The 56,580-nt window shown below is 63.1% G+C and carries 51 protein-coding genes; 28 read left to right on the top strand and 23 right to left on the bottom strand.

The annotated features are described in order from the left end of the window. Positions 1–43 precede the first annotated feature (43 nt). Both NKH98_RS07730 and NKH98_RS07725 read left to right on the top strand, forming a co-directional pair. A complete protein-coding gene (locus NKH98_RS07730) occupies positions 44–598 on the top strand; it encodes a DUF4142 domain-containing protein (RefSeq protein WP_352507057.1) in 555 nt (184 codons plus the stop codon). A 233-nt stretch (positions 599–831) separates the two neighbouring features. Further along, positions 832–1,074: a polymerase gene (locus tag NKH98_RS07725; protein WP_352647976.1), complete on the top strand. Its 243-nt coding sequence runs from the start codon at positions 832–834 to the stop codon at positions 1,072–1,074. A 117-nt stretch (positions 1,075–1,191) separates the two neighbouring features. Here the strand turns inward: NKH98_RS07725 and NKH98_RS07720 are convergent, their stop codons facing one another. Further along, positions 1,192–1,980 (bottom strand): DUF1236 domain-containing protein, encoded by a 789-nt coding sequence (locus NKH98_RS07720; RefSeq protein ID WP_352897512.1) that lies wholly within the window; start codon positions 1,978–1,980, stop codon positions 1,192–1,194. Positions 1,981–2,182: 202 nt separating this feature from the next. Here NKH98_RS07720 and NKH98_RS07715 point away from each other — a divergent pair, with 202 nt between their 5' ends. From NKH98_RS07715 to NKH98_RS07700, 4 genes are all read left to right on the top strand, one after another. Continuing rightward, positions 2,183–2,482: a DUF1236 domain-containing protein gene (locus NKH98_RS07715; RefSeq protein ID WP_254815751.1), complete on the top strand. Its 300-nt coding sequence runs from the start codon at positions 2,183–2,185 to the stop codon at positions 2,480–2,482. Positions 2,483–2,791: 309 nt separating this feature from the next. Beyond that, complete coding sequence (locus NKH98_RS07710; protein ID WP_352897510.1) at positions 2,792–3,640, top strand: MetQ/NlpA family lipoprotein; 849 nt, start codon at positions 2,792–2,794, stop codon at positions 3,638–3,640. A 100-nt stretch (positions 3,641–3,740) separates the two neighbouring features. Next, positions 3,741–4,838, top strand: a complete 1,098-nt coding sequence (locus NKH98_RS07705) for a methionine ABC transporter ATP-binding protein (RefSeq protein WP_352897507.1) — start codon at positions 3,741–3,743, stop codon at positions 4,836–4,838. Continuing rightward, positions 4,819–5,475, top strand: coding sequence for a methionine ABC transporter permease (locus tag NKH98_RS07700; protein ID WP_352897506.1), 657 nt, complete (start codon positions 4,819–4,821; stop codon positions 5,473–5,475). The genes NKH98_RS07705 and NKH98_RS07700 overlap by 20 nt, the downstream gene beginning before the upstream one ends. Positions 5,476–5,513: 38 nt before the next feature. On the opposite strand, the gene NKH98_RS07695 is transcribed toward NKH98_RS07700, so the two are convergent. After that, entirely contained in the window at positions 5,514–7,256 is a 1,743-nt protein-coding gene (locus NKH98_RS07695) for a hydantoinase B/oxoprolinase family protein (protein WP_352897504.1), read from the bottom strand. Between the two features lies 1 nt (position 7,257). Beyond that, the gene (locus NKH98_RS07690) at positions 7,258–9,342 is read right to left on the bottom strand and encodes a hydantoinase/oxoprolinase family protein (RefSeq protein WP_352897503.1); all 2,085 of its coding nucleotides are present in this window, start codon (positions 9,340–9,342) and stop codon (positions 7,258–7,260) included. Positions 9,343–9,560: 218 nt separating this feature from the next. On the opposite strand from NKH98_RS07690, the gene NKH98_RS07685 reads away from it, so the two are divergent. The 5 genes from NKH98_RS07685 (at position 9,561) to NKH98_RS07665 (ending at position 15,907) form a co-directional block, all read left to right on the top strand. After that, entirely contained in the window at positions 9,561–10,388 is an 828-nt protein-coding gene (locus NKH98_RS07685; RefSeq protein ID WP_352476915.1) for a ferredoxin--NADP reductase, read from the top strand. Positions 10,389–10,551: 163 nt separating this feature from the next. Then, complete coding sequence (deoC, locus tag NKH98_RS07680; RefSeq protein WP_352897501.1) at positions 10,552–11,601, top strand: deoxyribose-phosphate aldolase; 1,050 nt, start codon at positions 10,552–10,554, stop codon at positions 11,599–11,601. Between the two features lie 13 nt (positions 11,602–11,614). Next, on the top strand, positions 11,615–13,987 hold the full coding sequence (locus tag NKH98_RS07675) for an aldehyde dehydrogenase family protein (RefSeq protein ID WP_352897499.1): 2,373 nt from the start codon (positions 11,615–11,617) through the stop codon (positions 13,985–13,987). Between the two features lie 177 nt (positions 13,988–14,164). After that, positions 14,165–14,896, top strand: coding sequence for an SDR family oxidoreductase (locus tag NKH98_RS07670; RefSeq protein ID WP_352897497.1), 732 nt, complete (start codon positions 14,165–14,167; stop codon positions 14,894–14,896). Between the two features lie 165 nt (positions 14,897–15,061). Beyond that, positions 15,062–15,907 carry a fumarylacetoacetate hydrolase family protein gene (locus tag NKH98_RS07665; RefSeq protein WP_352879186.1) on the top strand — a complete coding sequence of 282 codons (846 nt, stop codon included), beginning with the start codon at positions 15,062–15,064 and terminating at the stop codon, positions 15,905–15,907. 44 nt (positions 15,908–15,951) lie between these two features. On the opposite strand, the gene NKH98_RS07660 is transcribed toward NKH98_RS07665, so the two are convergent. The 6 genes from NKH98_RS07660 to NKH98_RS07635 all read right to left on the bottom strand — a co-directional run bounded on the left by NKH98_RS07660 (position 15,952) and on the right by NKH98_RS07635 (position 22,254). Then, positions 15,952–16,950: an ABC transporter ATP-binding protein gene (locus tag NKH98_RS07660; RefSeq protein WP_352476910.1), complete on the bottom strand. Its 999-nt coding sequence runs from the start codon at positions 16,948–16,950 to the stop codon at positions 15,952–15,954. Between the two features lie 15 nt (positions 16,951–16,965). Further along, entirely contained in the window at positions 16,966–18,027 is a 1,062-nt protein-coding gene (locus tag NKH98_RS07655) for a Gfo/Idh/MocA family protein (RefSeq protein ID WP_352897495.1), read from the bottom strand. Further along, the gene (locus NKH98_RS07650) at positions 18,024–18,863 is read right to left on the bottom strand and encodes a carbohydrate ABC transporter permease (RefSeq protein ID WP_254815738.1); all 840 of its coding nucleotides are present in this window, start codon (positions 18,861–18,863) and stop codon (positions 18,024–18,026) included. The genes NKH98_RS07655 and NKH98_RS07650 overlap by 4 nt, the downstream gene beginning before the upstream one ends. Positions 18,864–18,871: 8 nt before the next feature. Next, a complete protein-coding gene (locus NKH98_RS07645) occupies positions 18,872–19,795 on the bottom strand; it encodes a carbohydrate ABC transporter permease (protein WP_023718922.1) in 924 nt (307 codons plus the stop codon). Positions 19,796–20,032: 237 nt separating this feature from the next. Continuing rightward, a complete protein-coding gene (locus NKH98_RS07640; protein ID WP_352897493.1) occupies positions 20,033–21,292 on the bottom strand; it encodes an ABC transporter substrate-binding protein in 1,260 nt (419 codons plus the stop codon). A gap of 2 nt (positions 21,293–21,294) precedes the next feature. Beyond that, complete coding sequence (locus tag NKH98_RS07635; RefSeq protein WP_254815735.1) at positions 21,295–22,254, bottom strand: N-acetylmuramic acid 6-phosphate etherase; 960 nt, start codon at positions 22,252–22,254, stop codon at positions 21,295–21,297. Between the two features lie 199 nt (positions 22,255–22,453). Here NKH98_RS07635 and NKH98_RS07630 point away from each other — a divergent pair, with 199 nt between their 5' ends. From NKH98_RS07630 to nagA, 4 genes are read left to right on the top strand one after another with little or no spacing between them, the layout of a single operon-like run. Then, the gene (locus NKH98_RS07630) at positions 22,454–23,335 is read left to right on the top strand and encodes a glucosamine kinase nucleotide-binding domain-containing protein (RefSeq protein ID WP_352476905.1); all 882 of its coding nucleotides are present in this window, start codon (positions 22,454–22,456) and stop codon (positions 23,333–23,335) included. Then, positions 23,332–24,114, top strand: a complete 783-nt coding sequence (locus NKH98_RS07625) for a GntR family transcriptional regulator (protein WP_352507073.1) — start codon at positions 23,332–23,334, stop codon at positions 24,112–24,114. The genes NKH98_RS07630 and NKH98_RS07625 overlap by 4 nt, the downstream gene beginning before the upstream one ends. Then, a complete protein-coding gene (locus tag NKH98_RS07620; RefSeq protein WP_352897491.1) occupies positions 24,111–25,142 on the top strand; it encodes an SIS domain-containing protein in 1,032 nt (343 codons plus the stop codon). Before NKH98_RS07625 ends, NKH98_RS07620 begins: the two co-directional genes overlap by 4 nt. Then, on the top strand, positions 25,139–26,317 hold the full coding sequence (gene nagA, locus NKH98_RS07615) for an N-acetylglucosamine-6-phosphate deacetylase (RefSeq protein ID WP_352897489.1): 1,179 nt from the start codon (positions 25,139–25,141) through the stop codon (positions 26,315–26,317). Before NKH98_RS07620 ends, nagA begins: the two co-directional genes overlap by 4 nt. On the opposite strand, the gene NKH98_RS07610 is transcribed toward nagA, so the two are convergent. Both NKH98_RS07610 and rpe read right to left on the bottom strand, forming a co-directional pair. Beyond that, positions 26,314–27,837, bottom strand: coding sequence for a malonate--CoA ligase (locus NKH98_RS07610; protein ID WP_352897487.1), 1,524 nt, complete (start codon positions 27,835–27,837; stop codon positions 26,314–26,316). The two genes, nagA and NKH98_RS07610, sit on opposite strands and share 4 nt — an antisense overlap. 39 nt (positions 27,838–27,876) lie before the next feature. Beyond that, positions 27,877–28,554 (bottom strand): ribulose-phosphate 3-epimerase, encoded by a 678-nt coding sequence (gene rpe, locus NKH98_RS07605; protein WP_352897485.1) that lies wholly within the window; start codon positions 28,552–28,554, stop codon positions 27,877–27,879. A 489-nt stretch (positions 28,555–29,043) separates the two neighbouring features. Between rpe and dnaK the strand changes: the two genes are divergently transcribed. The 3 genes from dnaK (at position 29,044) to pmtA (ending at position 33,020) form a co-directional block, all read left to right on the top strand. Next, a complete protein-coding gene (gene dnaK / locus NKH98_RS07600; RefSeq protein WP_023679851.1) occupies positions 29,044–30,960 on the top strand; it encodes a molecular chaperone DnaK in 1,917 nt (638 codons plus the stop codon). 212 nt (positions 30,961–31,172) lie between these two features. Beyond that, positions 31,173–32,309: a molecular chaperone DnaJ gene (gene dnaJ / locus NKH98_RS07595; protein ID WP_352897484.1), complete on the top strand. Its 1,137-nt coding sequence runs from the start codon at positions 31,173–31,175 to the stop codon at positions 32,307–32,309. 111 nt (positions 32,310–32,420) lie between these two features. Next, the gene (gene pmtA / locus NKH98_RS07590) at positions 32,421–33,020 is read left to right on the top strand and encodes a phospholipid N-methyltransferase PmtA (RefSeq protein WP_352897482.1); all 600 of its coding nucleotides are present in this window, start codon (positions 32,421–32,423) and stop codon (positions 33,018–33,020) included. Between the two features lie 34 nt (positions 33,021–33,054). Here pmtA and NKH98_RS07585 read toward each other — a convergent pair whose 3' ends face one another. Continuing rightward, on the bottom strand, positions 33,055–34,056 hold the full coding sequence (locus tag NKH98_RS07585) for an alpha/beta hydrolase (RefSeq protein WP_352897481.1): 1,002 nt from the start codon (positions 34,054–34,056) through the stop codon (positions 33,055–33,057). Positions 34,057–34,178: 122 nt separating this feature from the next. On the opposite strand from NKH98_RS07585, the gene NKH98_RS07580 reads away from it, so the two are divergent. The 3 genes from NKH98_RS07580 to NKH98_RS07570 are packed head-to-tail and all read left to right on the top strand — an operon-like array spanning position 34,179 to position 35,800. After that, a complete protein-coding gene (locus NKH98_RS07580; RefSeq protein WP_352507080.1) occupies positions 34,179–34,775 on the top strand; it encodes an NADPH-dependent FMN reductase in 597 nt (198 codons plus the stop codon). After that, entirely contained in the window at positions 34,772–35,485 is a 714-nt protein-coding gene (gene pyrF / locus NKH98_RS07575; protein WP_352897479.1) for an orotidine-5'-phosphate decarboxylase, read from the top strand. Before NKH98_RS07580 ends, pyrF begins: the two co-directional genes overlap by 4 nt. A 27-nt stretch (positions 35,486–35,512) precedes the next feature. Continuing rightward, positions 35,513–35,800 (top strand): DUF1330 domain-containing protein, encoded by a 288-nt coding sequence (locus tag NKH98_RS07570; RefSeq protein WP_254815722.1) that lies wholly within the window; start codon positions 35,513–35,515, stop codon positions 35,798–35,800. On the opposite strand, the gene NKH98_RS07565 is transcribed toward NKH98_RS07570, so the two are convergent. The 6 genes from NKH98_RS07565 to NKH98_RS07540 all read right to left on the bottom strand — a co-directional run bounded on the left by NKH98_RS07565 (position 35,797) and on the right by NKH98_RS07540 (position 42,231). Then, positions 35,797–36,855, bottom strand: coding sequence for a D-alanine--D-alanine ligase family protein (locus tag NKH98_RS07565; RefSeq protein WP_352897477.1), 1,059 nt, complete (start codon positions 36,853–36,855; stop codon positions 35,797–35,799). The genes NKH98_RS07570 and NKH98_RS07565 overlap by 4 nt on opposite strands. 207 nt (positions 36,856–37,062) lie before the next feature. Next, entirely contained in the window at positions 37,063–37,944 is an 882-nt protein-coding gene (locus NKH98_RS07560; protein WP_352897690.1) for an SMP-30/gluconolactonase/LRE family protein, read from the bottom strand. Further along, on the bottom strand, positions 37,944–38,582 hold the full coding sequence (locus NKH98_RS07555; protein WP_352897475.1) for a 2-dehydro-3-deoxy-6-phosphogalactonate aldolase: 639 nt from the start codon (positions 38,580–38,582) through the stop codon (positions 37,944–37,946). The genes NKH98_RS07560 and NKH98_RS07555 overlap by 1 nt, the downstream gene beginning before the upstream one ends. After that, on the bottom strand, positions 38,579–39,529 hold the full coding sequence (locus NKH98_RS07550; protein WP_352897688.1) for a 2-dehydro-3-deoxygalactonokinase: 951 nt from the start codon (positions 39,527–39,529) through the stop codon (positions 38,579–38,581). The genes NKH98_RS07555 and NKH98_RS07550 overlap by 4 nt, the downstream gene beginning before the upstream one ends. Continuing rightward, positions 39,529–40,296, bottom strand: coding sequence for an SDR family NAD(P)-dependent oxidoreductase (locus NKH98_RS07545; protein ID WP_352701103.1), 768 nt, complete (start codon positions 40,294–40,296; stop codon positions 39,529–39,531). Before NKH98_RS07545 ends, NKH98_RS07550 begins: the two co-directional genes overlap by 1 nt. A gap of 132 nt (positions 40,297–40,428) precedes the next feature. Continuing rightward, positions 40,429–42,231, bottom strand: coding sequence for a GtrA family protein (locus NKH98_RS07540; protein ID WP_352897473.1), 1,803 nt, complete (start codon positions 42,229–42,231; stop codon positions 40,429–40,431). Positions 42,232–42,358: 127 nt separating this feature from the next. On the opposite strand from NKH98_RS07540, the gene NKH98_RS07535 reads away from it, so the two are divergent. The 5 genes from NKH98_RS07535 to NKH98_RS07515 all read left to right on the top strand — a co-directional run bounded on the left by NKH98_RS07535 (position 42,359) and on the right by NKH98_RS07515 (position 46,700). Beyond that, a complete protein-coding gene (locus NKH98_RS07535; protein ID WP_352897472.1) occupies positions 42,359–43,366 on the top strand; it encodes a glycosyltransferase in 1,008 nt (335 codons plus the stop codon). 8 nt (positions 43,367–43,374) lie between these two features. Beyond that, a complete protein-coding gene (locus NKH98_RS07530; RefSeq protein WP_352897470.1) occupies positions 43,375–43,749 on the top strand; it encodes a GtrA family protein in 375 nt (124 codons plus the stop codon). Positions 43,750–43,969: 220 nt separating this feature from the next. After that, complete coding sequence (gene gshB, locus NKH98_RS07525) at positions 43,970–44,911, top strand: glutathione synthase (protein WP_352897468.1); 942 nt, start codon at positions 43,970–43,972, stop codon at positions 44,909–44,911. Between the two features lie 140 nt (positions 44,912–45,051). Further along, positions 45,052–45,708 carry a hypothetical protein gene (locus tag NKH98_RS07520; protein WP_352897466.1) on the top strand — a complete coding sequence of 219 codons (657 nt, stop codon included), beginning with the start codon at positions 45,052–45,054 and terminating at the stop codon, positions 45,706–45,708. A 350-nt stretch (positions 45,709–46,058) separates the two neighbouring features. Next, positions 46,059–46,700: a hypothetical protein gene (locus NKH98_RS07515; protein WP_352897465.1), complete on the top strand. Its 642-nt coding sequence runs from the start codon at positions 46,059–46,061 to the stop codon at positions 46,698–46,700. Here the strand turns inward: NKH98_RS07515 and NKH98_RS07510 are convergent. After that, a complete protein-coding gene (locus tag NKH98_RS07510) occupies positions 46,647–46,850 on the bottom strand; it encodes a DNA-binding protein (protein ID WP_352897463.1) in 204 nt (67 codons plus the stop codon). The genes NKH98_RS07515 and NKH98_RS07510 overlap by 54 nt on opposite strands. Before the next feature lie 6 nt (positions 46,851–46,856). Here NKH98_RS07510 and NKH98_RS07505 point away from each other — a divergent pair, with 6 nt between their 5' ends. Beyond that, positions 46,857–47,720, top strand: coding sequence for a DUF3800 domain-containing protein (locus NKH98_RS07505; protein WP_352897461.1), 864 nt, complete (start codon positions 46,857–46,859; stop codon positions 47,718–47,720). A gap of 275 nt (positions 47,721–47,995) precedes the next feature. On the opposite strand, the gene NKH98_RS07500 is transcribed toward NKH98_RS07505, so the two are convergent. Continuing rightward, positions 47,996–48,943, bottom strand: coding sequence for an IS1595 family transposase (locus NKH98_RS07500; RefSeq protein ID WP_352897459.1), 948 nt, complete (start codon positions 48,941–48,943; stop codon positions 47,996–47,998). Between the two features lie 153 nt (positions 48,944–49,096). Between NKH98_RS07500 and NKH98_RS07495 the strand changes: the two genes are divergently transcribed. Beyond that, on the top strand, positions 49,097–50,629 hold the full coding sequence (locus NKH98_RS07495) for a YifB family Mg chelatase-like AAA ATPase (protein WP_352897457.1): 1,533 nt from the start codon (positions 49,097–49,099) through the stop codon (positions 50,627–50,629). A gap of 41 nt (positions 50,630–50,670) precedes the next feature. Here the strand turns inward: NKH98_RS07495 and NKH98_RS07490 are convergent, their stop codons facing one another. The 3 genes from NKH98_RS07490 to NKH98_RS07480 form a co-directional block, all read right to left on the bottom strand. Continuing rightward, positions 50,671–51,765 (bottom strand): hypothetical protein, encoded by a 1,095-nt coding sequence (locus tag NKH98_RS07490; RefSeq protein ID WP_352897455.1) that lies wholly within the window; start codon positions 51,763–51,765, stop codon positions 50,671–50,673. 125 nt (positions 51,766–51,890) lie between these two features. Further along, complete coding sequence (locus NKH98_RS07485) at positions 51,891–54,089, bottom strand: malate synthase G (RefSeq protein ID WP_352897453.1); 2,199 nt, start codon at positions 54,087–54,089, stop codon at positions 51,891–51,893. A gap of 255 nt (positions 54,090–54,344) precedes the next feature. Further along, positions 54,345–56,372, bottom strand: coding sequence for a hydantoinase/oxoprolinase N-terminal domain-containing protein (locus tag NKH98_RS07480; protein WP_352897451.1), 2,028 nt, complete (start codon positions 56,370–56,372; stop codon positions 54,345–54,347). Positions 56,373–56,580 lie beyond the last annotated feature (208 nt).

Here is a 56,580-nt window from a genome sequence, read left to right as displayed (position 1 = left end):
GCGTTGAGCCATCGAGGGATGACATCAGCCTCGGAGAGCTCCCATGAAAACACTTCTATCCATCACTGCGGCAGCGATGATGGCCGGCGCGCCTTTGGTTGCTTTTGCCCAATCGGCGACGCTGACGCCTCTAACGACCGACACCATGAGCAAGGTTGACACTGCGACGTTCGTCAAGACGGTGCCCATCGCCAATACATTCGAAATCGAATCGAGCCGACTTGCGCAGACGCAGGCGAAGGCCGACGACGTAAAAGCCTTCGCGGCGCAAATGGTCACGGACCACACCAAGGCCGACGAGGAGTTCAAGGCGGCGCTCAGCAAGGGTCAGACGACTTCGGCCACCGCGCCGGCCGGCCCGCCGCTGGACACCAAGCACCAGGCGCTGCTCGACCAACTCAAGGAGGCCAGCGGGGACAGCTTCCAATCGAAATACATCGACATGCAGACCCAGGCGCATAAGGAAGCGGTGGCGCTGTTTTCCGCTTACGCAAATTCCGGCGACGATCCGGCGATGAAGGAATTTGCCAAAAAGACGCTGCCAGTGCTGCAAATGCACGAACGTCACGTGAAGGATCTTGCTGCCGCGCATCAATGAGGGCGACGACCGCCAGCGGTTTCGCCAACGGAAACACCCCGGCATGAAGGAAGCGGCTGTCGTCGGGCCGGGAACAAAGTACCGAGAGTGCCGTTATTCACTTGGCCTGTTCCCGGGAGGATCCAATGGGAGGCGGCATTCGCGAGGCGCCGAGGGCAGTAGAGCTGGGTTTCGGCACCGTTCCGATTGCCGCTGTCACAGGCTGAATCGACTTCCGGCCGGGACAGGTTACCATGCGCTACGGCGAGATATTTGCAAACGCAACGGCGCTCTTGTTGCTGGCGCTGATGGTTGGCGGCATCTTCATCTGGTTTGGAGAACCGCTGTGGCCGCGGCACTACGCGAGAATGGTGCTGGTCCCGAATATTGATGCCATGGCCACTGCGTCATTCCGAACAAGGTGCGCTCCAAGTCCATGCCTGCCCGACACCATCGATCAGACCATGCTGGCTCCTCGCCCCGAGGACGGGCCGTGATCTGCGATTTGCAGACGCTGCAACGCTGTGGAGTGGGATGCGGTAAGGCCCGCCGCGCAAGTCGCGCCGCGGGCTTACCGGTGCAATCAAACGGTCTTGCAAACCGTCCGGCTACAACTAGGTCAGGATAAGCACGATCTTGTAGGTATTCGGATCGACGATGACGATTCGGCCATCGGCCAGCACGAAATATTCATAGGATTCGTAAGCCGGAACAATCTTGACGATGCGCGCCGGCAGACGATGCAGCCGGACCTTCTTTCGCGGAACCTCGACGCCGACAGAGATGTCGAAATCGACATTGGAAACCGGTTGGACATTCGTTTCCTTGATGACCTGGGTAATCTCTGTCTTCTGTTCAACGGTCACATTGCTGATGGAAGCGGTCGAACTCTGGTCCTGCGTCTGCGTAGAGGCGTTGCCCTGAGTCTGCTCGCTGGTCGTGGTCCCAGTCTTGCCCTGAGCCTGCTCCTCGGTCTTCATTTTCGTGTTGCCTTGGGCCTGCTCGGTAGTGGTGGTTCCGGTTTTGCCCTGGGCCTGCTCGTCGGTTTTCATTTTGGTGTTGCCCGTGGCCTGCTGGTCAGTCGTGGCGCCAGCCTTGCCCTGAGCTTGCTCTTCGGTCTTCATTTTCGGCTTGCCCTGAGCCTGCTGGTCAGTCGTAGCGCCAGCCTTGCCCTGAGCTTGCTCGTCGGTCTTCAGCTTTTTGTTGCCCTGCGCCTGTTGTTCAGTCGTAGCGCCGGCCTTGCCCTGAGCCTGCTCGCCCATCTTGGCGCCATTTGGACAGTTGGCAGTGCCGGCTGCGCAATTAGCGCCGGACTGGTCGTCGGTCGACTGCTGCGTCTGGGCAAGTGCCGCTCCGCAGCTGACGCTGATTGCTAGCATGCTGGTGATCAGAACGCCTTTCATGAGAGATCTCCTTGGAAAATGCGTCCCTTCACCGCGTAAAACTGCGGCTAAAAAACTTTGTTCCAAATTAACCGAGCGAAACGGCAAGCGATCCGAGCGGCGGAACAAGCTTTACCCGGTGACGTTACCGACCTAGCGACCCCGCTGCGAACAGCATGACGCGGCGCAGCGCAGAGGTGGCTCACGACGAAAGGAGACGATCATGAGAATGCATCTTTCGGCAGCCGCGGCAGGGTTCTTGCTGCTTGCGGGTGTTGGCGCCGCTGCGGCCCAGGACGTGGTCATCGAACCGCAGCAGGAGACGATCGTACGCGAGTATGTGAAAAAGCAGCCTCTGGCGTCCGTCCAGCTTCCCGGCGTGGAGCTCAATGTCGGCTCGACACTGCCCGATACCGTCGAGCTTCATGAAGTTCCCAGCGTCAAATACCGCTACGTCGTCGTCGACAATCGGACCGTCCTGGTCGATCCTGGCACGCGCAGGATCGTGAAGGTCATCGAGTGAACAAGCGCGTCGCTTTGAAGGGACATGCGGCGCGTCCAGCATTGTCGACATCCCAGACTGCTGCCCTTGTGGGGCATTCCGACGCAGAAAGGCCCGCCGTTCCGACGCACGGCGGGCCACATAGCCGAGTCAGCACGCCAGGCGGCAGCGTCCTGTGCTCGCCAGGCCAGAAACTTTGAGAGAATATTCCCGGCTCCTCATCTGGTGTGAAATACTGTTCTTTGATCTGGCGATCAGCATTTCCGATGATACTCGCAAGGCTTCGCATTCCGCCTGGCCACAACGATTGCAAAACCGATGGGATTGACCATGCCTGGGAATACCAACACTTTGCTTCCATTCTTCTCGGCAACTATAAGCCGGCGCGCCGGCCTCGCTGTACTTCTCGCATCAGCGGTTGCGATTGTCAGCCTTGCTGCGCCGTCGTTCGCCGAGGACAAGACGGCGGTCAAGGTCGGCATCATGAGCGGCGAGGACGAGGACGTCTGGCGCGTCGTCACCGCCCAGGCGGCGGAGAGGGGCCTGACGATCGAGACCGTGGTGTTCAACGACTATACCCAGCCGAATGAAGCGCTCGAGCGTGGCGAAATCGACGCCAACGCCTTCCAGCACAAGCCCTATCTCGACAACCAGATCAAGACGCAGGGCTATCACATCGTCCCGGTCGGCTATACCGGGGTCTGGCCGATCGGCCTTTATTCCAAGAAGTACGCGAATATTGCCGACCTGCCCGAAGGCGCGGTCATTGGCGTGCCGAACGACCCGTCCAATGAGGGCCGCGCACTGCGCGTCCTGCAGAGCGAACATCTGATCAAACTCAGGGAAGGCACCGGCATTCTGGCGACGACCACCGACATCGCCGAAAACCCGAAGCACTTGGTCATCAAGGAGCTGGACGCAGGCATCGTCGGGCGCTCGGTGGAAGACCTCGACGGGGCCGTAGTCAACACGGATTGGGCGCTTAAAAGCGGCCTCACACCGGAGAACCGCATCGCCCAGGAGGCGGTGGCCGACAATCCCTATCGCAATTTCATCGCGGTCAAGGCCGGCAATGAAAACCAGCCCTGGGTGAAGACATTGGTCGCCTCCTATCAGAACGAAAAGGTGAAGGCCGAATTCGACCGGGTCTACAAGGGAACCGGCGTCAGCGCCTATTGATGCCGAGCTCGACTGGGCGCTGAGGCCCGGCATGATAAAGCGGTCCGCGCTTCAACGCGGACCGCGATCGCGTTTGCCGGACACCAATACAGGAACTTTTATGAACCAGCATTTCGCCTCGGTCACCGAAGTCACGCATCCCGTCGGCGGCCGCTCCGCGGGACCGAACGATGTCGTGCGCCTCATCGAGCTGACGCGCCGCTTCGGCGCGACAGCGGCGCTGGACGGCGTGTCGCTCAGCGTGCGCCAGGGCGAGATCCTCGGCATCATCGGCCGCAGCGGCGCCGGCAAGTCGACGCTGATACGCTGCCTGAACGGCCTGGAGCGGCCGGATTCAGGACAAGTCTTCATCGAAGGCCGCGACATCAGCCGGCTCGGCGAGCGCGAATTGCAGCCGCTGCGCCGGCGCATCGGCATGATCTTCCAGCATTTCAACCTGCTGTCCGCCAGGACGGTCGAAGACAATGTAGCGCTGCCGCTCAAGATCGAAGGCCGGCCCAGGGCCGAACGCCTGGCGCGCGCCGCCGAGCTGCTCGAGCTTGTCGGCCTGTCGGAAAAGGCGAAAGCCTATCCTGCGTCGCTGTCGGGCGGGCAGAAGCAGCGCGTCGGCATTGCCCGGGCGCTTGCGGCGCGCCCGGCGCTGCTGCTGTCGGACGAAGCGACCTCGGCGTTGGACCCGGAGACGACGCGCTCCATCCTTGCCTTGCTCAGAGACATCAACCGGCAGCTCGGCCTGACCATCCTGCTCATCACGCACGAGATGGAGGTGATCCGTTCGATCGCCGATCGTGTCGCGGTGATCGACGCTGGGCGGATCGTCGAGCAAGGCCCGGTCTGGTCGATTTTTGCGGACCCCAAGTCGGCGATCACGCAGAGCCTGCTCGGCGGCATCCGGCCGCAATTGCCGGCGGAGATCGCAAGCCGGCTAACGCGGAACGCCGGCGTGGAGGCGATCCTCAGGATCGACGTGGCCGGTGAGGCCGCGCGAAGCCCGCTTTTGTCCGATCTTGCCTCGGCGGTTCCCGGCTCGTTCCGCCTCGTGCATGGCGGCATCGATCACGTCCAGCAGCAGCCTGTCGGGACACTGTTCGTTGCGGTCGCCGGCAGCAATGAAGCTCACCTGGCAGAGGTGATCGCGTTCTTGAAAGCCCGCCAAGCGCGGGTGGAGGTGCTTGGCCATGTCGCCGGTTCTGTTTGAGCTTCTCGTCCGTTCGATCTGGGAAACGATCCTGATGACGGCCGCCTCCGGCCTCGTCTCGCTGGTTTTCGGGCTGCCGCTCGGCCTGGCGCTGGTCGCCACCGACCGCGGCGGCATCGCCGAAAACCTGTGGGTGAACCGCGCGCTTGGCGCTGTCATCAACGGCTTCCGCTCTGTGCCTTTCATCATCCTGCTGGTTGCGCTGATCCCGGTGACGCGGCTGATCGTCGGCACCTCGATCGGCACCTGGGCAGCGATCGTTCCGCTGTCGATCGCGGCGACGCCCTACTATGCCCGGATCGCCGAAGTGTCGCTGCATGAGGTCGACCACGGGCTGATCGAAGCGGCGCGCGCCATGGGCGGCAACCGCTGGACGATCATTCGCGAGGTGCTGGTGCCGGAAGCGCTGCCCGGCATCGTCGCCGGCTTCACGGTGACGCTGGTGACACTGATCGGCGCCTCGGCGATGGCCGGCGCCATCGGCGCCGGCGGTCTCGGCGACCTCGCCATCCGCTACGGCTACCAGCGCTTCGAAACGTCAGTCATGATCGCCGTGGTCATCGTCCTGATCACCCTGGTCTGCGGCATCCAGTGGGCCGGCGACCGGCTGGTCGCGAGGCTGGATCACCGCAACTGATCGTTGGCCGCAAATGAAGGAAATCCGGGGTCGCGCCGTCAGCCGGCGCGCCTCTTTTCCGTGGCTGCCCGGTCGATCCCCAATCCATCCGCCGAGAGAGCGACCCCGAACCTTTCGGCGGCTTCTGCGGGCGTGTAATAGCCCAGCGCGACATCCCTCGCCACCAGATCGGCGTCCCGCTGCAAGGGATCGCCGTAGCCGCCGCCGCCCGGCGTGCCGACGCGCACGCGGTCGCCGGCTTTCAACGCGATGTCCTGTTCCTTGGACAGGTGTGGCGGCACATGTTCCTTGCCGTCGCGGAACACGGTGACCGTGTTGACCGCGCCGTCCTTGCCGCCGAGCGCGCCTTGCGGGCCGAAGCGGCCGTGGTCCATGACGAAAGAGGCACGTGCATCGCCGCGCAGGATTTCCACCTCATAGGCAAGCCCGAAACCGCCGCGATGCTTGCCGGCGCCACCGGAGCCTTCGCGCAGCGCATAGTGGCGGTAGAGCACCGGAAATGCCTGCTCCATGATTTCGACCGGCGGCGACTTGGAGATGCCTATGGTCGAGCAGCCATTGGTCAGGCCGTCGTGATCAGCATTGCCACCATAGCCGCCGCCGGAAATCTGGTACATGACGTAGTCGCGGCCACGGACCGGATCGTTGCCGCCGAGTGCGAAATTGCCGCTGGAGCCGGCCGGAGCCGCCGTCACCCTGTCCGGCAGAGCCTGCACCATCGCCGCGAACACCGCCTCGGCGATGCGCTGCGAAACCTCGGCGGCGCAGCCCGATACAGGGCGCGGATATTTGGCGTCGAGGAAGGTGCCTTCCGGCCGCTTGACGATCAGCGGTTCGAAGGCGCCGGCGCTGATCGGCACATCCGGGAAAATATGGCGCATAGCGAGATAGACCGAGGACAGCGTCGTCGCCAGAACGCTGTTCATCGGCCCGACGCAGGGCTTTGATGAGCCCGAGAAGTCGAAGCTGAGCGTGTCGCCTTTTTTCTCGACTGCCAGCGCGATGATGAGCGGCTCGTTTACCACGCCGTCTGAATCGACGAAGGCCTGCGAGCGATAGATCCCGTCGGGAATGGCCGATATGTTGACGCGCATCTGTTCAGCGGCGCGGCGCCGCAATTCGGCGATCGCTTCGACAACTGTTTCGTCTCCGTAACGATCCAGGATTCCATTGAGCCTGTCCTGGCCGATCAGCAGTGCCGCCGCCTGCGCGCGGATATCGCCAATGCGCTGGTCGGCAACACGGATGTTGGAGCAGATGATGGCGTAGATCTCCGGGTCGAGCACGCCCTTCTTGAACAGTTTCACCGGCGGCAACCGCAAGCCTTCCTGCTCGACCGCCGTTGCCGAGGCGGAGAAGCCGCCCGGCACCGAACCGCCAATGTCGGGCCAATGGCCGGTGTTCGACAGCCAGCAGAAGATCTTCCCGTCCCGGTAGACCGGCATGGCGAAGCGCACATCCATCAGATGGGTGCCGCCGAGATAGGGATCGTTGACGATGTAAATATCGCCCGGCTCGGGCGGAAGGCAGCGTCCGTCGGCGATCATCTCGATCACCGTTTTGGTCGAATACTGCATGACGCCGACGAACACCGGCAGGCCCTGGCTGCCTTGCGCGATCAGCGAACCATCGAGCGCCGAATAGATGCCATCCGAACGGTCATTGGCCTCGGCGATAACAGGCGAGAACGCGGCGCGCGAAAACGTCAGGTCCATTTCGTCGCAGACCTGCTGCAGGGCCGCATGGAGGACCGAAAGCGTAATAGTGTCAAGCTGCTCCATCTCAGGCCTCGCCGATATCGATGATGATGTTGCCGTCGGCATCCGACCGCGCCCGGTCGCCGGGCTCGAGCACTGTGGTGGCGTCCATCTGTTCGAGGATCGCCGGCCCCATGATGACTGCGTCGAGCGGCAGCTCTTCCCTGCTGTAGACCGGCGTATCGTACCAGCGCCCGCCATACCAGACCGGCCGGATTTCGCGCCGCGCCCCTTCGAGCGTTTTGGCGCGCCCAGCCGGGTCGATCAGCCGGGACAGATCGATCGTCGGCCGCACGCCGGTGACCGACGTGTTGAGGTTGACCAGATTGGCGCGGATTTCCGGTAGCTCGACCTTGAAGCGGGCGAAATAGGCACTCTCGAACAGTTGCTGCAGTACCTGGCGTGTCACCGCAGACGAGGGCAGCAGCACGTTGATGATATGCGTCTGGCCAACGAACTGCATGTCGGCGGAATGCGTGACGCGGATTGCTTCCGGCTTCACCGCTTCCTTGCCGATCAGCTCCTCGCCTTCGTTTCGGTGCCGTTCCAATGTCTCGTAGAGTTGGGTTTCGTCGAGACTGGCCACCGGCTGGTTGACCGTGTTGACGAAATCATGGCGCAGATCGGCGACAACGCAGCCAAGAGCATTGGTGATGCCTGGCCGCGCCGGCACCAGCACTTTCGGCAGGCCTAGTTCGCGCGCCAACGCCGTCGCATGCAGCGGACCGGCGCCGCCGAAGGCAAACAGCGCGAAATCGCGCGGGTCGTGGCCGCGCGATACCGAGACCATGCGGATGGCGCCGGCCATCTTCACGTTGCCGAGCCGCAGCACCGCACCCGCCGCTTCGACGCCGGACAAGCCTGTGGCGCGGCCGATCCTGTCCTCGAATATGCCGGTGACCCGTTCGACGGTGACCGGGTTTTCCACCGCGAGCAGCTTCTTCGGCGCCAGCCTGCCGAGCACCAGATTCGCGTCGGTGATGGTCGGCTCCAAGCCGCCGCGTCCGTAGCAGATTGGCCCGGGATTGGCGCCGGCGCTTTCCGGGCCAATCTGGATCAGGCCTGCCGCATCGACGCGGGCGATCGAGCCGCCGCCGGCGCCGACCGTATGGACCGCCACCATCGGCACGTGGATCGGCATCGCATATTCGATCTCGATCTCGTTCGACACTGCCGGCTCGGCGTTGCGGATCAGCGCCACGTCGGTCGAGGTGCCGCCCATGTCGTACGTGACCAGGTTTTCGAAGCCGGCGCGTTTGCCGGTATAGGCGGCAGCAATGACGCCGGAAGCGGGGCCGGACATGACGGTCTTGGCCGACTCACGTGTGACAAAGCGGGCCGAGATCATGCCGCCGTTGCCGTTCATGATCAGGAAGTCGCGGGCGTAGCCTTTTGACGCCAGCTCCTTGCGCAGCCGCTCGACATAGCGTTCGAGGATCGGTTGGACCGAAGCGTTGACCGAAGCGGTCACGCCGCGCTCGAATTCGCGCGCTTCCGAAAGCAGGGCGTGGCCTGTCGTGATGTAGCCGTTCGGCCAAAGCTCGGCCGCTATCTCGGCGGCGCGCCGCTCATGCGCCGGGTTGGCGTAGGAATGCAGGAAATGGATGACCAGGGATTCGCAGCCGGCTGCGATCAGTTGTGAAATCGCTGTCCGCATCTCGGCCTCGTCGAGCGGGATGCGCACCGCGCCCGAGGCCTCGACCCGCTCCGACACTTCGAGCCGCAGATTGCGCGGAATGATCGGGATGAAGGTGCCCGTCATGCCATAGGCCTGCGGCCGTGTTCGCCGGCCAAGCTCGATGACGTCGCGAAAGCCGCGCGTGGTGATCATGCCGGTCTTGGCCAGCCGGCGCTCCAGGACCGCGTTGGTGGTCGTCGTCGTGCCGTGCACGATGAGGTCGATGCCGTCGACCGGAAATCCGGTGGCGCCAAGTGCCGAAACGACGCCGAACGCCTGGTTGTCGACTGTCGTCGGGGTCTTGGCGATGTGCACCCGGCCACCGTCACGGCCGTAGATCAGAAGGAGGTCGGTAAAAGTTCCGCCGACATCGATGCCGGCGACGACGCTGCCAGTCGAATCCAGCGCTTGCGCCGAAAAATTCTGTCCCATTGTCGAAACCCGAAATGCCCGAACTGCCTACATGCCTTAGTTTGGAAAGCTGTTTTACGGCGGCGTCTTGACGCAAATATCGTTTGTATACTAATAAATTCCGGACACAAGAGCTTACCGCTTCGGAGTGTGCAAACGGCACGCTGGAACCTGACCGGTTCGGGCGCGCAGGTGGAGATTTGGCGCCGCCGCTGAGCCGGCCCAGAAGGTTAGGTTTGATGAACACCACATCCGCGTTCAACACAGCCGGCGCCCGGCCGTTGCAGTTCCCGATACCGGCCAATGTCTATGCCGAAACCGTGGTCTCGGTGAAGCATTATACCGACCGGCTGTTTTCGTTCCGCATCACCCGGCCGCAGTCGCTGCGCTTTCGCTCCGGCGAATTCGTCATGATCGGCCTGCCCAATGCCGAGAAGCCAGTGTTCCGCGCCTATTCGATCGCCAGCCCGTCCTGGGATGACGAACTCGAATTCTTCTCGATCAAGGTGCCGGACGGCCCGCTTACCTCGGAGCTGCAGAAAATCGAGATCGGCGATACTGTCATCATGCGGCAGAAGTCGACGGGTACGCTGGTGGTCGACGCGCTGACCCCGGCCAAGCGCCTGTTCATGATCTCGACCGGCACCGGCATCGCTCCCTTCGCCAGCCTGCTGCGCGATCCCGATACCTATGAGAAGTTCGAGCAGGTTATCCTGACCCATACCTGCCGCGACAATGCCGAGCTCACCTACGGCCAGGAACTGGTGGCCGCACTGGAGAACGATCCGCTGATCGGCGAGCTGACCGGCGGCCGCGTCACGCTGTATAATTCGACGACGCGCGAGACCTCCGAGCGCATGGGCCGTATCACCGCGCTGATTGGCTCGGGCAAATTCTACACCGATCTCGGCATCGACAGGCTCAATCCCGAGACCGACCGCATCATGATCTGCGGCTCGATGCATATGCTCAAGGACGTCAAGGAGCTGGCTGAAAGCCACGGCTTCCAGGAAGGCTCGCTGCATCATCCGGCAAGCTTCGTCGTCGAGCGCGCCTTCGTCGGCTGAGACGCGGCAGTTCAGAGTCTACTGGTTTGCGACCCTGATTTTGACCACACGGTCAAAAGTCGGCTGCCTCGACCGTCTTTTTCCGCTATGACCGCTTGAAGGACTCGTGAAGCGCTGCTTCACGGTCTATCTTCGGCATAACTCGCTGAACAAGGGGCAGGAGATGAGCAGCACAATCCGCGAAACCGATCTCGGCACGTCCAAGATCACGCCGCTGCCTGCGCGCGCCGCCGCCAATGCGCCGATGCCGCAAGCCCATGGCATTGCCCGCAATCCCGGTATGAGGCTCGATCTCGGCTTCATGGAATCGATGCGCAGCGTCAACCGCTCGGCGCTGGAACGCCGCGTTGCCAGCCTGACCAAAAGACGGTCGATCAAGGCCGATAACCAGGCGGCCTGGCTGCTGCGCGCCGTCGCCTGCATGGACCTGACGACGCTGAACTCGAATGACACGGAAGAGCGCGTGCGCCGGCTTTGTGCCAAGGCGGTCAACCCGTTCCGTCGCGACATCGTCGAAGGGCTCGGCATTACTGGTGAAAAGATCCGCCCGGCGGCGGTCTGCGTCTATCATCCCTTCGTCGCCACCGCCGTCGAAGCGCTGCGCGGGAGCGGTGTCCATGTCGCCGCCGTTTCGACCGCCTTCCCGCATGGACTTGCACCGCTTTCGACGCGCCTGCAAGAGATCGAAGCATCGGTCCGCGACGGCGCCGACGAGATCGACGTCGTCATCCCGCGCGGTTTGGTATTCGGGGCGAAATGGCAGGAGCTCTATAACGAGATCGTCTCGATGCGCGCCGCTTGCGGCGAGGCGCATCTGAAGGTGATCCTCGGCACCGGCGACCTCGCGACGCTGCGCAACGTCATGCTCGCCTCGATGGTGGCGATGATGGCGGGTGCAGATTTCATCAAGACCTCGACCGGCAAGGAAACCGTCAACGCGACGCTGCCGGTCGGCCTTGCCATGGTGCGCGCGATCCGCGCCTATTTCGAGGAAACCGGCTATCTCATCGGCTTCAAGCCGGCCGGTGGCATTTCCACGGCAAAAGCCTCGCTCGATTGGCTGGTGCTGATGAAGGAAGAGCTTGGCCGGCCGTGGCTGGAGCCGGAGCTGTTCCGCTTCGGAGCATCGAGCCTTTTGACCGATATCGAGCGCCAGCTCGAGCATCATCTGACCGGCCACTACTCGGCCAATCATCGCCACGCGATGGCGTGATTCGGAGCGCTTCATGAACATCCTCGAACGCTATCACGCCATGGATTACGGGCTGGCGCCGGAAGCCCGCAACGAGGCCGATGCCTGGCTGGCCGCGCGGGATTTCGGCAAGGCGCTGTTCATCGGCGGCGACTGGAAGGGAGCCAGCGGAGGCAAAACCTTCGACACCAGCGATCCGTCCTCGGGAAAGCTGCTGGCCAAGGTGTCGGACGCTGGTGCCGCCGATATCGACGCGGCGGTGTCGGCCGCCACAAAAGCGCTGCCGAAATGGATCGCCAGCACCGGCTACAGCCGAGCCAAAGTGCTCTATGCCATCGGCCGCGCCATGCAGCGCCACCAACGGCTGTTCGCGGTGCTGGAATCGATCGACAATGGCAAGCCGATCCGCGAAAGCCGCGACATCGACGTGCCGCTGGCGATCCGCCATTTTATCCATCATGCCGGCTGGGCGCAGGCGCTGGACCGGGATTTTCCCGGTCACAAGGGCGTCGGCGTCGTCGGCCAGATCATCCCGTGGAACTTCCCGCTCTTGATGCTCGCCTGGAAGATCGCGCCGGCGCTCGCCGCGGGCTGCACCGTGGTGCTCAAACCCGCGGAATTCACGCCGCTCACCGCGATCCTCTTTGCCGAGATCTGCGCACGCGCCGGCGTGCCGAAGGGCGTCGTCAACATCGTCCAGGGCGGCCCGGAGGCGGGCGCGGCCATCGTCAACCATCCCGGCGTCCAGAAAATTGCCTTCACCGGTTCGTCCGAGGTCGGCAAGATCATCCGCAAGGCCACTGCCGGCTCGGGCAAGAAACTTTCGCTGGAGCTTGGCGGCAAGTCGGCATTCGTCGTTTTCGAGGATGCCGACCTCGACAGCGCCGTCGAGGGTCTGGTCGACGGTATCTGGTTCAACCAGGGCCAGGTGTGCTGTGCCGGCTCGCGTCTTCTGGTGCAGGAAGGCATCGCCGACGCCTTCATCGCCAAGGTCAAGACGCGGATGAGCCGGCTGCGCGTCGGCAGTCCGCTCGACAAGAACACCGATATCGGCCCGCTGGTCGATTTGACTCAGCTCGATCGCGTCAAGGGCCTGATCACCGAGGGCGCCAAGCAGGGTGCGATCTGCTGGCAGCCGGACTCGGCACTGCCCGCCGCGGGCTATTATCATCTGCCAACTCTGGCGACCGGTGTTTCGCCGGCTAACATTCTGGCCCAGGAAGAGGTGTTCGGGCCGGTGCTCGCCACTATGACCTTCCGCAACACCGAAGAAGCGATCGAGCTCGCCAACAACACACGCTATGGCCTGGCCGCTTCAGTGTGGAGCGAGAACATCAATCTTGCCCTGCACGTCGCGCCGCAATTGAAGGCCGGCGTCGTCTGGGTCAACGGCACCAATATGTTCGACGCCTCCTGCGGCTTCGGCGGCTATCGCGAGAGCGGCTTTGGCCGCGAAGGCGGGCGCGAGGGCATGTTCGAATATCTCTCGGCAAAACTGCCGCTCGGCCCGATCATCAAACCCGCAACGTCTTCTGCCCAATCTGTCGAGCAGGCGGAAGCTGGCGTCATCGACCGCACGGCAAAGCTGTTCATCGGCGGCAAGCAGGTCCGGCCGGACGGCAATTATTCCTTGGCCATCGCCAGCGCCAAGGGCAAGCTTGCCGGCGAGGTCGGTCTCGGCAACCGCAAGGATATCCGCGACGCCGTCGCGGCCGCGCGCGCCTGCAAGGCCTGGCCCGAGGCGACCGTCTACAACCGCAGCCAGGTACTCTACTACGTGGCCGAAAATCTTTCCGGCCGCGCCGACGAGTTTGCCGCCCGTTTGACTCAGCTCACCGGCGCGACCGGCAAGGCGGCGCGCGACGAGGTCGAGCTGTCGATCGAGCGCCTGTTCCTCTACGCCGGCCTGGCCGACAAATTCGAGGCCCGCGTCCACCAGCCGCCGGCCCGCGCCGTCACGCTGGCGCTGCACGAGCCAGTCGGCGTCGTCGGCATCATCGCACCGGACAATGCGCCTCTGCTTGGCCTGATCTCGCTGATGGCACCGGCGCTTGCCATGGGCAACACCGTAGTCGCAGTGCCATCCGAAAAATACCCGCTGCTTGCCACCGACCTCTACCAGGTCATCGAATATTCCGACGTTCCGGCGGGCGCCATCAACATCGTTACGGGCCGTAGCGCCGAACTGGCCGGCGTGCTGGCCAAGCACGACGATGTCGACGGGCTCTGGATATTCGCCGATGCCGAGACCTGTGCCAAGGCGGAGGCCGAGTCCATCGGCAATCTCAAGCGTGTCTGGACCGGCAACGGCCACAGCCTCGACTGGGCGTCGAGCGAAGCAGCCGGCGATGCCTTGCTGCGCCGTGCGATCGAGGTCAAGAACGTCTGGGTGCCCTACGGCGACTGAGTGTCCCGGAGGGGACGTCCGGGCTTGACGGGCCAAAAGATGTTCTTTACCGAGAAAAAACATTTGGCCGGCAGGCGAATATCGAAACAGGCGAGATGGTAGTGCCCGCCTGGCACATTGCGCCCCGGCCTTGTGCCGGTAAAAGCCGAACGATTAAAGACGGGCGAGGAGAAAAGCATGGCGGATCTGACTGGCAAGATCGTTGTCGTCACGGCGGCGGCGCAAGGCATCGGCCGGGCAAGTGCCCTGGCGTTCGCCAAGGCCGGCGCCGTCGTCCATGCCACCGACATCAACGAGGTGGTGCTCACTGATCTCGGCAAGACGCCCGGTATCAAGACCCGCAAGCTCGACGTGCTGAACGACGAGGCGGTGAATGCCGCTTTTGCCGAGATCGGCGCCGTCGACGTGCTGTTCAATTGCGCCGGCTTCGTCCATTCTGGCTCGATCCTCGAGATGAAGGACGGCGATCTCGACTTTGCCTATGATCTCAATGTCCGTTCGATGATCCGCACCATCCGCGCCGTGCTACCCGGCATGCTGGAGCGCGGCGACGGCTCGATCATCAACATGGCGTCGCTGGCCAGTTCGACCAAGGGCGTGCCGAACCGCTTCGTTTACGGGCTGACCAAGGCAGCCGTCATCGGCCTGACCAAATCGGTCGCCGCCGACTATGTCGGCAAGGGTATACGCTGCAATGCGATCTGTCCGGGCACGGTCGAAAGCCCGTCACTGCAGGATCGCATGCATGCGCAGGGCGACTACGAAGCAGCTCGCGCCGCCTTCATCGCCCGCCAGCCGATGGGCCGCCTCGGCACGCCCGAGGAAATCGCCGATCTCGCCGTCTATCTGGCCGGCGCCACCTATACGTCGGGGCAGGCTTATAATATCGACGGTGGCTGGTCGATCTAAGAGGCCATTTGAAAACCCTACTCCGCCGGGCGCCTGACGCGGCTTTCTGCGCTTCCGGTGCTCACGTACTTAAGTACGCTCCGCTCCGGTTCTCGAAACCCACGCCATTCGCCGCAGCGGAGCGAGTTTGCAAACGGCCTCTGGTCGCAACTGGGAGAAAACTGCATGAAACTGCTGCGCTATGGCGAGGCGGGGAACGAACGCCCCGGCCTGCTCGATGCCGATGGAACGATCCGCGACCTCTCCGCCTATGTCACCGACATTGCCGGCAAGGCACTTGACCCGGCATCGCTCGAGACATTGTCGAAGCTCGATCCGAAATCGCTGCCGGCGGTTTCCGGCAAGCCGCGGATCGGCGCCTGCGTCGCCGGCACCGGCAAATTCATCTGCATCGGTCTCAACTATTCCGACCACGCCGCCGAAACCGGCGCTACCGTGCCGCCGGAACCGATCATCTTCATGAAGGCAAGCTCGGCTATCGTCGGGCCAAATGACGACGTGCTGATCCCGCGCGGCTCGGTCAAGACCGACTGGGAGGTCGAGCTCGGGGTGGTCATCGGCAGAAAAGCGAAGTATGTCACCGAGGCCGAGGCGCTGGATTATGTCGCCGGCTATTGCGTCGCGCATGACGTCTCCGAGCGCGCCTTCCAGGCTGAGCGCCAGGGCCAGTGGACTAAAGGCAAGAGCTGCGACACGTTCGGGCCGATCGGTCCGTGGCTGGTGACCAAGGACGAGGTCAAGGACCCGCAGAACATTCCGATGTGGCTGACGGTCAACGGCAAGACGATGCAAAACGGCTCGACCAAGACCATGGTCTTCGGCGTCGCTTATCTCGTGTCCTATCTCAGCCAGTTCATGTCGCTGCACCCCGGCGACATCATCTCGACCGGCACGCCGCCCGGCGTCGGCCTCGGCATGAAGCCGCCGGTGTTCCTGAAGCCCGGCGACGTCGTCGAGCTCGGCATCGAAGGGCTGGGCATCCAGAAGCAGACGTTCAGGGCTGATGCGTAGCGCACCCTCCCTTCTCCCCCTTGTGAGAGAAGGAAAAAGAGCAGCTACTTCAGCACCCTCCCATCGGCCCCAAACCGGTACGTCTTCGCCGGATCCGGCGTCGCGTAGAGCGTGGCGCCGGGTTCGGCGTTATAGACGCCAAAAATGCGCACGGTGATCAAGCCAGCCTTCTCGCAGTCGAGATAGAGATTGGTGTCGGCGCCAAGATGCTCGGCATGGACAACCGTGCCTTTCCAGGCACCGGATTTCGCATCGACGGTCAGGTGCTCGGGACGGACACCGATGGTCTTGGCCGTCTCGCCAAGCCTGGCCCCGTCGACGAAGTTCATCTTCGGTGAGCCGATGAAGCCGGCGACGAATTCATTTGCCGGCGAATTGTAAAGCTCCATCGGTCCGCCGATCTGCTCGATCTTTCCCGCGTTCAGCACGACGATCTTGTCGGCCAGTGTCATCGCCTCGACCTGGTCGTGGGTGACATAGATCATCGTGGCCTTCAGCCGACGGTGCAGCTGGGCGATCTCCAGCCTGGTGTTGACGCGCAGCGCGGCATCGAGGTTGGACAGCGGCTCGTCGAACAGAAAAAGCTTGGGCTCGCGCACCACGGCGCGGCCGATGGCGACGCGCTGGCGCTGACCGCCGGAAAGCTCGGCCGGCCGCCTCTCTAGGTAGGGCTCCAGCGACAGCATCGACGAGGCGATGCCGATGCGGCGGTCGATCTCGGCCGCCGGTGTGCCCGCCTGCTTGAGGCCGAGGCCCATGTTGTTCTTCACCGTCAGATGCGGATAGAGCGCATAGGTCTGGAACACCATGGCGATGCCGCGTTTGGCCGGCGGGGTGGCGGAGACGTCCGCCCCGTCGATCACCACGCGGCCCGAGGTCGAGTCCTCCAGCCCGGCTATGACCCTGAGCAGCGTCGACTTTCCGCAGCCGGATGGACCGACGAAGACGACGAACTCGCCATCCGTCACCTCGAGGTTGATGCCCTTCAGCACCTCTACCGGCCCGAAGGCCTTTTTGACATTCTCGATGTTCAGCGAGCCCACGGCTTCGTCCCTGTTCTAGAGTTTCACGGCGAGGCCGCTGCGTACGCTCTCGTCGGCGGCAAGGCAGACGGCGAGCGACTTCACCGCGTCGTCCATATGGCGGGTCAAGTCGAGATCCTCGCGGATCGCCTTGAGCACAAATGCCTGTTCGAGATCGCAGAGATCCTGATGGCCAGGCTCGCCCTCCATCGACAGCATCTCGTCCGGTTTGGCGAACTTGCCGTCCGCGCCGGTCGCCGCACTGTGCAGGCGGATGGTCGAGGTCTTGGTGTGGGTGTCGATGTCGTCGGACCTGACGCCCTCCTTCATGACGATCGACACGCAGCCATTGGGCGAGATCACGTCCTTCACGAAGAAGGCCGTCTCCGAGATCATCGGCCCCCAGCCGGCCTCGTACCAGCCGACCGAACCATCGTCGAACACCACCTGCAGGTGGCCGTAATTATACATCGTGGGCGCAATCTCGTCGGTCAGCCGCAGCCCCATGCCGCGCACCTGGACCGGCCTGGCGTCGGTGATCTGCAGCATCACGTCGAGATAATGCACGCCGCAATCGACGATCGGCGACGTCGTCTGCATCAGCTGCTTGTGCGTCTCCCAGCTATGGCCGGAGGATTGCTGGTTGAGGTTCATGCGGAACACGTAAGGGCCGCCGAGCTTCCGCGCCTCGGCGATCAGCCGGATCCAGGACGGGTGATGGCGCAGGATGTAGCCGATCACCAGTTTTTTGCCGTTGGCCTTGGCTGCCGCGACCACGCGCTCTGCATCGGCGACGGTGGTTGCCAGCGGCTTTTCGACGAAGACATGGCAGCCGGCCTCGAACGCCCTCACCGCATAGTCGGCATGGCTGTCGGAATAGGTGGCGATGCAGGCGACGTCAGGACTCTCGTCGCGCAACGCCTGGTCAAAGGAGCGCCTGATGCCATAACTGGCGAGCCCGGCCGGCAACGGCACGTCGGAGCGATTGACCAGCGCCGCGATCTCGAAGCCCGGATTGGTATGGTAGGCCAGCGCATGGCTGCGGCCCATATTGCCGAGACCGGCGACGACGACGCGCAGAGGTTGTTGCGAACTCACTTGACCGCTCCCGAAGTAATGCCGCGGATCAGCTGCCGCGAGAAGATGACGTAGAGGATCAGCACCGGCATGATCGCCAGCGACAGTGCCGCCAGAATGGCGTTCCAGTTGGTGACGAACTGGCCGAGGAACAGCTGGGCGCCGAGCGTCACTGTCTTGGTCTCCTCCGACGGCGCCAGGATCAGCGGGAACCACAGATCGTTCCAGATCGGGATCATGGTGAAGACCGCGACCGTCGCCATCGATGGGCGCACCAGCGGCAGCACCAGCCGGAAAAAGATGGTGTATTCGGACAGGCCGTCGATCCTGCCCGCATTCTTCAGATCGTCCGAGACCTGCTTCATAAATTCCGACAGGATGAAGACGGCAAGCGGCAGGCCCTGCGCCGTGTAGACCAGGATCAGCGCCGTCAGCGTGTTGACCAGCCCGCTCGCCACCATCAGCTGCAGGATGGCGACGGTGCCGAGGCGGATCGGGATCATGATGCCGAGCGCCAGATAGAGCCCCATCAGCGAATTGCCGCGGAAGCGGTATTCCGACAGCGCGAACGCAGCCATGGCGCCGAACAGAAGCACGAAGAACAGCGAGGCGACGGTGACGACAAGGCTGTTCTGGAAATAGTGGATGAAGTCGCCCTGGCCGATCACCGTGGCGTAGCCGATCAGGTCGAAGGTCCCTGGCGTCGGCGGCGTCAGCGGCGCGCCAAAAATCCCTGCGCGCGATTTGAACGAATTCATGATGACGAGGATGACCGGAAACAGCGCGATGGCGGTGTAGGTCAACAGGATCGCGTGGGCGCCAATGGTGCGGGGCAGCGAGCGGGTTGCCGTGCTCATGTCGCGCCTCAGAACTGGTAGCGACGCAAGCGCGTCTGCACGAGGAACAGATAGACGCAGACGCCGCCGAGGATGATGAGGAACATCATCGTGGCGATCGCAGCGCCCATGTTGGGATCGCCGACCTGCAGCTGGAAACCGAAGAAGGCGCGGTAGAGGAAGGTGCCGAGAATATCCGTTGAATAGTTCGGCCCGGCCAGCGCGCCTTGCGCGGTGTAGATCAGGTCGAAAGCGTTGAAATTGCCGACGAAGGTCAGGATCGAGATGATGCCGATCGACGGCAGGATGAGCGGCAGCTTGATCTTCCAGAACTGCGCCATCCCGGTGATGCCGTCGCATTCGGCCGCTTCGATCACCTCTTCGGGAATGGACAGCAGTGCCGCATAGATCAGCATCATCGGGATGCCGACGAACTGCCACACCGAGATCAGGCTGAGCGCGGTCAGCGCATATTGCGCCTTGCCGAGCCAGGGCGTGAACAGGCTTTTCAGGCCGACAAGGTCCATCATATGCGGCGCCACGCCCCATAGCGGCGACAGGATCAGCTTCCAGGCGAAGCCGACAATGACGAAGGACAGGATCGTCGGCACGAAGATCGCCGTGCGGTAGAAGGCGGAAAACCGCAGCCTGGGGCTGGACAGAAGTGCGGCCAAAAGGACGCCGATCGGGTTCTGCACCAGCATATGGATGATGAAGAACCAGACATTGTTCCTGAGTGCGTTCCAGAAATTGACCGACCAGTTGGGATCACCGAACAGCATGCGGAAATTTTCCAGTCCGACGAAGACCTGCGACTGATTGATGTTGCGGAACAAGGAAAGCTGCAGCGTGCCGGCCAGAGGCAGGATCATGATCGCCGTATAGACCAGCAACGCCGGCGCCAGGAAAACGCCGATATGCCAACGGAACGGTCTTTTCGGTGCTGCGGCCATGCGTTCGGTCCCCGCGGATCAGGTCTTGCAATTGCCGTCAAAGGGCGCGGCGCCTTCCCCTCCAAGGAAGGGTGCCTCGCGAAGCGAGGCGAGTGGGGTCGGCCGAGGCGGCCCGCCATCGTAGTTTCGACCGTGCTTTCCAGCAGCGATCAAGCCGCAGCCTGCCTCGACCAACCCTCTCTGTCGCCTTCGGCGACATCTCCCCCTCGAGGGGGGAGACAACGCTTCGCCACGCTCTTATTTCGCCGGCTTGTACCAGCTGTCGAGGCCGTCCTGCAGCTTCTTGGCGGCAGCTTCCGGCGTGTCGGTGCCGTTGATGACGTTGGCCGATTCAACCCACGTCTCGTTTTCGAGATTCGGCGTGCCGCGCGACAGGATCTGGTAGGTCGAGCGGATCGTCGACTTGCACTTGCCGCGCCAGGAGACGAATTCCTGGGCCAGCGGGTCTTCCATCTTCACCGGGGTGTTGTTCAGGCTGAAGAAGCCCGGCAGCGCGTTGGCGTAGATGGTGGCGAAATCCGGCGAGGCCACCCAGGACAGGAAGGTCTTGGCCGCGTCCGCGTTCTTCGAGGCCGCATTGAGGCCCATGCCGATGTCGGTGTGGTCGGAGATGTAGCAGGTGTCGCCGGCCTTCTGCACCGGCGGCGGGAAGGCGCCCATCTTGAACTGCGCCTGCGTGTTGAACAGGCCGATCTCCCACGAGCCGGCCGGGTAGATGGCGGCGCGGCCGAGCGTGAACAGGTTCTGGCTGTCCGGATAGGTCTGCGCCTCGAAGCCGTCGCCGAGATAGTCCTTCCACCTGGCCAGTTCGTTGAAGGGCTCGACCCACTGCGGATCAGTCAGCTTCTGCTCGCCCTTGATCAGCGCCAGGCGGCCTTCCTCGCCCTTCCAGTAGTTCGGGCCGATGTTCTGGTAGCCCATCGTCGCCGCTTCCCAGAGGTCCTTGGTGCCCATCGCCATCGGGATGTAGGTGCCGTCGGCCTTGATCTTGTCGAGCGCGGCGAAGAATTCGTCGCGCGTCTCCGGCACCTTGATGCCGAGCTTGTCGAAGGCGTCCTTGTTGTAGATGAAGCCATGGATGACGGAGGCCATCGGCACGCAGAAACTCGACTTGCCGTCGTCGGTCTGCCAGGCGGCCTTGGCGACGTCGGAGAAGTTCTCCATGCCGGGCAGGGTCGAGATGTCGGCGAGGTTGCCCTTCTTGAAGAGCTCCAGCGACTTGTCGAACGGGCGGCAGGTGATCAGGTCGCCGGCCGAGCCGGCGGCGAGCTTGGCGCCGAGGGCGGCGTCATATTCGGTTGGCGCCGACGGCGCGAACACCACCTTGATGCCCGGGTTCTTGGCTTCGAAGGCCGGGATCAGCTTGTCCTTCCAGATGGCAAGGTCGTCGCCGCGCCAGCTTTCGATGTTGAGCGTTACGTCGTCGGCATAAGCCACCCCGGCGGAGCCGAGAATGCTGGTGCCGAGAAGAAGTGCCGTCAGTAGCTTCGTTGTCATGCTCAGTCTCCCTGTTGACCTTTTTCAGGTTCGGTTTTGATGAGAACAGAGGCATTGCGCCCCTTGCTCCCCTCGATCGCGGAAAGGGCTGGCCGCAGCTTGTGGCCGGTCCCTTCCAGTATCTTCTCGGCCGCGTCGGCGCTGGTGGCGCCGGCGGCGAGCAGAATGGCGGTCTTGACGACGCCGCCGCTCTTTTCGAGCAGGCGCGCCGCCTCGTCCTTGTCGCGCCCGCTGACGGCGGCGACGATGCGTGCGGCGCGGTCGCGCAGCTTGATGTTGTCGGCCATGAGGTTGACCATGTAGCCGTCATGGACATGGCCGAGATGGATGGCGGCCAGCGTCGACAGCATGTTGAGCGCGATCTTCTGGGCGGTGCCGGCGCCCATGCGCGTCGAGCCGGCAATCAGCTCCGGCGGCGTTTCGAGCAGGATGGCGATGTCGGCCAGCCGCAGCAGCGGCGCATCCCTGTTGTTGGCGATGGCAATCGTCGCCGCACCGCGGCGCCTGGCTTCCTCGATCGCGCGGACAGCGTAAGGTGTCGAGCCGCTGGCCGAGACGGCGATCAGGCAATCGCTATTGCCGATGCCGGCGGCGGCGACCGCTGCCGAAGCTTCGTCAACGTCATCCTCAGGCCCGCCGGCCAGTGTCCTGAAAGCTTCGTCGCCGCCGGCGATCAGGATGGCGATGCGGTCGCGCTGGATACCGAAAGTGCCCGGCAGTTCCAGCGCATCGGCCAATGCCATCAGGCCCGAGCTGCCGGCGGCCGCATAGGCGAGCTTGCCGCCGCTTTTCAGCCGGGTTGCGATAATTTCGGCTGCCGCGGCAATGGCAGGAATGGCGCCGCGTACGGCCTTGGCGGCCTCGATCTGTGCGTTGGCCAAAGAGGAAAGGATGGCGTCCGGGGCCTGGATGTCCAGTCCCTCGGCATTGTGGTGAAGCGCTTCGGTGCGCGTTTCGGCCATCCGCTTTCCTCCAATCCAGAAAACAATACCAAAAAAATACCACTTGTCCACACGCATTAATGAAATCCCTGCGTCGGGATAGGACCGCAGACGAAATCCGCTGATTTCTCAACAAACTAGGCCTTAACTTTTTTGAAATGGAAATTAGCCCTTGGCTATTGGTATTTTATTGGTATTATCCGCCCCGAGGAGAAATCGCGTGAAATTCGTGCTCGGCATCGATGGCGGCGGCACCAGCTGCAGGGCGGCCCTTGCAACGGCCGACGGCAGCGTCCTCGGCCGCGCCAAAAGCGGCGCCGCCAACATCCGCACCGATCTCACCGGCGCCAGGACGAACATCGTCGACGCGGCGCAGCAGGCCTTTGTCGCCGCGGGCAGGGATCCCGCACTGATCCCGCAAACGCCGGCCGTTCTCGGCCTGGCCGGCGCCAATGTCGGCACCTATAGGCAGCAGCTCGAAGCGATCCTGCCGTTCCGCATCAGCCGTGTCGAGACCGACGCCGAAATCGCGCTGGAAGGTGCGGTCGGCTCCGGCGACGGCGCCATGGCCATCCTCGGCACCGGCACCGCCTATATGGCGCGCAGACAAGGCAAGTCGCGCGCCATCGGCGGCTGGGGGTTCCAGGTCGGCGACCAGGGCAGCGGCGCCCGCATCGGCCGCGACCTGCTTGAGCAGACGCTGCTCGCCTATGACGGCATCCGCGAAGGCTCGCCGCTGACGCAGGCCATGCTCGCCATCTTCCGCAACAATCCCGAGGATGTGGTCGAATTCACCACCAACGCCAAGCCCGGCGATTTCGGCGGCTTCGCGCCCAAGGTGTTCGAACACGCCGAAAAAGGCGACGTCGTCGCTATCTGGATCCTCGACAAGGCGGTCGCCGATGTCGAGGCAGCGCTTGGCGTACTCGACCTGGGCGGCGACGATCCGCTCTGCCTGCTCGGCGGGCTGGCGCCGCTTTACGCGCCGCGCCTGTCGGCCCGCTACCGGGCGCTGCTGAAACCGCCGCTCGACGACGCGCTGGGCGGCGCGGTGCAGATGGCGGTTCGGATTTTCGCAAACACGGCGGAGACAGCGCGATGAGCGAGGCCGCCGACCAGATATTCACGGCGCTGAAACAATCGTCGCAAAGCGGCGCGCCGCTCTATCTGCAGCTGAGGAAGAGCATCGAGGATGCGGTCAAACGCGGGCTGATCGGACCGGGCGATGCGCTGCCTTCCGAGCGCGACATCGCCAGCAAGGCCGACATTTCGCGCGTCACCGTGCGCAAGGCGGTGCAGGACCTGGTCAAGGGCGGCATCCTCGTCCAGCGCCATGGTTCCGGCACCTTCGTTGCGCCGCGCATGGAGCGCGTCGAGCAGTCGCTGTCGATGCTGACCTCGTTTACCGAAGACATGGCGCGGCGCGGCATGGCGGTGCGTTCAGCCTGGCTCGACCGCGGCCTCTATCCGCCGTCGCCCGACGAGATGATGGTGCTCGGCCTGGCATCGAACGAATTGGTGGCGCGCGTGGCGCGCCTGCGCATTGCCAACGACACGCCGCTGGCGATCGAGCGCGCCTCGCTATCAACAAGCGTGCTGCCCGATCCGGCGGCGATCGGTTCGTCGCTCTACGCGGCGCTGGAACAGACCGGCAACAGACCGGTGCGGGCGGTGCAGCGCATTTCCGCCACCAATCTCGGCGATGGCGATGCGCATCTGCTCGAAGTGCCGCCAGGCATTGCCGGGCTGCATATCGAGCGTATCTCCTATCTGGCGAGCGGCAAGGTGATCGAGTTCACCCGCTCCATCTACAGAGGCGACGCCTATGATTTTGTCGCCGAACTCCGGCTAAGCGGGCCGGGCGAAGAGGGCCGGTCATGAGCGCAACAATTACCCATATGCGGCGCGAGATCGACGAGATCCCGGAGGCCACCGCGCGCCTGCTCGACGGCTCGGCCGCGGTGCTGACCGAGGCCGGGCGCGACATTCGCGAGCGCGACCCGAATTTCGTCGTCACCGTGGCGCGCGGTTCGTCCGACCATGCCGCGACCTTCATGAAATATGCCGTGGAGCTGACCGCCGGGCTGGCGGTTGCATCGGTCGGCCCGTCGATCGCCTCGATCTATGGCGCCAAGCTGAAGCTGGGCGGCTCGGCCTGCCTGGCGATCTCGCAGTCCGGCAAGAGCCCGGACATCGTCGCAATGGCGCAGGCGGCGCGGGCCGGCGGGTCGCTGACCGTCGCCATCACCAACACTGCCGATTCGCCGCTCGCGCGAGCCTCGGATTACGCGATCGACATCCTGGCCGGACCGGAGCGCAGCGTTGCGGCGACGAAGACCTTCGTCAATTCGGCCGTCGCAGGGCTCGCCTTGATGGCGCATTGCACCGGCGACGACAAACTTCTGGCAGCACTTGCCCGCCTGCCGGAGCATTTTCGCAAGGCGATCGCGTGCGACTGGATGGCGCTGGCTGCGGCACTCGAGACGCCGAAATCGCTGTTCATCCTTGGCCGTGGCCCGTCGGCGGCGATCGCCAACGAGGCGGCGCTGAAATTCAAGGAAACCTGCGCCGTGCACGCGGAAGCCTATAGTGCCGCCGAGGTCATGCACGGCCCGCTGGCGCTGGTCGGCCCCGGCTTCCCGGTGCTGGCTCTGGCTGCTCGCGATGCGTCCGAACCGTCGGTGGCCGATGCCGCCGACAGCCTGGCCGGCAAGGGCGCCGCCGTCTTTGTGACGTCGAACAAGGCAAAGAGCGCACAGCCGCTGCCGCATGTCGCAACCGGTCATCCGCTGACCGATCCACTGACGCTGATCGTGTCGTTCTATGGTTTCGTCGAGGCTTTTGCCCGCCATCGCGGCCTCGACCCCGACACGCCGCCCAATCTGCGCAAGGTGACGGAAACCCTATGAGCGACCGTTTCGCCCTGACTGGCGCCCGGATTTTCGATGGCGACGACTGGCACGACAATGCGGCGCTTGTCGTGCGCGACGGCCTCGTCGAGGCCATCGTTGCCGCCGGCGCGATTCCATCAAATGTTGCGCGTATCGAGACCGGCGGCGGCATGCTGGCGCCTGGCTTCGTCGATCTGCAGGTCAACGGCGGCGGCGGCGTCATGCTCAACGACCATCCGGACGTTGCCTCGATCGAGACCATCTGCCGGGCGCACGCACCCTTCGGCACGACGGCGCTGTTGCCGACGCTGATCACCGACACGTCCGAGATCACCGCCGCCGCGGTTGCGGCCGGAGCCGAGGCGGCACGGAGGAAGATGCCAGGATTCCTGGGCCTGCATCTTGAAGGGCCGCATCTGTCGATCGCCCGCAAGGGCGCGCATGACCCGGCCCTGATCCGGCCGATGCTAGGCCCCGACCAGGCGATGCTGATCGCCGCACGGAAAAACCTGCCCGTGCTGCTGACGACGGTGGCGCCCGAATCCGTCGAGCCCGGCCAGGTGTCGGCACTTAGCAAAGCCGGCATTGTCGTCAGCATCGGCCATTCCGATACCGGCTATGCCACGGCTCGCGCCTTTGCCGAGGCCGGCGCAACGGTGGTCACCCATCTGCTCAACGCAATGAGCCAGATCGGCAATCGCGAGCCAGGGCTGGCTGGCGCGGCAATCGATACCGGCACATTCTATGCCGGCATCATCGCCGATGGTATCCATGTCGATCCGGCCACCATGGCCATCGCCTTGCGTGCCAAGCAGGGGCCGGGCAAGATCCTGCTCGTCACCGACGCCATGGCGACGATCGGCACAGATATGACCTCGTTCACGCTGAACGGCCGCACCATCCACCGCAAGGATGGCAGGCTGACACTTGCCGACGGCACGCTGGCAGGCGCGGATCTCGACATGATTTCCGCGGTGCGCTTCATGCACCGCGTCGTCGGTCTCGACCTCGACGAAGCCTTGCGCATGGCCTCGCTCTATCCGGCGCAAGCGATCGGCCAGTCGCACCGGCTCGGGCGTTTCGCCAAAGGCACCGACGCCAACATCGTTTCGCTGTCGGACGATCTGGACATTAAAAGCGTCTGGATCGACGGCGCCAAAGTTTTTGCAGCTAACGCTATCCCTCCGGCTTAGCCGGCTTTGGACGTATAGAGGTCCTTATAGGTCTCGCGCAGCAGGTTCTTCTGCACCTTGCCCATCGTGTTGCGCGGCAGTTCGTCGACGAAGACCACCCGTTTCGGATGCTTGTACCTGGCGAGGCGCCCGGCGATGGCCTCGATGATCCCCGCGGCGCTGATGGTCGAGCCCGGCGCCCGCACCACGACCGCGGTGACGCCTTCGCCGAAATCCGGATGGGCGACGCCGATGACAGCGCTTTCGGCAACACCAGGCAGCGCGTCGATCTCGCTCTCGACTTCCTTTGGATAGATATTGTAGCCGCCCGAAATGATCAGGTCCTTGCCGCGACCGACGATGTGGACATAGCCGTCGGCATCGATCAGCCCCAGATCGCCGGTGATGAAGAAACCATCGTCACGGAATTCGGCCCTGGTCTTTGCCGGCATGCGCCAGTAGCCGCAAAAGACGTTCGGGCCCTTGACCTCGATCATGCCGACCTCGCCCCGGGCAAATGTTTCGCCGCCGTCCGGATCGGCGATGCGCAGGGAGACGCCCGGCAACGGGAAGCCAACCGTGCCGGCTCGCCGCTCGCCCTCATACGGGTTCGACGTGTTCATGTTGGTCTCGGTCATGCCGTAGCGCTCGAGGATGGCGTGGCCGGTGCGCTCTCGCCAGGCTCTGTGCGTCTCGGCCAAAAGCGGCGCCGATCCGGAAATGAACAAGCGGATGTTTTTCGCCGCTTGCCGGTTCAAACCGTCCTGCTGCAGCAGGCGGACGTAGAAGGTCGGCACGCCCATCAGGACGGTGGCGCGCGGCAGCAGCGAGACGATGCGGGCCGGGTCAAATTTGGTTTCGAACAGCATCGAGGCGCCGGCCATCAGGACGACGTTGGTGGCGACGAAAAGGCCATGCGTGTGGAAAACCGGCAGCGCGTGAACCAGCACGTCTGCGGCAGTGAAGCGCCAGAGGTCGACGAGCACCCGCGCATTCGAGGCGAGGTTTTCGTGGCTGAGCATGGCGCCCTTCGAACGGCCGGTTGTGCCGGACGTGTAGAGGATCGCAGCAAGGTCGTCCGGTCCGCGCGCCACATCGTGGAAGTCCACGGCCGCCTCAGAGGCGCGATCGGTCAACGAACCCTCGCCCTTGCTGCCGAGTGTCTCGACCGCAGCGCCCGAGGCCTGCGCCAAGGCGCCGATTTCGCTCGCTCGCGCCGGGTCGCAGACGACCAGCCGCGGCTCGGCATCCCTGAAGAAATAGTCGAGCTCGGTCAGCGTGTAGGCGGTGTTGAGCGGCAGGAAGATCGCGCCGGCACGCAGGCAGGCGAGGTAGAGGAAAATGGCCTGCGGGCTCTTCTCGACCTGAACGGCGACGCGGTCGCCGGCTTCGACGCCCAGCCGCGACAGCGCATGCGCCAGTTGAGCGGAGCGCGCCAGCATATCGCCATAGCTGATCGAGCGCCCGTCCTCTGCCTCCATCAAAAGGCGTCCGGGCGCGGGCATCCGGGCACGGAAAGCATCAAACAGATGGTTGCTCATGTTTACCCCGAGCGGCTGACTCCAGCCGGACGGCGGCGGTCAGCCGGCCGCCTTGTCCGCCGCTATCCTGATTGCCTCGATGTTTGCCCGGTAGGCTTCGACGCTGCCGCCCTTGAAGATGGCCGCACCGGCGACCAGCACGCTGGCGCCGGCGGCAGTGACCAGGGGCGCAGTGTCGGGCGAGATGCCGCCGTCGATCTCGATCCTGATCGGCCTGCCGCCGATCAGCGCCTTCACCCGCTTCACCTTGTCGACGATCGCCGGAATGAAGGCCTGGCCGCCGAACCCCGGATTGACCGTCATGATCAGGATCAGATCAAGCCGGTCAAGCACGTATTCGATCATCGTCTCCGGTGTCGCGGGGTTGAGTGACACACCGGCCTTTTTGCCAAGGTTTTTGATCGTTTGCAGCGACCGGTCGAGATGTGGTCCGGCTTCGGCGTGCACCGTGATGCCGTCGCAGCCGGCGTCGGCGAAGGCGGCCAGATAAGGATCGGCCGGGGCGATCATCAGATGGCAGTCGAAGAAGGCCTTGGTGCGGTTGCGGATCGCCTTGATCACCGGCGGCCCGAAGGTGATGTTCGGGACGAAATGCCCGTCCATGACGTCGAGGTGGATCCAGTCGGCGCCGGCGGCGGCCACCGCCTCGACCTCGTCGCCGAGCTTCGAGAAATCGGAAGCCAGCACGGATGGCGCAATCAGGGTTTTTTGAGCCATGTCCGCTTCCCGTTGTTGAGCCCGCCTTCGCCGTAATCGTCTCAACGCCGCTTGTCGACAGGAATCCGGCGTCGATATCGCATCTGTGCAGAAGGAGAGAAGCGGTGGCGAGCCACTTCTCTCCTGTGCTGTTCCCTGAGACCATGGAGCCTCTGGATCTGTGGTCATGGGGCTTTCCTTTCCGGGGCCGCACCGCGCGGCACCTGAGCGTCTGTCGCGGGGCGAGGCGGAAAGGTTCATGGGCCGGGGCCGGGCCGGCTGGATCACCGCCGGAAAATACCGGCCTGCCGGTCCCGGATCCGATCAACCGCGATGAATGGTGAACGCCTTGCGCAGAATGCTTGCGCGCCACGCGGCCTGTTCTTATATACGCGCCAAGCCGTCCAGCGCCGAATGCCGGTTGCCGGAGCGGAATTTCTTGTGAACAGGGGCTTTCATCGGAACGCCTGTACGGGTCCTGAGAGCCTGCTTAGCGGAGAGATTAGAACAATGGCAAAAGTAATCGGTATCGATCTGGGAACAACCAACTCCTGTGTCGCCATCATGGATGGCAAGGAATCCAAGGTCATCGAGAATGCGGAAGGCGCCCGCACGACCCCTTCCATCGTCGCCATCAACAGCGACGGCGAGCGCCTCGTCGGCCAGCCGGCCAAGCGCCAGGCGGTCACCAATCCTGAAAACACCATTTTCGCGGTCAAGCGCCTGATCGGCCGCCGCTACGACGATCCGGTGACGGAGAAGGACAAGAAGCTTGTCCCCTACAAGATCGTCAAGGGCGACAATGGCGATGCCTGGGTCGAGGCCGGCGGCAAGAAGCAGTCGCCCAGCCAGATCTCGGCGATGATCCTGCAGAAGATGAAGGAAACGGCGGAGGCCTATCTCGGCGAGAAGGTCGAGAAGGCGGTCATCACCGTTCCGGCCTATTTCAACGACGCCCAGCGCCAGGCGACCAAGGATGCCGGCAAGATCGCCGGCCTCGAAGTGCTGCGCATCATCAACGAGCCGACGGCGGCCGCACTTGCCTATGGACTGGACAAGAAGGAAGGCAAGACGATTGCCGTCTATGACCTTGGCGGCGGCACGTTCGACATTTCGGTGCTCGAAATCGGCGACGGCGTGTTCGAGGTGAAGTCGACCAATGGCGACACCTTCCTCGGCGGCGAGGATTTCGACATGCGCCTGGTCGAATATCTGGCGGCCGAGTTCAAGAAGGAACAGGGCATCGACCTGCGGAACGACAAGCTCGCCCTGCAGCGCCTCAAGGAAGCGGCTGAAAAGGCCAAGATCGAGCTGTCGTCCACCACGCAGACCGAAATCAACCTGCCCTTCATCACCGCCGATGCCACCGGCCCCAAGCACCTGACGCTGAAGCTGACGCGGGCGAAGTTCGAGAGCCTGGTCGAGGATCTCGTCCAGCGCACGATCGATCCCTGCAAGGCGGCGCTTAAGGATGCCGGCCTGAAGGCCGGCGAAATCGACGAAGTCGTCCTGGTCGGCGGCATGACCCGCATGCCCAAGATCCAGGAGATCGTGAAGCAGTTCTTCGGCAAGGAGCCGCACAAGGGCGTCAACCCGGATGAAGTCGTCGCATTGGGCGCCGCCATCCAGGCCGGCGTGCTGCAGGGCGACGTCAAGGACGTGCTGTTGCTCGACGTGACGCCGCTGTCGCTCGGCATCGAGACGCTGGGCGGCGTGTTCACGCGGCTGATCGAACGCAACACGACGATCCCGACGAAGAAGAGCCAGGTGTTCTCCACGGCCGAGGATTCACAGTCGGCGGTGACCATCCGCGTCTTCCAGGGCGAGCGTGAAATGGCCGCCGACAACAAGGCGCTCGGCCAGTTCGATCTGGTCGGCATCCCGCCTGCGCCGCGCGGCGTGCCGCAGATCGAGGTCACCTTCGACATCGACGCCAACGGCATCGTCAACGTCTCGGCCAAGGACAAGGGCACCGGCAAGGAGCACCAGATCCGCATCCAGGCGTCTGGCGGCCTTTCGGACGCCGACATCGAGAAGATGGTCAAGGACGCCGAGGCCAATGCCGAAGCGGACAAGAAACGGCGCGCGCTGGTCGAGGCCCGCAACCAGGCCGAGGCGCTGGTGCATTCCTCGGAGAAGTCGCTGAAGGAATATGGCGAGAAGGTTTCCGAGGCCGACCGCACGGCGATTGCCGATGCGATCGCGGCATTGAAGACCGCTGCCGAAGGCGACGATGTGACCGAGATCGAGGCCAAGACGCAGACGCTCGCCGAAGTCTCGATGAAACTCGGCCAGGCCATGTACGAGGCTTCGCAGAAGGAAGCCGCCGAGGCCGACGCCAAGGCTGACGCCGCCAAGGACAGCGACGTCGTCGATGCCGATTTCGAGGAAATCGACGAGGACGACGAGAAGAAGAAGTCGGCCTGAACCGCCTGACGGTAAAGGTAAGCAAAAAGCCCGGCGCGCAGCCGGGCTTTTTTGCAACCCTTTGCCAGAAAAACGCGGAGCTCCCCGAAAAAATGCGGACAAAGCCTCGTAGACACTGGCATCGCGGCTCCATCACACCTAAATCGGAACAGCGTGCCGGCAAACGACGCAACGATGCTTCAAGACGTTGACTATCCGGACTGCGGGAAAACATGAAAGCTGATTTTTACGAAACGCTGGGCGTGCAAAAGGGCGCCGACGAGAAGGAGCTCAAGAGCGCTTTCCGCAAGTTGGCCATGCAGTTCCATCCCGACCGCAACCCAGGCGACCATTCCTGCGAGCACAAGTTCAAGGAAATCAACGAAGCCTACGAAACGCTGAAGGACCCGCAAAAGCGTGCCGCCTATGATCGCTTCGGCCACGCGGCCTTCGAGCACGGCGGCATGAATGGCGGGGCGCAGGGCTTTGGCGCCGGCGGCTTCGCCGACATTTTCGAAGACATTTTCGGCGACATGATGGGCGGGCGCCAGCGCCGCTCGTCCGGCGGCCGCGAGCGCGGCGCCGACCTGCGCTACAATATGGAAATCACGCTGGAGGAGGCATTTTCCGGCAAGACCGCGCAGATTCGCGTGCCGGCCTCGATCTCCTGCTCGGAATGCTCCGGCAGCGGCGCCAAGCCCGGCACCCAGCCCGTCACCTGTTCGATGTGCAACGGCCACGGCAAGGTGCGCGCCACGCAAGGCTTCTTCTCGATCGAGCGCACCTGCCCGCAATGCCAGGGGCGCGGCCAGACCATCAAGGATCCGTGCCCGAAATGCGCCGGCCAGGGCCGTGTCACCGAGGAGCGCTCGCTGTCGGTAAACATCCCTGCCGGCATCGAGGACGGCACCCGCATCCGGCTGGCCAATGAGGGCGAGGCCGGCCTACGCGGCGGCCCGTCCGGCGATCTCTACATCTTCCTCGCGGTCAAGCCGCACGAATTCTTCCAGCGCGACGGCGCCGATCTTTATTGCAAGGTGCCGATCTCGATGACAACGGCAGCGCTTGGCGGCTCGTTCGAGGTGACGACACTGGACGGTACCCAGACGAAGGTGAAGGTGCCGGAAGGCACCCAGAACGGTCGCCAGTTCCGCCTCAAGGGCAAGGGCATGCCGGTGCTGCGCCAGCCCAATATTGGCGACCTCTACATCCAGACCGTGGTTGAGACGCCGCAGAACCTTTCGCGCCGCCAGCGCGAATTGCTGGAAGAATTCGAGCAGCTTTCCTCAAAGGACAATTCGCCTCAGTCGAGCGGATTTTTCGCCCGCATGAAGGACTTTTTCGAAACGTTCGGCGAGCACCGAAGCTGATCCCTGGAAAACGCTTCCCGAGCGTCATCAACACCTTATCCGGGGATTCGCCTTGTCTTGCACCTCGTAGCTGTTAAGTAGCATGCAAGGGAGCGTTGAGGAGGACTTTCGATGACGCGTAGTCCCGGACTGCGAAAGACGCTGGCGGAAAAGTTCGACGACGAGTTGAAGTTCTTCAAGGGCTGGATCGACAAGCCGAAGGCGGTCGGTTCGATCGTCCCGACCAGTTCCGTCACCGCCCGCAAGATGGCCTCGATCGTCAATCCGAAATCCGGCCTGCCGGTGCTCGAGGTCGGGCCCGGCACAGGCGTCATCACGCGCGCCATTCTTGCGCAGGGCATAAAGCCTGAAAATCTCTACGCGGTCGAATATTCCACTGATTTCGTGCGCCATCTGCGTCAGCTTTATCCAGGCGTCAACGTCATCGAGGGCGACGCCTTCAATCTCGACGCGACGCTTGGCGACAAGCGCGACCTGATCTTCGATTCGGTGATATCGGGCGTGCCGCTGCTCAATTTTCCGGTCGCCCAGCGCATCGCCTATGTCGAGAGCCTGCTCGACCGTATCCCGGCGGGCCGGCCGATCGTGCAACTGACTTACGGGCCGCTGTCGCCGATCCCGCCCGGCCGCGGCGACTATACGGTCGAGCATTTCCATTTCGTCATCCGCAACATTCCGCCGACGCAGCTTTGGATCTACCGGCGCGGCTGAACGCACGCCAAACGTCTGGATGCCGGCAAGCCGGTCATTGCGGCTGGTTGGCCAATCGGTCCAGGAATGCCGTCAGCCTTTCGAACGCCTGCTCTCCCGCCTTGCCGTCGAGATCGAACTGATATTCATGCGGCAGGGCCGGACTGTAGTCGTCTAGAAAGAACAGCGTGTCGACCGCGACGCTTTGCGCCGTGATCGCGCGCGCGATCAGACGCGACTGCGGCGCCAGCGGATCGGCATTGCCGACCGAGACGAATGCCGGCGGAAATTGCGGCGTCAGGTGCCTGTCGACTGAAAATTCGGCAATGCGCGGGTCATCGTCCAGCCGCTTCACGCCGAGATACGACCACATGACGGTCCTGTTGAAGCCGGCGAAAGGCCCTTCGGGCGAGATCATCGCGGGATCGTAAATGCCGCAGAACAGTGCAACGCCTTTCAGTTGCGCGCGCTCTATGCCCGGATCGACGTCCATCATGGCGGCATAGGCGGGATTGCTGATCGTGGCAGCCAGTTGAGCGACGATCTGCGAGCCGGCGGAGTCGCCGGCGAGAAAAAGTCTGTTGCGATCGATGCGGTAGCGGCCGGCATTGCCGGAAAGAAAGGCAAGCGCCTTGTTGGCCTGGAGGACTGGCGTCGGATAGCGGGCGCCGGGGGCGACGGAATAGCCGACCGAGACAGTGACGTAGCCCCGACCGGCCAGTATTTTCATGTATGCCGAGATGTCGGCCTTGTTTCCGGCAACGAAGCCGCCGCCATGCACCCAGACCACCGTAGGCAACGCCTTTGCCTGAGCGTCCACGGGAAAGAAGACGTCAAGGGTCTCGTCGGGGTCCTCGCCATAGCGCTCGTCGCGCAGTTCGCCGACATTGGCGGGCACGTGCTTTTCAAGCGCGCGGTTCTTTGCCACTGCATCCTTGTGAAAAGCGTAACGGATCAGAAGGACCGAAGGCCACGGGCTGAGGACGAAAGCGGCGTAGCCGGCGGCAGCAGCCACCGCGAGAGCGACAAGACCATAGCCTACCCATTTCAATCCCACGAGGTCCGCCCTATCCGCTGGCGCCGGTCGCCAAAGCGGCCAGCGCTAAATGCGTGCCGCAATCTCGGCTATTGATTCATCCCACGCATCGCCTATAGCTGCCGCCACAGCAAGGGATTGCGATGCCGATCATCCCGAAAATTCTCGTCGTCGCCGGTTCGGTGCGCAGCGGCGCCTATAGCGGCAGGACTGCCGACGTGGCGCAGAAGGAACTTGCCATGCAGGGCGCGGAGGTGACCCGCATCTCGCTCGCCGACTATCCGTTGCCGATCCTCGACCAGGATCTGGAAAAGGACGAAGGCATTCCCGAAAACGCCGTCAGGCTCGGCCGGATGATCGCCGCCCATGACGGCCTGCTGATCGCGACACCCGAATATAACGGCTCCATTCCGCCGCTGCTCAAGAACACCATCGACTGGGTGAGCCAACTGCGCAAGGATGGGGGCCGGACGTTCAGGCCGCTTGCCGGCAAGGTCGCCGGCCTCTGCTCGTCTTCCAGCGGACCCTTTGCAGGGATACGCTGCATCAACCATCTGCGCGCCGTGCTGGTGCGCTGCCGGATGGAGGTGGTGACACCGGAGTGTTCGGTGCCGGAGGGCGGTAGCGCCTTCGACGACGAAGGCAACTTCCGGGACGAAAGACTACGCCAATCGATGGAGCACCTATGCCGAACGCTGATCGAAACCTCGCGCATGCTGTCGACGCGGATCGAGGCATGATCCCGGACGCCGCGCGTGCCGACACAATTCAGGAAAGGCTGATCGTCGGCCTCGACCTGCCGACGCTGAGGGAAGCCGAGAAGGCGGTGCGCGAGCTCGACGGGATCGTCTCCTTCTACAAGATCGGCTACCAGCTCGCCTTTGCCGGCGGGCTCGACTTCGCCCGCGAGCTGGCCAGCGGCGGCACCAGGATCTTTCTCGACATGAAGCTGCTCGACATCGATAACACCGTTGCCAAGGGGGTCGACAACATCGTCAGGATGGGCATGAGCATGCTGACCATCCACGCCTATCCGAAGACGATGAAGGCGGCGGTCGAGGCTGCCAGGGGCAGCGACCTTTGCCTGCTCGGGGTTACCGTGCTGACCTCGATGGACGAGCAAGACGTGATCGACGCCGGCTATGAATATGACCCGCATACGCTGGTGCTGAGGCGCTCCGAGCAGGCGCTGCATGCCGGCATGGGCGGCATCGTCTGTTCGGCCGAGGAAGCGGAGGCGGTACGCCGCATCGTCGGCCCCGATCTGGCGGTAGTGACGCCGGGAATCCGACCGAAGGGCAGCGACCATGGCGACCAGAAACGCGTGGTGACGCCGGCGCAGGCGATCCGCAACGGCTCCAGTCATCTCGTCGTTGGCCGGCCGATCGTCGGCGCCACCGACAGGCGGGGGGCGGCGGAAGCCATTCTCGATGAAATGCGCTCGGCCTGATGCCAGGAATTAACCCGGAGAAATACCATGCCCAAGGGATACTGGATCGCTCGCGTCGATGTGCGCGATGCGGAAGGCTACAAAGACTATGTCGCAGCCGCCAAGCTGGCCTTCGACCGCTTCGGTGCCAAGTTCCTGGCGCGCGGCGGCGCGCATGAGAAGGCAGAGGGACCGGGCCGCGACCGCAACGTGATCATCGAGTTTCCGTCGCTTGCGGTGGCGCATGACTGCTACCACTCGCCCGAATACCAGCGCGCCGTCGCGATCCGCCAGAAGGTGGCCGATGGCGAAATCGTCCTGGTCGAGGGGATTTAGGCGCGAAGCCGGTTCGCCGCTGCCTCCGCCATCGCATCGGCGAGGCTCAGGCCCCATTGCTTGCGACAGTAATCGCGAAAATCGAAGCAAGGCAGGCCCGGGCAGACCTCGAACTCGATGAGATGCACGCTGTCGTCGGCTTCGACCCGGAAGTCGATGGAAAAGACGTCGCGCAGGCCAAGCCCGACCATCAGGCTTTCGGCGATGCGACGGATTCTTGCATCGGCTCGAGGCTGGCTGGCGTCAACGGGAAGCAGCAACGGCTCAGCGTAATTTCCTGTGGCTTTGGCCGCTTCGCCGGTATTGCCGTAAAGCGCCAAGCTGTCCTGCATGGTTTGGAAATCGCCGCCCGAATCGACAAAGGCGACGCCGAGCGCCTCAATGCCGGTATCCGGCTTCAGGCCGAGAAAGCTGGCCCGCACATTGCGTCCGGCGACATAGGGCTGGACGACGACATCGTCGCTATAGGCGGCGAATACCCGCCGGCTAAGCTTCAGCGCATGGCCGAGATCGTGACAGCGCGAATCCGGCCAGATGCCGATCTTGGCGCCGAGCCGGTTCGGCTTGACGAACCAGCCGGCGGGCGAGGCCGGCGGCGCGACCAGCCACGCGCCGTCACGGGCAAGGCCCGCCTGCGGCACCGGCAGGCCAAGCGCGCCGAGCACGGCGCCGGACCGGAACTTGTCTTGGCAGAGCGCGAACAACGCATCGTCGGCGCCGATCGCCTTCAGGCCGTTCAGCCGTGCCAGAGCCGGTGCTGCGCCGCCACGGAAGTAGGCAATGCCATCGGTCAGCGTCCAGACAAGCGAGGTCTTCGGAACTTCGCCGGCGAGAACGCTTGCGGCGTCGTCGAGCGCCACCGGCGCAAACGACAAGTCGCGCGTTTGGCAAGCGCCGGCAAGTGCGTCGAATTCAGCAGCGATGTCGGTCGATTGCGCCAGATAGGAGGCGATTTCGGCGGCACGCTCCGGCACGTGGTTATCGGCGACCAGCCGATCGAAGCAGGCCTTTTCCGGCTCGTAGACAAGGATCAGCTTCGGCTTGCGGCTTGACATGACTGAACGATTTCCCGGCAGCACGATTGCTAGAGCAATTCCAGGAAAAGTGTGAAACGGTTTTCCGTCCGGAATTGCTTCAAAACAAAGAGATAGAGCGGTTCAGCGTTCCCGCGAAACGATGAACCGTTCTAGCATCGCACGGCGAGCGCATTCGGCCTTCGCGGAATCGGCGTCAGCCGGACGCCTGCACGACAGCAACTGTCCTCAGGCGATCAGCACGCGCGGCTCGAAGCGACCATTGACCGGAATGTCGAGCATAAACGTCATGCCGGCTTGCGGGTCGAGCAGGCGCTGCTTCTCGCTCTTGCCCGACCAGGCGGAGGTGACCGCGAGCCGGTCGGCATTCCCGCCGACAAAAGCCGGACAGGACGGTTGCGTGACCGGCATCGCCACCGAACGGACAAGCTTGCCGTCGGGCCCATAGGCTTCGACGACGCTGCCGCCCCAGCAGGCGTTCCACAATATGCCGTCGCGGTCGAGCACCGAACCATCGATATAGCCCTTGGCCGAACGGTGGTCGACGAAGACCTTCGGTTCGCCAACCGGCAGGCCCGTCGCCGGATCGCAGCCGACGCGCATCAACAGGCCGGTGCTGGTATCGGTGTAATAGGCGATCGACCCATCCTCGGAAAAGCAGATAGAATTGGGCACCGTGATATCCGCATAGAGCCGGCGCAGCTCGCCCTTGAAGAACCAGTAGATCGAACCGGCGGCCTTCTCCTCGCCCTTGCCCATTGTGCCGACCCAGAGGGCGCCGCAAGGATGAACGCGCGAATCGTTCGAGCGGGTGACCGTATTATCGGCCTCGATCGGCGTGTGCAGCGTCAGCTTCCCGGTCGCGACGTCGCGGACATGCAGGCCGGTCTCGGTGGCGATCAGCTGACGCCGGTCGTCGATGACGGCAATCGCACTGGCCATCTGGTGGAGCTCGTGGATCTTGACCGCACCGCCGGACAGACGCTTTTCCAGGAGCTGGCCGTTGACAATGTCGAACCAGTAGAGCGTCTCGGTGGCGGGGTCATAGCTTGGTCCCTCGCCGAGTTGGCAGACGTGGTCGGAAAAAACCGAAACGATGGTCTCGCTCATCATGCCACTCCAAACGCCGCGTCCCAAGCCTGAACTGCGGCTTTCGCCCGTGCTGCCACTTCGTCGACGCTCATGCCCGGCTTGAACAGGCTGGAGCCAAGACCGAAGACGCTGACGCCGGCTGCCTTGTAGCCGGCAAAATCCTTGTCCGAAATGCCGCCGACGGCGCCGATCAGCACACTGGCCGGCAGCACCGCGCGCATCGCCGAAATGCCTGCCGCGCCAAGCACGCTTGCCGGGAAGAATTTCAGGGCCGAGGCGCCGAGCCGGATTGCCTGGAATGCCTCGGTTGGCGTGAACACGCCGGGCATCGTCACCATGCCGTACTGCTTGGCACGGCCCATGACCTCGGCATCGATATTGGGGCTGACCAGCAGCCGCCCGCCGGCCTTGTGCAGACCGTCGACATCGGCGGCGGTGCGCACCGTGCCGGCGCCGACCAGCGCTGTTGGAGGAAGCGCTTCGACAATGCTGGCGATGGAGGCAAAGGGCTCGGGCGAGTTGAGCGGCACCTCGATCGCTTCGATGCCGGCGCCGAAGATGGTCTGGCCGATCGCCACCGCCTCGCCTGGCTTCAGGCCGCGCAGGATCGCGACCAGACCCCGCTCGAGCTTTGGAAAAGGTGCGGTCTCGGTCATGCGGCAACTCCATTTTTGGCGATCATGCCATTTTCGCGCGCGGCTTCGGCAAGGCCGGCACGCACCGCCTCGTCGGCGTCGACCGCCCTGAAAGCGAGCCCGGCAAGGCCGAGCGCCTCGGCATAGAGCGTGCCGAGTGCGCCCGACGCGATCAGCACGACGGGCACAGCGCTTGCTCCATAACGGCGATTTGCCGAAGCGATCTCGCCGCCGATCAGCAGGCCGGACAGGCAGGCGGCGGCATCTTCGGGCTTCAGGTCCTGCAACAGGCTAGCAGCGCGGATCGAGAACAAACTTGAAACGACGTCACCGCCTTCGGCCAACGCCTTCAGGCACCAGTCCCGAAAAAACGGACTTTCGGCGGCAACCGGCTGCGGCGGCTCGCCCAGCGAATGGCGCAGGATCGAGTGCGCGGCCAGCACCGAAAACAGCTCGCCGGTCGGCCAGGTGCCGAACCCGGCAACGGAGCCGTCCTCGACCAGCACCCATTTCGAATGGGTGCCGGGCATGCAGACGAGGTGACGTCTCTTTGCCGGCAAACCGGCTCCGGCAAGCTGCGTTTCCTCACCGCGCATGACGTCAGGTGCATCGGCGAGGCGTTGGGCAAGGCCGGGCACGATGCGGATATCGCGGCGCTGGTCGGGGATGCGGGCAGCTTCGGCCAGGATAGCGCCGATCGGCGTGGGAACGCTGACATAGGGCGCCTCCAGCCAGCCCTGGCGCGAGCCGGCCATGCCGCAAATGATGACCGGCAGGTTTTCGGGTGCGCCCATGGCGGCCAGATGCCCTTCGAGAATGGACGAAAACCCTTTAGCCTGAGCGGTGATCAGTCCGTCATCGCCGCGCCGCTCGGCGAGAACGTCGCCGGTGCCGTCGAGCAGCCATACCCTCATGCGGGTGGTGCCCCAGTCGACGGCTGCGACGGAAGCTGCCTTGCTCGGTGAGATCACAGGAAACCCCCGTCGACGATCAGCATCTGCGCGGTCAGCATGCGTGAAGCATCCGACGCCAGGAACAGCACGGTGCCGACAATGTCGTCCGGCTGCATCACACGCTTGATGCACTGCTTGGCGACGTGGGCGGCGAGCGCCTGTTCGGTGACCCAGAGCTTTCTCTGCCGCTCGGTGATTACCCAGCCGGGCGCGATCGCGTTGACGCGAATGCCGTCGGCACCGAGCTTGCCGGCGAGACCCTTGGTGAGGCCGACGATGCCGGCCTTGGCGGCGGTATAGGCCGGCATATCGGGATGGTTGATGAGAAACGAGGTCGAGGTGAAATTGATTATCGAGCCGCCACCGGCCCGCTTCATGCCCGGCGCCACCGCCTGTGCGCTGAAGAAATGCGGGCGCAGGTTGATGGCATGGTTGTTGTCCCAGAACTCGACCGTGACGTCTTCGACGGCATGACGGTCATCCTGAGCGGCATTGTTGACCAGCACGGTCACGTCGCCATGCGCCTCGGCGGCTTTGGCGATTGATACCCGCAATGCCTCGATGTCGCGTATGTCGGTCTTGAGATAGAACGGCCGCCGGCCGAGCTCCTTGTCTAACCGATCGGCCAGCGCCAGGCTCGGACGGTCGGCGATATCAATGAAGGCGACCTTTGCCCCCTGGCGGACAAAACCTTCGGTCAAGGCAGCACCAATGCCGGAGCCGCCGCCGGTGATCAGCACCGAAGCGCCTTCGAGGTCGGCAAAGCGTGCCGATGGCATCATGAAATTCTCTCCCGGTCCAATGATCTCGGTCGGCCGGCGCGCATCCTATCCAGCCGTGTCGGGCGGGCAAGGGCGAAAGAGTGGATTGACGCGACTTATGTCCGACAAAAGGCCGCACGCGCCGCCGATCGATCAGCCGCCCAGCCGGACGCGGTACAATTCGACGGCGGCTCCGCTGGTCCCGGCAACCGGCTCAAGCCATTCCGGCACGCTGCCGCGCATCAGCCCGGCAAGAAAGCCCGTCGGCGCCTTGGCTGCGAGGAGCTTGCTTTCGGCGCTGCCGGGGCACAGCGCGACGAGGCCGACGTTATGATCCGCCACGACCGTCCTGGCATCGGCATCGGACCCAAGGAAGGCATCGAGCGCCAGCAGGTTGCCGGCGATATTGCGATGATAAGGCCCGGCGAAGACGCGATGTCCGGAATAGGCCAGGATAGGCGATCCGAGATTGGAAATTGCCAGCACGGTGGTGCCGGGCAGGCGGCCAAGCGCCGCAAAGGAGGCCATGCGGTGGCAAGCGACGTCGGTGCCGTCGCCATTATCCGCCGTGGTGTTGCTGTGGTCGAAGGCTACCGAGGTCGCCGCGGCAGCCCCAGTCCAGACCGCATTCACCGAAACCAGCCAGACGGCAGCCATGCGCAGCGCCACACCGCGCGACGCGCTGGCCTCGGCCCGTTGACGCCATTTGGCAATCCAGGCGGCAAGCGGAATGACGGCGAAGGCGATCGAGAATGTCGAACCGCGTACCTGCCAGGCGCTGACGATGAAGGCCACGACAAGCAGCGCGCCGACAAGGCTGTCCTGCCGCCGCCAGCCACCGCGGCCAAGGCGAAGCGCCATCAGCACGAGCGCAATGAGCGGCGTGGCATAGCGCGCCACCACCCCGGCCGGATCTTCAGCGAGCAGCTTGAACAGCGACTGCGCCTCGTCGATGTGATCAAGCCACAGCTCCTTGAGGCGCGGATCGAGGTTGGCGTAGGGCGCTGCCAGGCATTGTGGGAACAACAAGACGACGACAGCGCCCAATAGCATGGCGAGCAGGCCAAGTGAGGCGATGCGCCGTTGGCGCGTGCGGCCGGCCGGCTCGATCGACGCTATGGTTGCAAGGCCGGTTCCGGCAATCGCTGCGACGACGAACTGCACGGCCGAGAAGGCGTCGCATTGCGCCTGACCCCAGGCGGACCACGGAATGGTGACGACAAAAACGAGGGCGGAGATGCCGGCAAAGCCGAGGCCGAAATCCCTGGCGATCGACCTCTCGCCATTGGCGTCGAGGGCAAACAGCATGGCGACATACGCGCCGATGGTGGCAACGTAGGGCGCGGTTTCCATACCGATGGCCAGCATCAGCCCGGCGCATAGGCCGGAGAACAATGCCGCCGCCTTGCGCAATGGCGCTTCAAGCAACAAGCTCAGGCTGGCCATGCTCAGCATCAGCTGGATATTGTGGTGATCGAGCGCGCCAGGCGAAAAAATGCCGAGGAAATGCAGTGCGGCGGCGCCGACGATGACAGCCGGCAGCACAGCGCTGTACCCGGCAAAGCTGCGTGCGGCGCGAGCCGTGAAAAATACGGTCAGGCAGAAGAGCAGCGCCGGCCACAGCACTTGCGCGACATTCTCGGCAAGCGCCGCGCTGCCGGTCAGGGCCGATACGGCGATGATGATGGCGGCGATCGGCGCATCGACCAGGCGCGACCAGTGCATGACGAAGCCGCCTTGCAGGCCCATCCTGTACTGGTGGAGATCGAACCAGCTTTGGCCGGCGAGCATGTCGCGAACTTCGACGAGGCGCAGCAGATTGTCGTTGTCGCCGCCGGCATTGGTCAGTACCGGGAAGCCGGCAAAGGCATTGACGGCAAGTGCCAGCACCGTGGCAAGCAGCGCCAGCGCGATATCGGACCTCCAAATGGAGGCGCCATCGTCGGCTGTGCTCATATCAGGACCTTTGGAAGGAATACGGGGCGGTTTAAACCTAGCCTTAACAGCTTCAATAAATAGTAAAGCCGCCCGAGCGAGGCCAGCGTTTGAGCGGTCAGGGGCCTCAGGGCATCCGGAGACGAAAATGCCACAAGACGTGCGCCATGAGCCGAGCATCGCCGTGCTGCTGCCTTGCTACAATGAGGAGCTGACGATCGGCGAAGTGGTGCGGCGCTTTCGCGAAACGCTGCCTGCCGCCGCGATCTATGTCTACGACAACAATTCGCGCGACCTGACGGCGCTCCGAGCCCGCGCCGCCGGCGCCATCGTGGTACGCGAGCCGCGCCAGGGCAAAGGCAATGTCGTGCGCCGCATGTTCGCCGACATCGAGGCCGACATCTACCTGATGGCCGACGGCGACGGCACCTATACGCCGGAGGATGCGCCGCAACTGATCAACACGCTGCTGACCGAGCGCTCCGACATGGTGGTGGGCACCCGGCGCGGCGTCACCGACGATGGCGGCAGGACCGGTCATGCCTTCGGCAACCGCATCTTCAACAGCCTCTACAAGCGGCTGTTCGGCTCCGACTTCACCGATATCTTCTCCGGCTACCGCGCCTTCACTCGGCGCTTCGTCAAGAGCTTTCCCGCGGTTTCCGGCGGCTTCGAGATCGAGACGGAAATGTCGGTGCACGCCTCACAACTCAAACTGCCGGTCAGCGAGATCGGGCTCGACTATGGCCGACGGCCGGAAGGCTCCTCGTCGAAGCTGTCGACCTTTCGCGACGGCGCGAAGATCCTGTGGATGTTCGTCATGCTGATGAAGGAGACGCAGCCGCTGCGTTTCTTCGGCGCTTTTTCGGTGTTCTTCCTGGCATCAAGCCTGTTTCTGATGGCGCCGGTGCTGATCGAGTTCGCCGAAACCGGGCTTGTGCCGCGCATGCCGACGTGGGTGCTGTCGGTCGGGCTGCTGCTGCTGTCGATGCTGGCGGCGGTGACCGGGGTAATCCTCGATTCGGTGTCGCGCGGCCGGGCCGAGCAGAAGCGTATCTTCTATCTGTCGATGCCTTCCGGCCGCGTCGAACGCGAACGCGCAAGTGCGCTCGCGACTTTGAAGACCGCACCGTGCAAGACCCCGCGGGCGGCTTAGGGCCCTAAATGGGACGCCTCGCCCGCTTCATTGTCGCCGGCAGCATCGGCTTCGTCGCCGACGCGGCGGCGCTTTGGCTGGTGTTGACGATAGCGCCGCTTGGCCCCTTCGCGGCTCGCATCATCTCGATCGGTTTTGCCCTGTCCGTCACCTGGCTGATCAACCGCCATCTGACCTTCTCGCCTTCCAGCCGCGGCGTCGCGCAAGAGGGCGCACGCTATGGCGGCGTCGGCATTGCCACCAGCCTCGTCAATTATTTCGTCTATTGCGCCATGCTGTTCGCGCTGCCGATGGTGCCGCCGCTCATAGCTCTTGCGGTCGCCTCGCTGGTTGCCATGGCGCTGTCATTCCTCGGCTATTCCAAGCTGGTCTTCGACCGCTGAAGGCACATCGCATTGGGGTCTGCGCCAAGCGAAGCGCAGCCTCATCATGACCTTGGCCGATTGGCAGAGGCCGCCGATTTCCTTATATCGCTGTCGTCGATGCATCGGCCCGAAAAATCGGAATCGATTTTCGGAAAGCACGATGCATGGATTCAAGAATGTTGGAGCGTATGTGCGTCCAGGTGGACGCACGTCGCTCCAAGTGCGCCGGAGAGCACCCATGCCCCTGAAAGTCGCCGTCCAGATGGACCACATCTCCACCGTGTCGATTGCCGGCGATACGTCGTTTGCGCTGTCGCTGGAAGCGCAGCGGCGCGGGCACCAGTTGTTCCACTACACGCCCGACCGGCTGTCGCTGCGCGACGGCAAGGTGTTTGCCCGTATCGAGGCGATGCAGGTCCGCGACGAGAAGGGCAACCATTATTCGCTGGGCGAAGAAGTCCGCACTGACCTTTCGGAGATGGACGTCATCCTTTTGCGGCAGGATCCGCCCTTCGACATGAACTACATCACCACCACGCATATCCTCGAGCGCATCCATCCGAAGACGCTGGTGGTCAACGACCCGGCCTGGGTGCGCAACAGCCCGGAAAAGATCTTCGTCACCGAATTTCCCGACCTGATGCCGGATACGCTGATCACCAAGGATCCGCTCGAGGTCGCCGCCTTCCGCAAGGAGTTCGGCGACATCATCGTCAAGCCGCTCTACGGCAATGGCGGCGCCGGCATTTTCCACTTGCATGAGGCCGACCGCAACCTCGCCTCGCTGCTCGAAATGTTCGGCCAGATGTTCCGCGAACCCTACATCGTTCAGCGCTACCTCAAGGAGGTGCGGGCTGGCGACAAGCGCATCATCCTGATCGACGGCGAGCCTGTCGGCGCCATCAACCGCGTGCCGGCCGAGCACGATTCGCGCTCCAACATGCATGTCGGCGGCCGCGCCGAAAAGACCGAGCTGACGGAACGCGAACGCGAGATCTGCGCCCGCATCGGCCCCTCGCTGAAGGAGCGCGGCTTCATCCTTGTCGGCATCGACGTCATCGGCGACTACATGACCGAGATCAACGTGACCTCACCGACCGGCATACGCGAAGTGCAGCGCTTCGGCGGCGCCGACATCGCCAGCCTGTTCTGGAATGCGGTGGAGGGGAAGCGCAACTAGCCTCGCTTCGCGAGCGGCCGCGTTGCAAACCATTGCAGCCGTTGCGTTCACCCGTTCCCCAAATGTTCTTGCCTTCGCCGGGCGATTATATATTTGACAAACCCGGTGACGAAGCAAGGACGCTCTGATATGGATCGTGCATGGAACAATTGCTCGCGATCGTTGCGTATTTCTCCAAGGAGCGGGCGGTGATCGCTGACGCCCCGGCGACGTTCATCATTGGGCTGATACTGGTTGGCGGTCTAGTTTGGCTTGCGACGAGCCGCGCCTATTCGCTTCGCCTTACAAATCTCGAAAGCGAACTTCGGCTCAGCAAGGCGAAAGAGGCGGACTACGAAGCCAAGCTCGGCGGCGCAACACCTGGCGAAGCTCAGAAGAGCATGGACGCCCTAGAGCGGCGTTTGACCGCAGTTGAGCCTAGGCGTTTGCTGCCGGATCAGATCGACAAGATGGGGGCAATTCTCGCGATGCATCCGGGTCAAGTCTTTATCTGCCGTGATACGGGCAGCGTCGATACAGTGCGGCTAGAAGGCCAGCTTGAGAAGTTGTTTAGACAGAAGGGATGGGGGGTTCTGTCTGCGGAGGCGGTCGGCGGAAATCTGCAAGCGCCTAGCGGCATCGTCGTAGCCACGCGGACTGGGAAAACCCTGACAGAGCAAGCCAGGAGCGTAATAGATGCTTTTACAGCCGCCGGAGTGCCATTTGATCGGAGACAGCATCCGGCTGTGCCGCTGACACAGTCCGACAGGGACGATTCAGAGCTAGAGATTCATTTGACCCATGCTGCCCAGCCGTAGGGGAATGGCGGGAGCGGACAACCCGCCATTCGGAACCTTTTAACCTCCGCGTGGTTTCATTGCGAAGAATGGTTGCTTAGTTGTCTCGATTCGGGTACCGCTTCAATCCAGATGGCAACAGGGGGTTGACATGCATCGAATCAGTCCGGTGTATGCTGCAGCAGCCATAAAGAGACCAATTGTGAAATTCCTGACGCAAATCGCTCTGGCATTTTCTGGCCCTTCGCTTCCTATGGAACGCGAAGCGCGACGCCGCTCGTCTGAACGCGAGATTGTTGGTGCCCACTCCCACGGCAACATTCGGCTCCAGTGGGGTGAGTTCTACACGCGCAAAGACCTAGATGAGCAGTATGAGCGAATCTCCAGAACTACGTTCGCCTAACGTCGTCCCACTAGACGTCAATCAACTTCCCGTCCCGGATTTTCATACCCTCGTCCGAGAGTATGAAATCGCGGATGAACTGTGCAAGGAAGTTCAACACTTCAGAAGCGCTGCTGGCATTCCCGCGATCAATGAACTCCGGTATGCCGGGTACCACTACATCAATGCCTGTCGGAGCGGCGGTACCTCCCCCGCTCCGACAGAAATGATTAAGGCGGTCAACCATTGCAGGCGCGCGACGTACGAGGCCGCAGAGGCCGGTATTTTGATGGCCTTAGATGAAATCAGGTCGTTTCGGACTGATTACAAAACCATCGTTGTTTCGGAAGTCGTACCCAACTGGCCTGTCATTCTTACTGAGGCGCAGGGGGCGGTCGAACATTTGCGGAAAAGTCGTGAGCACGGCGATGACAGAAAGTCGGACTACACGCGGCACCGCGATCTCTTTCGCACTCTGAAAAGCCACTGCGATTTGCTGGAATCAAGCCGGGACGACCTGAATAACAAAATAAGAGGCGGCATCAGAGAAACTCGGCGCTTTCTCCTAAACTCGGGGCTAACCGTTCTTGGTATTGCCGTCGCGGTCGTGCTTGGAATTCTTGCCCTTTAGGCCTCCCTCTTTGCCGTCTCTCGTCGGGGTGGACTTCACCACCTTCTTCAACACGCGGTCAAAGGCTTCTTCTGACTGGTCAGTTTCCAGTTCGCGGGCGGCTTCCTCGAATTTTTCGCGTTGACTCTTTTCAGCTTTGGCAGATTGCATTGTCTTATGACCTCGGGGGACGTTTTACCGGAGCCTTACTTTATAGCCTATTTCGATGAGGCTGGGGACCCGGGCATAAAGACAGTTGCACCTATAGACCCTAACGGGGCCAGTGAATGGTTTTCCGTGGGCTGCGCTGTCGTCCGCGCCAGCAATGAACCAAACCTGGTTGGCCTCATTCGCTCAATTAAGGCCTCGATCTACTCAACGCAAAGCCCTGACCTTCATTTTCGTGACCTTGTCGAACACAAAAAGAAACCGGTATGCGATGCGTTGGCGGCTTCAGACTGCCGCATGTTCGTCGTCGTCTCCAATAAAAAGAACATGCGGAAATACCGCAACCCGCAAGCCGAAGCGGTTTCACTGCACCCGAACAATTGGTTCTATAATTATTGCATCCGCGTTGTGCTTGAACGGCTAAGCGAGTGGTGCACGGCTAGATCCATCTTGGAAACCGGAGAGCCGAAGCACGTCAAGTTAGTGTTCTCCCGGCGCGGCGGACACTCGTACCGTCACGTTGAAACCTACACTCATTTGCTGGCTAAGCAGTCTGAAACGGGCCGTATTTATCAGACGGCCAGAGTGCCAGACTTCCGGGTCCTCGATCATCGACTGATCGAGGTTATAGACCACAATAAGAGCGCTGGTTGCCAAATCGCGGATGTAGTGGCCAGCTCTTTCTTTCAAGCGGCGAACGCCGGCACCAAGCGCTGGAATACAGAATATGCCGAGGCGCTGAAACCCCGAATTGCCTCCAACAAGTTTGGCTATTCAAATTTTGGCGTGACGCTTCTACCATGGCGAAACTGGTCGCTGAATCTCACAGACGCCCAAAAGAAGGTGTTTCGATTTTACGGCTATTTCATATGAAAGCGGCGGGTCCCGGCCTCGTTGCCATCGGGGGCTTGTAGGCCACCATCCAGTGGGCGACCGTCCGTCCGACTGCGGCATCTATGATACCGCCCGAGGGTACTCCGGCGTACCCCGCCGACAAAGATACTAATCCGAAAGAGAGAAAAAAGCAAACTGAATCAAACGGTTACTGACATTTGGCATAACCCATTGAGCAGACTCACTTTTTTCGACGGCGCTCATATCGCCACAGTGGCAGCTTTAGCTGCACTGGCTTGCGATAGTGATCCTGCTTAGACTTCAACAGGTCTCCGATAGGTCAGACGCTTACCCTTGGCGCCCTTCAAGGCGATGAGCGAACGAACGTTGTCTTCAATGCCCATGGCCGAACGGTTCGAATAGCGGAAATCGAACTCTGCCAAATAGCGGTGCAGATGATGCTCGGCGCAATGCTGATAAACGCCTTTCATGCCGCGCTTGAAGATCGAATAGAAGCCTTCCACGGTGTTCGTGTGGACGATGCCGCGAACGTATTCCTCGCGACCATGATTGATCTTGCCATGGGCTGCGAACTCGGGACCGATGTTGTCGTAAACGCGCGCCTCATCCGACATGAAAACGCTTTCCTTGTGGATGTTGGCGTTGACGATCGGCAGGACGCGGGCAACCGAAGCGCTGTCGATATGGAATGAGCGGGCAATGCCGCCACGCTCCACAAGCGTAAGAACGGTGTTCTTGTGGGCCGCGCCGGTCCTCTGCTTCGGAACGCCAGCGAGACGGCCAATGTAGGTTTCATCGACCTCAACGAACTTGCCGTTGCCGCCCATGGGCGTGAAGTCATCCGAGCGCATGGCCTCGCGAATGCGGTGCGACAGGAACCACGCGGTCTTGTAGGTGCATTCCAGAACGCGGTGGAGCTGGTGCGAGGAAATGCCCTTCTTTGACGAGCACATGAGGTGGATGGCCTGCAACCACTTGTGCAGGGGCAAATGGCTTTCCTCAAAGATCGTGCCCATGCGAACTGTGAACTGCGCACGGCAGGCGGCGCACTTGTAGAGGCCATGGCGCTCGACGCCATGCGGGTTCTTCTTGGAAGGCTTTGAGCGGACGCCAGCCAGCTTGTAGTGCTTGTCCATTGATCCGCAGTGATGGCAGACCGGGCCCTGCGGCCACAGCATACCCTCTACATGCTCAAATGCGGCGGCTTCGTTATGGAAGTAGGGGCGGGACAAAACGGACATGGCGATAACTCCTTGGAATCGTTATCGCTCATTCCTTTGGGTTTGTCAAATATATAATCGCCCTTCGCCGGAAATCTATGGTTGTCTCTGGTGACGCCGTTCGCGGCATGATCGCAAAGGCTTGGGGCAAAAGCCTGCATCCGGGGTGAAGACATGGTGGCGCGGGTTCGCACGGTTGCTTTCCAAGGCATCGAGGCCGTGCCGGTCGACGTGCAGGTGATGCTCGCGCCGGGCAAGGTCAACATGCACATCGTCGGGCTGGCCGACAAGGCTGTAGCCGAAAGCCGCGAGCGGGTGCAGGCAGCACTTCATGCATCCGGCCTGTCGATGCCGTCGAAGAAGGTCACCGTCAATCTGGCACCCGCCGACCTGCCGAAGGAGGGCAGCCACTACGATTTGCCGATCGCGCTCGGGCTGATGGCTGCGCTCGGCGCCATTCCGGGCGACATGCTCGCCGGCTATGTCGTGCTTGGCGAATTGTCGCTCGACGGAACCATTGCCGCGGTGGCCGGCGCGCTGCCGGCGGCAATCGGCGCCAATGCCGAAGGCAAGGGCCTGATCTGCCCGTTCGCCTGCGGGCCGGAAGCGGCCTGGGCCGGCAAGGATTTCGACATATTGGCGCCGCGCAGCCTGATTGCCATCGCCAATCATTTTCGCGGCACGCAGATTCTGTCACGGCCGGAAGCCGGCATCCATGCCGCGGCACGCGACCTGCCCGACCTTGCCGACATCAAGGGCCAGGAGACCGCCAAGCGGGCGCTGGAGGTGGCGGCCGCCGGCGGCCACAATCTTTTGATGGTCGGACCGCCGGGGTCGGGAAAGTCGATGCTGGCGCAGCGGCTGCCGTCGATCCTGCCGCCGCTGGCGCCCAGGGAATTGCTCGAAGTCTCGATGATCGCCTCGGTGGCCGGCGAGCTCGGGGAAGGAAAACTCACCGACCGGCGGCCGTTCCGCGCGCCACATCATTCGGCCTCGATGGCGGCGATGGTCGGTGGCGGGTTGCGCGTGCGGCCGGGCGAGGCCTCGCTCGCCCATCACGGCGTGCTGTTCCTCGACGAGTTTCCCGAATTCTCGCCGCAGGCGCTCGACGCGCTGCGCCAGCCGCTCGAGACCGGCGACTGCATGATCGCGCGCGCCAATCATCGCGTCACTTATCCGGCACGCATCCAGCTGGTCGCGGCGATGAACCCGTGCCGCTGCGGCATGGCCGGCGAGCCGGGCTATCGCTGCCTGCGCGGCGACCGCTGCCGCACCGACTACCAGGCCCGCATTTCCGGCCCGCTGCTCGATCGCATCGATCTCAGGATCGAGGTGCCGGCGGTCTCGGCCAGCGATCTGATCCGGCCGGACCGGGCGGAGAAGAGCGCAGCTGTGGCACTACGCGTCGCCCGCGCCCGTACGATCCAGCGTGAGCGTTTCGAACGGCTCGGCGCGACCTCCGCCACCACCAACGCGCATTGCTCGCCGTCAGTCATCGAGGAGATCGCCATGCCGGATGCCGCCGGCCTGTCGCTGCTGAGGGATGCCAGCGAAAAGCTCGGCTTTTCCGCACGAGCCTACCACCGCGTCTTGAAGGTGGCGCGGACACTGGCCGATCTCGAGGCCAGCGAGACGGTCGGCCGCATCCATCTGGCCGAAGCGATTTCCTACCGCATGAGTTCGGAGCGGATGGCGCAGGCGGCGTAGGAGCGTCCCGTCCTACGGCCGAATACAAAGAAGAGTTCTGGTCAATTCCCGATGCGGATTCCGATCTCTTTCGCTTCGAGGTCAACTAGTAAACTATTCGTTTCAAAATATCGTATGCCAATGATGTTGTGGCCGATCGTTGGAGAGAATTCCAACTCGGATCCGTATGACGTGTCGAACTTCCACTCCCCCAGCATCGCGATTTTTACCGCCACTCTGGTCCCGACATCCATTGATCCGCCCGAATCTTTTGGCGGGTTGTCCGCTATTACGATCGTGGAGTTTCCCGTGTCGTAAAGCGTCGGCCGGCAAGTTGTTTTTTCTTTCAATAGGATACATGAACCTATGGTTGGGAAGTTGTAGCGCTCGCTAGCGGTTTTCCACTTATCCATATTGAAGCCGCTTTTCACGCTGTCCGATATCCCAATGTGAAGTGCCTTAACTGCCGGGCAATTGGCCTCCTCGTTCGTGCAAGCTCTCCAATCGGTTCCTATCGGAGAAAGATAATACCCCTTTCGCAAGCCATTTCTGGGGCTCACGGCATCCATTGGGGATTTCAGCATTTGATTTGGTCCACCACCCCCAATAGGGGAAATGCCAAAAATCCCTTTTGGCCAGAGCCGGCCGCCGACAATTTCACCTGTGGTGCGTCTGACCTGCTTATAGCGAACAAGGAAGGGGATTGATGCCACGGTGGAAACGGAAGAGCCTCGAGAGCCGAAAGTCACTCGGGCCAACGCAACATTTCCGTACTCATCGTAGCTTCCGTAATTCATGACGGCTTTTTGGGTGGTGACGGTTATCCCATCTAGTTCCAGATCTTTCCTGATTTTTATACCTTCGACGGAACACAGCTTCCTCGGAAGCACAGAAGCACAGTCGATCGTCATGCCACTGGATCCGGTATCCAATAAGAGTGGTTGATTTATTTTTCGGTTACCGAGGGACAGCACCTTAACATACAACATCCGGATATTGGGTGGATTTCCCGGGTATTCCAATTTTATAAGAGGAACAGCTAACGGCACCTCTTCTGCAGCTTGGATCGGCAGCGAGTTGAGCAGCAATGCCCCCCAAATAACTAATATCGATACCAAGAATTTCCCGACATTTAGTTCAGACTTGTTTTTGCTCATTCGTCCCCCTCCCGCGAAATCCGCCCGCACGCTATCTGCGGAGCAAATCGTAATAGCCAGTCAAGGCCAGCCTCCACCCTACAGTGCATCGTGAAAACATTTAATGCTTGGCGATCCGCAAGCGTTTATAGCCCGATTGTTATAGGTTTCATCCTACGCCCTTGCTTCGCCTTCAGTTCCAGCCGCCGCGCGTGCAGCACTGGCTCGGTGTAGCCGTTGGGCTGGACGCGGCCCTTGAAGACCAGGTCGCAGGCAGCAAGAAACGCGATGGACTTGTCGAATTCCGGCCCCATCGGCCGGTAGAGCGGATCGCCTTGGTTCTGGCGATCGACGATAGCCGCCATGCGCTTCATCGTCTCCATGACCTGCTCGGGCGTGCAGACGCGGTGATGCAGCCAGTTGGCGATGTGCTGAGAGGAGATGCGCAGCGTGGCGCGGTCCTCCATCAGGCCGACGTCGTTTATATCTGGTACTTTCGAGCAGCCGACGCCCTGGTCGATCCAGCGCACGACATAGCCCAGAATGCCTTGTGCGTTGTTGTCGAGTTCCTTCTGGATATCTTCCTGAGACCAGTTCGGCAGCCTTGCCACCGGTACCGACAGGATGTCGTCGAGCCTGGCCTTGGGCCGGCTCGTCAGAGCCTGCTGCACGGCGTGGACGTCGACCTTGTGGTAGTGCGTGGCATGCAGGGTTGCCGCCGTGGGCGACGGCACCCAGGCGGTGTTGGCGCCGGCCTTGGGGTGCGCGATCTTCTCGGCCAGCATTGCCGCCATCAGGTCGGGCATCGCCCACATGCCCTTGCCTATCTGGGCGTGGCCGGCCAACCCGCATTCCAGCCCGGTATCGACGTTCCAGGCTTCGTAGGCGGCAATCCAGGCGGCCTGCTTCATGTCGCCCTTGCGGATCATCGGGCCGGCTTCCATCGAAGTGTGGATCTCGTCGCCGGTGCGGTCGAGGAAGCCGGTGTTGATGAAGACGACGCGGTCCCTGGCGGCACGGATCGCCCCCTTGAGGTTGACGGTGGTGCGCCGCTCCTCGTCCATGATGCCCATCTTGATGGTGTTCCTGGCCATGCCGAGCAGCGCTTCGACGCGGTCGAAAATCTCGACGGCGAAGGCGACTTCCTCCGGCCCGTGCATCTTGGGCTTTACGATGTACATGGAGCCCGCGCGAGAATTGGCGCGCCGCCCGTTCGGGCCGATGTCGTGCAGCGCGATCAGCACCGTCAGCGCCGCATCCATGATGCCTTCCGGCACCTCGTTGCCTTCGCGGTCTAATATCGCCGGATTGGTCATGAGGTGGCCGACATTCCTGACCAGCATCAGCGAGCGGCCTGGCAAGGTCAGCGTGCCGCCATCCGGCGCGGTATAGGTGCGGTCGGGGTTGAGCCTGCGGACAAAGCTCTTGCCGGCCTTGGTGATCTCTTCCGCCAAGTCGCCCTTCATCAGGCCGAGCCAGTTGCGGTAGACCAGCACCTTGTCCTGCGCATCCACCGCGGCGACCGAATCCTCGCAGTCCTGAATGGTGGTCAGCGCTGATTCCAGCACGACATCGGCAATGCCCGCCGGATCGGTGCGGCCGATCTGGTTGTTGTGGTCGACGACGATTTCGATGTGCAGGCCGTTCTTGACCAGCAGGACGGCTTCGGGATTGGCGGCATCGCCGCGATAGCCGGCAAACTGCTTGAGGTCGGCAAGCATGGTGGCGCCGGCACCCTCGCCGAGCCGCAACATCCCGTTGGCGACCGAAAGCCCGTTGACGCCGGCCCATTTGCCTGTGGTGAGCGGCACCGCCTCGTCGAAGAAGCTCTTCACCCAGGCCACGACCTTGGCGCCGCGCGCCGGATTGAATTTGTTGCCTCGCTCGGCGCCGTCCGTCTCGGGAATGGCATCGGTGCCGTAGAGCGCATCGTACAGCGAGCCCCAGCGCGCATTGGCGGCGTTCAGGGCATAACGCGCGTTCATCACCGGCACCACCAGCTGCGGCCCGGCGACCGAAGCGATTTCCGGGTCGACATTTTCGGTGGTCACGCCGAACGCCGGCCCCTCGGGAAGGAGATAGCCGATCTCGCGGAGGAACGCCTTGTAGGCCTCCATGTCGACGGGCGCGCCATTGTCGCGGTACCAGCGGTCGAGCTTGTCCTGCATGGCGTCGCGCTTTTCGAGCAGCTCCCGATTTTTTGGCGAGAGATCATGGACGATGGCCGAAAAACCGTTCCAGAATGCCTCCGCCTCGATGCCGGTGCCCGGCAGCGCCTCGTTCACGACGAAATCATGAAGCTCGCGGGCAATCCGCAATCCGGCGATCTCGACGCGATCGGTCATCAGGGCTTCTCCAGACGAAAGGCTAGGCCGGGCCTTTGACATGTCAGGGTGGCAGGGTCAATTCGGCTTAGGTGAAGGTAGGGCGTTTTCGCTGCCGATCTCCCCCCTCGAGGGGGAGATGGGCGCGAAGCGGCCAGAGGGGGTCGGTTCGACCGGGCTCGGCCTCCTGCGGCAGAAGGAAGTCGCGCTTCATGCGAGGCGACCCCCTCTGTCGCCTTCGGCGACATCTCCCCCTCGAGGGGGGAGATTACGCGCTCACACCGCAATCCTTGGCCGTCCCGACGCCACCGCGACGACATGCGCCTCGATGAACATGCGCTGGCCCTCGACGGTCGAGACGCGAAACTCGCTGGCGATTTCGATCTCGGCGCTGTCGGTGCCGGCATCCTTCGCCCGCCCGGCGGCAATCGCGCGCACATCTTTCTCCGCCGCGGCGATCGCCGCCGCTTCGTCGTTGAAATCGCGCACGCTTTCACCTGAGGCGACGCGGAACAGGCCTTCCTTGGGCTGACTGACCCGCGCCTCGGCCGAAACCCGGACCTGGCCGACGACGGCGCCGAGCGCGTTGGCGACATCGGTATCCTCCGGCACGACGCAGTCGTTGCCGACCAGCTCGGCTAGGCCGGCATAGTGCAGTGGCGCCGAGGCGCCGAGGCCGATGACCGGACGGTCGAGCGCGACGCTGAGGCGGGCGATGCCTGGATGGGCGTCGACGGCACGCTGGACCAGCGCATGGGCGACGGTCGCCGCACCATCCAGCCCATCCTCGGCGAAGGCGGTCTCGAGGATAACTTCGGCCGACAGGCGGGTCAGCGCGGTCAGCACCCGTTCCGAGATCGCCTCCGGCGAGGCGGCGATGAACTGGCCGCGGCCGTCGCGCCTGCGCGCGAACAGCTCGGCGCCGAGACGCGCCGCGGCCGCATCCCAATTGGCCTGCCTGCCCAGCACATGCGCGGCATCCGACGGCGTGAAGCCGGCGACATGCACCAGCCCGCGCGACACCAGCCGGTTCAAGGTGGCGTTCTGGGCATTCGAGGTCAGCAATCTGTCGAGAGCCTGCGGCACGGCACCGATCAGTTCGTAAAGCTTGGCTTCGGCACCGGTCAGTCCGGCTGCGAGCCGCTCCGGCACCCCGGTCCGAACCGCCAGGCGTCCGTCCATGCGGCCGGGGTTGGGGGTCCGCAGCTGGCGTTCGAGCTCCGCCGTGACGGCCTTGCCATGCATCATGCCGGCCAGTGCCAGCGGCACCAGACGGCGCGGCCCGAGCAGGATTTTCGGGTTGAGCACGCCGTCCTCCAGCGCCACTTCGGAATCGCCGCCCAGCCCAAAGGTGCGCATGGCGACGGCTTCGACCATGGTGCGGAAGCCGCCGACGGTGGCGCCTTCCGGATCGAGCCGCGGCCGGCCCTTGTCGAGCACGGCGACGTCGGTGGTGGTGCCGCCGATGTCGGAGACCACGGCATCGTCAAGGCCGGTCATGTGGCGGGCGCCGACGAGGCTGGCGGCCGGGCCGGACAGGATCGTCTCGATCGGCCGCTGGCGGGCAAAGGCGGCAGAGACCAGAGCGCCGTCGCCGCGCACCACCATCAGCGGGGCGGCGATGTTGCGCGCGGCCAAAAAGCCTTCGGTCGCCGCGACCAGCCGGTCGATCATCGAGATCAGCCTGGCGTTGAGCAAGGTCGTCAGCGCCCGGCGCGGGCCGCCGAGCTTTGCCGAAAGTTCGTGGCTGGCGGTGACCGGCAGGCCGGTTATGTCGCGGATCAGGTTACGCGCGCTTAGCTCGTGCGCCGGGTTGCGGGTAGCGAAATAGGCGCAGACGGCAAAGCCGGACACCGACTTTTCCAGTTCCGGCAAAGCTGCCTCCAGCCCGGACAGATCGAGCTTTGCCGCATTGCCGTGCACATCGTGGCCGCCGGGGCAGAACACCACGGGATCGGTGCCGAGCGCCGTCTTCAGCCCGTCACGGGCAAGGTCGCCCTCGGCAAAGCCGATCATCACCAGTGCGACCCGGCCGCCCTGGCCCTCGACCAACGCGTTGGTGGCAAGCGTCGTCGACATCGACACCAGTTTTATCGCAGTCGGGTCGGTGCCGGCTTTTTGCAGCACCGCATCGACCGCGCCCGATATGCCGACGGCGAGATCGTGGCGCGTCGTCAGCGCCTTGGCCTTGGCCAGAACCTTGCCGCTTGGGCCGCCGGCTTCCGACCACAGCACCGCGTCGGTATAGGTGCCGCCGGTGTCGATGCCGAGGAAGAGAGGTGGCGATTTGGTCTTGGCGGTCATATTTGCGTCCGGAGAATTCGTCTCCGCCCCTTAGCGGATACCGGCCCATCGATAAAGCCGTGATGGCTGGGCCACGGGCGATGATCGTGGTGACGGCCAATCTCCCCCCAAGGGGGCCTGTTGCGCAGTAACCGGGGATGTTTGGATGGGGCGGGATCGCAGGGATTTCGCTCGTCTTTGTGAGCTCCGCCCCCTTGTTTGGGGTTTC

It is taken from the genome of Mesorhizobium sp. M0833 (genome assembly GCF_040319905.1).
Classification (GTDB): domain Bacteria; phylum Pseudomonadota; class Alphaproteobacteria; order Rhizobiales; family Rhizobiaceae; genus Mesorhizobium.
This window is presented reverse-complemented; position numbering and strand designations above follow the sequence as displayed.

Coding starts and splice junctions, on each gene's coding strand:
- NKH98_RS07730 (WP_352507057.1), top strand. CDS start 44: ATGAAAACACTTCTATCCATCACTGCGGCAGCGATGATGGCCGGCGCG.
- NKH98_RS07725 (WP_352647976.1), top strand. CDS start 832: ATGCGCTACGGCGAGATATTTGCAAACGCAACGGCGCTCTTGTTGCTG.
- NKH98_RS07720 (WP_352897512.1), bottom strand. CDS start 1,980: ATGAAAGGCGTTCTGATCACCAGCATGCTAGCAATCAGCGTCAGCTGC.
- NKH98_RS07715 (WP_254815751.1), top strand. CDS start 2,183: ATGAGAATGCATCTTTCGGCAGCCGCGGCAGGGTTCTTGCTGCTTGCG.
- NKH98_RS07710 (WP_352897510.1), top strand. CDS start 2,792: ATGCCTGGGAATACCAACACTTTGCTTCCATTCTTCTCGGCAACTATA.
- NKH98_RS07705 (WP_352897507.1), top strand. CDS start 3,741: ATGAACCAGCATTTCGCCTCGGTCACCGAAGTCACGCATCCCGTCGGC.
- NKH98_RS07700 (WP_352897506.1), top strand. CDS start 4,819: ATGTCGCCGGTTCTGTTTGAGCTTCTCGTCCGTTCGATCTGGGAAACG.
- NKH98_RS07695 (WP_352897504.1), bottom strand. CDS start 7,256: ATGGAGCAGCTTGACACTATTACGCTTTCGGTCCTCCATGCGGCCCTG.
- NKH98_RS07690 (WP_352897503.1), bottom strand. CDS start 9,342: ATGGGACAGAATTTTTCGGCGCAAGCGCTGGATTCGACTGGCAGCGTC.
- NKH98_RS07685 (WP_352476915.1), top strand. CDS start 9,561: ATGAACACCACATCCGCGTTCAACACAGCCGGCGCCCGGCCGTTGCAG.
- deoC (WP_352897501.1), top strand. CDS start 10,552: ATGAGCAGCACAATCCGCGAAACCGATCTCGGCACGTCCAAGATCACG.
- NKH98_RS07675 (WP_352897499.1), top strand. CDS start 11,615: ATGAACATCCTCGAACGCTATCACGCCATGGATTACGGGCTGGCGCCG.
- NKH98_RS07670 (WP_352897497.1), top strand. CDS start 14,165: ATGGCGGATCTGACTGGCAAGATCGTTGTCGTCACGGCGGCGGCGCAA.
- NKH98_RS07665 (WP_352879186.1), top strand. CDS start 15,062: ATGAAACTGCTGCGCTATGGCGAGGCGGGGAACGAACGCCCCGGCCTG.
- NKH98_RS07650 (WP_254815738.1), bottom strand. CDS start 18,863: ATGAGCACGGCAACCCGCTCGCTGCCCCGCACCATTGGCGCCCACGCG.
- NKH98_RS07645 (WP_023718922.1), bottom strand. CDS start 19,795: ATGGCCGCAGCACCGAAAAGACCGTTCCGTTGGCATATCGGCGTTTTC.
- NKH98_RS07640 (WP_352897493.1), bottom strand. CDS start 21,292: ATGACAACGAAGCTACTGACGGCACTTCTTCTCGGCACCAGCATTCTC.
- NKH98_RS07635 (WP_254815735.1), bottom strand. CDS start 22,254: ATGGCCGAAACGCGCACCGAAGCGCTTCACCACAATGCCGAGGGACTG.
- NKH98_RS07625 (WP_352507073.1), top strand. CDS start 23,332: ATGAGCGAGGCCGCCGACCAGATATTCACGGCGCTGAAACAATCGTCG.
- NKH98_RS07620 (WP_352897491.1), top strand. CDS start 24,111: ATGAGCGCAACAATTACCCATATGCGGCGCGAGATCGACGAGATCCCG.
- nagA (WP_352897489.1), top strand. CDS start 25,139: ATGAGCGACCGTTTCGCCCTGACTGGCGCCCGGATTTTCGATGGCGAC.
- NKH98_RS07610 (WP_352897487.1), bottom strand. CDS start 27,837: ATGAGCAACCATCTGTTTGATGCTTTCCGTGCCCGGATGCCCGCGCCC.
- rpe (WP_352897485.1), bottom strand. CDS start 28,554: ATGGCTCAAAAAACCCTGATTGCGCCATCCGTGCTGGCTTCCGATTTC.
- dnaK (WP_023679851.1), top strand. CDS start 29,044: ATGGCAAAAGTAATCGGTATCGATCTGGGAACAACCAACTCCTGTGTC.
- dnaJ (WP_352897484.1), top strand. CDS start 31,173: ATGAAAGCTGATTTTTACGAAACGCTGGGCGTGCAAAAGGGCGCCGAC.
- pmtA (WP_352897482.1), top strand. CDS start 32,421: ATGACGCGTAGTCCCGGACTGCGAAAGACGCTGGCGGAAAAGTTCGAC.
- NKH98_RS07580 (WP_352507080.1), top strand. CDS start 34,179: ATGCCGATCATCCCGAAAATTCTCGTCGTCGCCGGTTCGGTGCGCAGC.
- pyrF (WP_352897479.1), top strand. CDS start 34,772: ATGATCCCGGACGCCGCGCGTGCCGACACAATTCAGGAAAGGCTGATC.
- NKH98_RS07570 (WP_254815722.1), top strand. CDS start 35,513: ATGCCCAAGGGATACTGGATCGCTCGCGTCGATGTGCGCGATGCGGAA.
- NKH98_RS07565 (WP_352897477.1), bottom strand. CDS start 36,855: ATGTCAAGCCGCAAGCCGAAGCTGATCCTTGTCTACGAGCCGGAAAAG.
- NKH98_RS07560 (WP_352897690.1), bottom strand. CDS start 37,944: ATGAGCGAGACCATCGTTTCGGTTTTTTCCGACCACGTCTGCCAACTC.
- NKH98_RS07555 (WP_352897475.1), bottom strand. CDS start 38,582: ATGACCGAGACCGCACCTTTTCCAAAGCTCGAGCGGGGTCTGGTCGCG.
- NKH98_RS07545 (WP_352701103.1), bottom strand. CDS start 40,296: ATGATGCCATCGGCACGCTTTGCCGACCTCGAAGGCGCTTCGGTGCTG.
- NKH98_RS07540 (WP_352897473.1), bottom strand. CDS start 42,231: ATGAGCACAGCCGACGATGGCGCCTCCATTTGGAGGTCCGATATCGCG.
- NKH98_RS07535 (WP_352897472.1), top strand. CDS start 42,359: ATGCCACAAGACGTGCGCCATGAGCCGAGCATCGCCGTGCTGCTGCCT.
- NKH98_RS07530 (WP_352897470.1), top strand. CDS start 43,375: ATGGGACGCCTCGCCCGCTTCATTGTCGCCGGCAGCATCGGCTTCGTC.
- gshB (WP_352897468.1), top strand. CDS start 43,970: ATGCCCCTGAAAGTCGCCGTCCAGATGGACCACATCTCCACCGTGTCG.
- NKH98_RS07520 (WP_352897466.1), top strand. CDS start 45,052: ATGGAACAATTGCTCGCGATCGTTGCGTATTTCTCCAAGGAGCGGGCG.
- NKH98_RS07515 (WP_352897465.1), top strand. CDS start 46,059: ATGAGCGAATCTCCAGAACTACGTTCGCCTAACGTCGTCCCACTAGAC.
- NKH98_RS07510 (WP_352897463.1), bottom strand. CDS start 46,850: ATGCAATCTGCCAAAGCTGAAAAGAGTCAACGCGAAAAATTCGAGGAA.
- NKH98_RS07505 (WP_352897461.1), top strand. CDS start 46,857: ATGACCTCGGGGGACGTTTTACCGGAGCCTTACTTTATAGCCTATTTC.
- NKH98_RS07500 (WP_352897459.1), bottom strand. CDS start 48,943: ATGTCCGTTTTGTCCCGCCCCTACTTCCATAACGAAGCCGCCGCATTT.
- NKH98_RS07495 (WP_352897457.1), top strand. CDS start 49,097: ATGGTGGCGCGGGTTCGCACGGTTGCTTTCCAAGGCATCGAGGCCGTG.
- NKH98_RS07490 (WP_352897455.1), bottom strand. CDS start 51,765: ATGAGCAAAAACAAGTCTGAACTAAATGTCGGGAAATTCTTGGTATCG.
- NKH98_RS07485 (WP_352897453.1), bottom strand. CDS start 54,089: ATGACCGATCGCGTCGAGATCGCCGGATTGCGGATTGCCCGCGAGCTT.
- NKH98_RS07480 (WP_352897451.1), bottom strand. CDS start 56,372: ATGACCGCCAAGACCAAATCGCCACCTCTCTTCCTCGGCATCGACACC.